Raw genomic sequence first — 55,085 nt, 5'->3', positions numbered from 1 at the left:
GTGCTCAGTCGTGCAGGAAGGACTCCAGGGCGGCGGCCAGGGCGACCGGTGTCTCGTGCATCGGGTAGTGCCCGCTGGCGGGCAGCTGCTCGACGTCGGCGTTGGGGTAGTGGACGAGGAAGGTGCCGCGCATCGCCTCCGCGGTCAGCAGCAGGTCGTGCTCGCCCACGAACACCCGGACCGGCACCGGGTTGCCGGCGATCCGGTCGACCAGGTCGGCGGTGGTCCAGTCCCGCACGTAGCCGCCGAAGGCCTCGCGGGTGGACAGCTCCAGCGAGCGGTCCACCATCCGGTCGAGCCAGACCCGGCCGGCCCGCCGCCCGGTCACCCGGTCCAGGATCTCGTACCGCTTCGCCCGGTCCTCGGCCGCGCCGTAGAACAGCTCCTCGCCGGCCGCGTCCATCGGGTACGGACCGGCCGGCACGGGCGCGAGACCGGCCAGCTTCCGCACCCGGTGCGGCGCCCGGGCGAGCACCTGCTGGACGGCCTTGCCGCCCATCGAGTGCCCGACCAGTGAGAAGTCCCGCCAGCCGAGCTGGTCGGCCAGCGCGAGCGCGTCGTCCGCGATCTCGGCCAGGGTGTACTCGCCGGACACGCCCATGCGCTCGCCGTAGCCCCGGTAGTCGAGGAACGCGTAGGAGAAGGCGGAGCCGTCCAGGTAGTCCGGGAACGGGCCCCAGCCGGCGCTGGTGCCGAACCAGTCGTGCAGCACCAGGACCTTGTGCCCGCCGGTGCCGACCAGGCGGTGAGGGATCGTCATGAAGGGCTTCCTGCCCGGTGGTGATGATCACCGAACCCGGCGCGCCGACAGGATCCCACCCGCCGGCGCGTCCGCGCCGACCCGGCCGGCCACCCGTCTGCCTGCTCCCGGCCCGCCGCTGACCGGTCCGGCCGACGCGGGCCGCCCGCCTCAGGAGATGCGGCGGACGCGGCGGATGGCGAGGGCGAGGAGGAGGGCGGTCAGGGCGAGGAAGATGCCGCTCTCGATGGCCTGGAAGGTCCAGAAGCGGTCGGCCGGCTGGTACTCCTGCCAGTTGCTGAAGGGGGCCGGGCCGAAGCCGTCCTGGACGAAGCGTTCCACGCAGCGGGCGGTCTCGGCACCGGTGTCGCCGCCGCAGCCGACGCGGGCGTCGGGGAGGACGAGGGTGCCGGCGCCGTTGCGGACGCCCTCCTGGTAGACCCAGTCGCCGGTGAAGCGGTTGGCCATGCCCTGGCCGTCGATCCGGTAGCTGAGCGTCTCGGGTGCCAGGAAGGACGGGCGGGCGAGGAGTTCGACGAGGGCGCGGACGGCGATGAACGCGATGAGCGACAGGCCCATCGCGGGCAGCACCCGGCGGGTCAGCGTGCCGGCGAGGATGCCGAGCGCGACCGCGAACAGCGTGTAGCCGATCGGCGCGACGCCCTGGACGTCGAAGATCAGGTAGCGGAAGCGGCCGAGGCCGTTGGCGTCGAGCGGGCGGAGCCACCAGGCGGCGCCGAGCGCGTAGCCGACGGACAGCACCAGGGCCACGGCGCCGACCAGGCCGAACTTGGTGAGGATCCAGCGCCGGCGGCTGATGCCCTGGGTCCAGACCAGCCGGTGGGTGCCGTTCTCGACCTCCTTGGCGACCAGCGGGGCGCCGAGGAAGAGGCCGAGGACGATCGGCAGCAGGACGAAGAGGATGGCCAGGAAGGCGGTCGAGTCGTACTGGTTGCCGAAGCGCTGGCTGAGCGCCTCGCAGCCGTCGCCGCCGACGAACCGGGAGTGGCCCAGGGCGCGCAGGCAGGTGCCGAGGCCGGAGTCCTCGAAGGACGAGCGCATGGACAGGCCGGTGGGGACGAGCACGGCGGCGAGCACGGCCAGTGCCACGGCCGTCCACAGGGCCTGCTTGCGGTGCTGGCGCCAGGTCAGCCAGATCACGCGGCCACCTCCGGGCGGTCGGCGGCGCCGGGGGCGCCGAGGTGGGCGAGGACGAGGTCCTCCAGGGTCACCTCGTGCACGGCCCAGTGGTCCTGGTCCACCGGCCCCTCGGTGCGCACGAGCAGGGTGGACTGCCGTTCGGTGTGGCTGGCCCGGATCACCGAGGCCACCCCGGGCACGGCGGCGCCGTCGGCGATCCGGGGGCCGATCAGCCGGCGGTGCCCGGCGAGCAGTTCCTCGACCGGTCCGGTGAGCTGGACGTGCGAGGTGTGCAGCAGCACCAGGTGGTCGCAGACCCGTTCGAGGTCGGCGAGCAGGTGGGAGGAGAGCAGGACGGTGGTCCCGTACTCGCCCACGGCGCCCATCAGGGCCTGCATGAACTCGTGCCGGGCGAGCGGGTCCAGGGCCGCGACCGGCTCGTCGAGCAGCAGCAGCCGGGGCCGCTTGGCGAGCGCCAGTGCCAGCGCGACCTGGGCGCGTTGGCCGCCGGAGAGCTTGCCGACCGGCTTGTCGGACGGGATGCCGAGCCGGGTGAGCCGGTCCCGGGCGATCGCGTCGTCCCAGACGCCGCGGCGGTTGAGCCGTCCGCCCATGGTGATCAGCTCGGCGGCGGTGAAGTCGGGGTAGAGCGGGGTGTCCTGGGCGACGAAGCCGAGGTCGGCCAGGGCGTCGCGGTCGTGGCGAGGGTCCCGTCCGAAGACGCGGACCCGTCCGGCGTCGGGCTGCAGCAGCCCGACGGCCAGGTGGAGCAGGGTGGACTTGCCGGCGCCGTTGGGCCCGACCAGGGCGGCGATCCGCCCGGCGGGGAGGGCCAGCGAGCAGTCCTGGAGGGCCCAGGAGCGCCCGTAGCGCTTTCCCAGCCCCTCGGCGTGCAGAGCGACTTCCGTCATGTGTGTTCCCCCAAGATGACTGTCAGACCGGTCCGGTCCCTTCGGAGGGCGGTCGGTCGGGCGTGGCCCGCAGGGTGGTGTCGACGAGCGCGGCGATGTCCTCGCGGGCGAGTCCGGCGGCCTGCGCCTTCGCCAGCCAGGCGACCAACTCCTGGCGCAGTTCGGCCTGGTGGGCCAGCGAGGGCCCGGCCAGGGTGCGGACCAGGAAGGTCCCGACCCCGGGCCGCCCCTCGGCGAGCCCCTCCAACTCCAGCTCCCGGTAGGCCTTGAGCACGGTGTTGGGGTTGATCGCCAGGGCCTGGGCCACGTCGCGCACCTTGGGCAGCTGGTCCCCCGGTTGCGCGAGTCCGACCCGCAGCGACTGCTTCACCTGCAGCACCAGCTGCATGTACGTGGCCACCCGTGAGCGGCCGTCGAGCACGAACTCGATCACCAGTTGTTCTCCTGTCCTACGACAGTAAGACAGGATAGTCGTGGGTCAGTCAAGTGATGGTGCGGAAGAAGGAATTGACGGGTGGTGGGAAACGGCCGGTCAGGCCAGCGTCAGGGTGTCCCCGACGGCGAGCCGGCCGGGGGCGGCGACCTCGGCGAGGGCGTCCAGCCGGGAGTCGTGGAACTGCGCGATGGCCTTGAGGATCTCCGGGGCGTGCGGCAGTCCGGGCTGGGCGGCGGTGGTCATCGCGCAGCGCTCGCTGGAGCGGACGAAGGCGAGCCGGGCGCCGAGGCGCGCGGAGCCGTGCGCCTCGCGGCCGAACCAGGCGTCCTCGCTGAACGGCGGGGTGCCCGGCGGGGTGCGCAGCAGGATGTTCGGGCGGAACCGGCGGACGTCGACCACGGCGGACGGCGCGGCCTCGGCGACCCAGTCCAGGGTGGCGGTGGTGAGCACGCTGACCGGCAGCTGGTCGAAGTGCGAGACGGAGTCCTCGCGGGCGAGCTCGACGTCGTCGCGCTGCAGGTAGGCGCGGAGGAAGGCGGTCGGGTCGAGGACCGGCCGGCCGAGCGGGTCGAACAGCTCGGGTCCGTCGAGCAGGTGGCCGAGCCGGGCGGAGAGGCGGAGCAGGCCGTCCATCCGCCGGAACCGGCGGGTGTTCTTGCCGGAGCCGAGCTTGCCGCTGCCGTCGCGCACGGCGTAGAGGCGATCGCCCGCGAGCCCGCGGTCGTCCACCTCGACGGAGTCGAGCCGCTCGCCGCCGGTGGACTTCACGGGGTAGCGCCAGAGCTGCTCGATGACTCCGATGATCTCTGCCATGGCCGGACAGCGTACCGCCGCCCGCCGATGATGGTCTAGACCAAGTGCCAGGACCCGGCGCGGCGTTCGCACCGGGCCCGGATCCGGCCGCTCAGCCCAGCCGGGCCACCGCCCGGACCGGGGCGCCGTCCGCCGCCACCAGCCGCAGTGGGAAGAGCGACACCTCGACCGGCCGCTCCGCCTCCTGCGCCGCCAGCAGCGGCCGCAGATCGGTCAGGTTCTCCGCGATCACCCCGCCGCCCGACGCCCCGAGCAGGATCCGGTGCGCCGCCAGCGTCGGCTGCTCGGCGGCGGGCTGGTCGTGCTCGTCGGTGAGGTCGGCGAGCAGCGCGGCGACCGCCGGGTCGCCCGGGCCCGGGTCGGGCGTCGGGTCGACGCTGAGCGCATCCACCCCGACCGTGCGCACCCCGGCGGCGACGATCGCCTCCGCGGCCCGGGCGGTCAGGCTCGGGTGGGCGAGGTAGGCGTCGGTGCCCCAGTGCCGCGTCCAGCCGGTGGCGAGCAGCAGGACGGTGCCCTCGCCGGCCCGCTCCAGCGCCGGCGCGAGCAACTCGGCGGTGATCGCGGCGCGCGGCTCCAGGCCGCGCAGGTCGGCGACGACGGCCGGCCCGGTGAACCGCTCCAGCGGCAGGCCGTCCAGCGTCGGCCAGGTGACGTCGACGTGGTACGGCGCGTCCACGTGGGTGCCGGACTGCGAGCCGAGGTGCAGGGAGAGCACGTTCACCCCGGCCGTGGCGGTGGTGAGGGCGGGCTCCAGGAGGACGGCCGGATCGCCGGGGTAGACCGGCATCGCGGTGGTCACCTGGTGGGTGAGGTCGACGAGGGTCGTGGCCATGGCGCCCATCCTCCCAGGGCGGGCCGGGGCTCGGTGAGGGGCCGGGTGGAGATAGAAAGTAGGCACTATGGAAAAGCCTGAGCAGCCAGTCCGCCGTCCCTGGGTCGTGGGGGTCTCCGGCGCGTCCGGCACCCCGTACGCCGCCGCGGTGATCCGTGGCCTCCTCGACGCGGGGGAGTCGGTCGACCTGGTGGTCAGCCGCGCGGCCCGGCTGACGATCCTCGACGAGACCGGCATCGCGTTCCGGGACGCGCACTGGCGCACCGACCTGGCCGCCTGGCTGGGGACCGGACCGGACGCGTCCGCGGACGGTCTGGAGGACGTCCGGTACTGGCCGGCGGGGGACTTCGCGGCGGGCCCGTCCAGCGGCTCGTACCCCGCGAAGGGGATGCTGGTGGTGCCCGCGACCACCGGCGCGGTGGCCGGGATCGCGCTCGGCCTCAGCAAGGACCTGCTCCAGCGGACGGCCAGCGTCACCCTCAAGGAGCGGCGTCCGCTGGTCGTCTGCGTGCGCGAGACACCACTCAACGGGGTGACGTTGAAGCACTTGGTGGAACTGGACGCGCAGGGCGCGGTCGTGCTCCCCGCCTCGCCCGGGTTCTACGCCGGCGGCTCCACCGTCGGCGAGCTGGTCGGTTTTGTCGCCGGACGGGTGCTGGACGCCGTCGGCGTACCGCACACGCTGTACCGACGCTGGGAGGGAGAGTTGGGCGCGGCGGCCCGCGCAACCGGTCGGTCGGCCTGAGGGGGAGTGAGGTACCGCAGGACGGGAGAGTATGTTCTCTGCGATATCCGGGTTGGTCCGCGCACGGCGCCTTTGAATCCGGATAATGATCTGTGGGTCTGGCGAGGTTCGGAAGGACGCGGACGGTATATGGACACGGTGGACAGACAGCTCATCCAGGCGCTCCGGGAGAACGGCCGCGCCTCCTACGCCGAGTTGGGCCGACTGGTCGGCCTCTCCGGCCCGAGCGTCACGGACCGCATCAACCGCCTGGAGCAGGCCGGCGTCATCACCGGCTACCGCGCGACGGTCAACCCGGCCTCGCTCGGTTTCGGGGTCACGGCCCTGATCGGTCTCCAGCTGACCGACGCGGCGGACCACGAGGACGTCGCGTTCCGGCTGAAGGACCTCGGCGAGGTCGAGGACTGCTGGTTCATCGCCGGTGACGACTCCTACATGCTCAAGGTCCGGGTGCCGGACGTCGAGGGCCTGGAGTCGGTGGTGAAGCGGATCTCGGGCACCAAGGGCGTGGCCCGCACCCGGACCACCGTCGTACTCTCCACCAAGTGGGAGAACCGGGTCAGCGAGCTGCCGCTCCCCGAGGCCGAGTAGCACGCGGGGGAGTGACGGTCATGGCACTGGTCGGTCTGGAGGAACTGCACGCGGCCCGGGAACGGATCGCGGGCGTCGCGGTGCGCACCCCGCTGGTCCCCGCCCCCTGGGCGGCGGACGGCGGGCGCCGGCTCTGGCTCAAGCCGGAGAACCTCCAGCCGACCGGCGCCTTCAAGACCCGCGGGGCGTACAACCGGCTCGCCGCGCTGAGCGGCGAGGAGCGCGCCCGCGGCGTGGTCGCCCAGTCCAGCGGCAACCACGCGCAGGCGGTGGCGTACGCCGCGTCGCTGCTCGGCATCAAGGCCGTGATCGTGATGCCGGACACCTCACCGGCGGTCAAGGTCGAGGCCACCCGGTCGTTCGGCGCCGAGGTGCTGCTGGTCCCGCCGCAGGAGCGGGACACCGTGCCCGGCGAGCTGGCCGAGCGGCACGGCTACGTCTGGGTGCCGCCGTACGACGACCCGTTCATCATCGCGGGTCAGGGCACGGTGGGCCTGGAGATCTCCGAGGACGCCCCGGCGGAGCTGGACACCGTGCTCGTCCCGGTCAGCGGCGGCGGGCTGATCGGCGGTACGGCGGCCGCGCTCAAGCTGACCCGTCCGGACGTCCGGGTGGTCGGCGTCGAGCCCGAGCTGGCCGCCGACGCGCAGGCGAGCCTGCGGGCGGGCGAGCGGATCACCTGGCCGGTCGCCGACACCTACCGGACGATCGCCGACGGTCTGCGCACCCCCTCGGTGGGCGTGCTGCCGTTCGAGCACCTCATCGCCTACGTGGACGACGTCGTCACCGTCACCGAGGACGAGATCCGCGCCACGGTGGCCCTGCTGGCCCGGCGCGGGCGGATCGTCGCCGAGCCGTCCGGCGCGGTGGCCCCGGCGGCCTACTTCCACCGGGCCGCCGAGCTCGGCGGGCGGGCGGTGGCGGCGGTGGTGAGCGGGGGCAACATCGAGCCGTCGCTGCTGGCGGAGCTGCTGGCCGGCTGACCCGTGCGGGGCGGCTGCCCTCGAACCGCACCGAGTGGGGGCGTACGCTCGTTCCGGCAACGATTCGAAGTCGGAGGAGGCGGGGCACCGCATGGACGCAGGGCTCAAGCGCGAGCTGGAGGCGAAGGTCTACGCGGGTGAGCGGCTGACCCGGGAGGACGGGATCGCGCTCTACGAGAGCGACGACCTGGCCTGGCTGGGTGGTCTCGCCCACCACGTGCGGACGCGGAAGAACGGCGATGTCGTCCACTTCAACGTCAACCGCCACCTCAACATGACCAACGTGTGCAACGCGTCCTGCGCGTACTGCTCGTTCCAGCGCAAGCCGGGCGAGAAGGACGCCTACACGATGCGCATCGAGGAGGCCGTGCGCCTCGCCAAGGCGATGGAGGTCGACTCCCTCACCGAGCTGCACATCGTCAACGGTCTGCACCCCACCCTGCCGTGGCGCTACTACCCGCGCTCGCTGCGGGAGCTGAAGGCCGCGCTGCCGACCGTCTCGCTCAAGGCCTTCACCGCCACCGAGATCCACTGGTTCGAGCGGATCAGCGGCCTGCCCGCCGACGAGATCCTCGACGAGCTGATCGACGCCGGCCTGGAGTCGCTGACCGGCGGCGGCGCGGAGATCTTCGACTGGGAGGTCCGCCAGCACATCGTCGACCACGACACCCACTGGGAGGACTGGTCGCGGATCCACCGGCTCGCCCACAGCAAGGGCCTCAAGACGCCGGCCACCATGCTGTACGGCCACATCGAGGAGCCCCGCCACCGGGTGGACCACGTGCTGCGGCTGCGTGAGCTGCAGGACGAGACCGGCGGCTTCCAGGTCTTCATCCCGCTGCGCTACCAGCACGACTTCCACGACTCCAAGGACGGCGTGGTGCGCAACAAGCTGATGGCGCGCACCGAGATGGCCACCGGCGCCGAGGCGCTGAAGACCTTCGCGGTCTCCCGGCTGCTGTTCGACAACGTGCCGCACGTCAAGGTCTTCTGGGTGATGCACGGCGTCACCACCGCCCAGCTGGCGCTCAGCCACGGCGCGGACGACATGGACGGCTCGGTGGTCGAGTACAAGATCACCCATGACGCGGACAACTTCGGCACCCCGAACAAGCTGAACCGCGAGGACCTGCTCGGCCTGATCCGGGACGCCGGCTTCCGCCCGGTGGAGCGCAACACCCGCTACGAGATCATCCGCGAGTACGACGGCCCCGACCTGACGCGCCGCGAGACCCCGCAGGCGATGCGCCTCTGACCTGCGGCGGCCGACGCCCGGCCGCCGATGACGGGCCGTCGCCCGGGCCCCCGCGGCCCGGGCGGCGGCTTCTTCACGCGGCCCGCACGGGCCCCCGGCTTTCGCAACCCGGCCTCCGTTTGGCAGGATCGGCCACATGTCCGGTTCCCATCGCGCCTCTCCGTACCCGTCGTACGAGCCGGTGTACGAGGCGCCGCAGCAGCCCTACGGGGTACCGCCGCAGTCCTACGGGGCACCGCAGCAGCCGTACGGCGGCCGGCAGGAGTACGACGGCCCGCTGTACGAGGACCCGGAGGCCGGGGACGGCTACCGGAGCCTGGCCGAGCACGACGTGTACGACCGGCCGTTCCAGGCCCAGCCCGCCGAGCCGCCACCGGCGTCGCCGGCCCCGCCGCGGCAGCGGGCCGCCGCCGCTCCGGCCGGTGGCCGCGCGGCCGCCCGCAACCACCGGCGCAAGGCCAAGAAGAAGCGCACCGGGCGTGCCGCCGTCGCCGGCACCGCCCTGCTGCTGGCGGCCGCCGCCGGCTGGTACACCGTCGGCCAGGACGCCGACCGGCCCGGTGTCGCCGCCGCCGACGGCTCCGGCCCCGAGGGCGTCGGCACCCCGGACCGCCCCGCCGCCGGACAGCCGGCCGCCGACCAGGCCTCGCCGGCCGCCCCGGCCGCCGCGGCCGCCGACGCCCGGCAGGCCGAGGCGCCCGCCGCGGGCCGCAGCGAGGCCCGCAGCGACGGCTCGGTCGAGGTGATCCCCGGCCTCGGCGCCTCCTTCGTCGCCCGGATACCCGCCGAGACCAACCAGGTGGTGGTGGCCACCGGCGAGGGCGTGGACACCAACCGGACCTCCGTGACGCTGTGGAGCCGCACCGCCGAGGGCCGCTGGCTGGGCGGCGAGAACTGGCAGGGCCACAACGCCTTCAAGGGCTGGACCACCGACCACAACGAGGGCGACCTGCGCAGCCCGATCGGCGTCTTCTCGCTCACCGACGCCGGCGGCCGCAAGGCGGACCCGGGCAGCAGGCTGCCCTACGACAAGGACCCGAACTTCGTGGTCTCCGGCACGGGCTTCGCCGGCGAGCAGCTGGCCGGCTCCTTCGACTACGTCGTCGCGATCAACTACAACCGGGTGCCCGGCAACTCCCCGCTCGACCCGCGCCGCCCGAGCGGCTCGACCAAGGGCGGCGGGATCTGGATCCACGTCGACCACGGCGGTCCGACGCACGGCTGCGTCTCCATACCGGAGGAGAAGATGACGCAGCTGATCCGCACCCTCGACCCGGCCGCCCGGCCGGTGATCGTGATGGGCGACGCCGCCTCGCTGGCGGTCTGAGCGGCGGTTTCCGGCCGTTCCCGGCGGTTCCCGGCCGAATCCGCCACCCTTCGCCGCGCGTGCGCAGGGCCCCGCCGCCCGTCTGCCGCAACGGTCCTTGTCGGCCTCCTACACTTTCCCGGCGCGGATCCTGTAGCCGGTCGCGCCCCGCTGACCAGTGGGTAACCGGGTTGAGTGGGCAGTATGAGCGGTTCGCGCATCGTGGCACTCGGCCACTACCAGCCCCCCAAGGTCCTCACCAACGACGACCTGGCGAAGCTGGTCGACACCGACGACGAGTGGATCCGCAGCCGGGTGGGCATCCGGACGCGGCACATCGCGGAGGGCGAGACCGTCGTCGACCTCGCCACCGAGGCGGCGCAGAAGGCGCTGGCCAACAGCGGCCGGTCGGCGTCCGAGGTCGACCTGGTCGTCGTCGCCACCTGCACCGCGGTGGAGCGCAGCCCCAACACGGCCGCCGCCGTCGCTGCCCGGCTGGGGGTGCGCGCGCCGGCCGCCTACGACATCAACACCGTCTGCTCGGGCTTCTCCTACGCGCTGGCCACCGCCGACCACGCGATCCGCGCCGGTGCGGCCCGGACGGCCCTGGTGATCGGCGCGGAGCGGATGTCGGACACCCTCGACTGGACCGACCGCTCCACCTGCGTGATCTTCGGCGACGGCGCCGGCGCGGCGCTGGTCGAGGCCCAGGAGGAGGGCGCCGAGCCGGGGATCGGCCCGGTGGTCTGGGGCTCGGAGCCGGAGAGGGGCGACGCCGTGGTGATCACCGGCTGGGACCCGGTGATCAGCCAGCAGGGCCAGTCGGTGTTCCGCTGGGCGACCACCCAGATCGCCCCGCTGGCCCGGCAGGCCTGCGAGCGGGCCGGGATCGACCCGTCCGAGCTGAAGGGCTTCGTACCGCACCAGGCCAACCTGCGGATCATCGACGCCATCGCCAACCGGCTCGGGGTCACCGACGCCGTGGTGGCCCGGGACGTGGTGGAATCCGGCAACACCTCGGCGGCCTCCGTCCCGCTGGCCTTCTCCAAGCTGGTCGAGCGCGGCGAGCTGTCGCCCGGCGACCCGGTGCTGCTGTTCGGCTTCGGCGGCGGCCTCGCCTACGCGGGACAGGTCGTCCGCTGCCCCTGAGGCCGCTCCGGCAGCCGCTGACACGCCTGTGGGCGGTCACCCGTCGAGGGTGACCGCCCACAGGCGTGTCGTGGCGCGCTGCGGACCGTCGGCGGACCTCCCCCGAGGACACGGCCGCCGTCCGTCGTACCCCGGACAGGAGGCCGGGGCGCGCGCGAAGCGGAAGGTGGGGTCGAGACGGATCGGTCTACTTGGGCGCCTTCTTGCCGGTGACGCCCAGGTACACCAGGGGAGCGAGGTTGGGCTTGAGGTCCTTGACCTTGACGCCCCACGAGGTGAAGGCCTTCTGGTGCTCGGCCGCCGAGGCGAGCAGCGAGACCAGCGATCCGGCGACGGCGGCCGGGTCCAACGACTTGTCGGACTGCCCCTTCGCCTGGAGTTCCTTGACGGCCTCCGTGAGCGGCTTGGCGACCGCGTTGAGGACGGTCATGCGGATCTTGAAGAACCGCTTGTCCCCTTCGGCGGCACCGAGCGTGACCACTCGGAGAATGGCGTCGTTCTTGCGCCAGAAGGCGAGGAATCCGTCGACCAGTTCTTCCGAAGTGGCCGTGCCGGACTTCCCTGCCCAGGACTTTCCGGCCACCAGCTCTTTGAGCGTGTCGGCGTCCTTGGCCATTTCCTCGGCGATTTCGAGGACGGCGCCCTCGACATCCGGGAAGTACTGGTAGAAGGTCGCGGGGGAGGTACCCGCCATACGGGCGACGTCGATGACCTTGACGTCCCGATAGGGCGACGTGCTGAGCATCTCGCGGAGGCAGTCGAGCAGCTTCTGCCGCGTCTCCTGTCCGCGTCGCCCGGCGACGCGACCGTCGACGGTGCGAACTTGTCCTGTCATGCCGTCAGCTTACCGTGGCCCGATCTTGGCGCGATTCGGTGATGTGACAATTACTCCGCACGGGGGTTGGTATAGCCGCTCGGAGCCCTTCGGACGGATATTCATCGCCCTCCGTGGCCCTCCTTGACGCCCCCCCGTGCACCGGCGACGCCACAGGGTGACGAACCCTTCGCTGAGGGGTTATCGAGTAACGCAGCGTGACGATCGAATCGGCGATGTGACCTGCCCCTCGCGACACTCCCGGGCGTGTCGGGTGCAAGCCGATGCCGGAGCGGACGTCAGAATCCGGCCGTTCCGAAGCCGCTGACCGGGCAGCGGGGCCTCCCGGTGGCCGGACAGCGATCTGGGCGGGGGAGGTTGGAGATGGGCCGGGCGGCATTGGAGAATCGGGTCCGGCACCACGCGGCGGGTGCTCGGCACCACGCGGGCGGTGCTACAACACGGGGAGGTGGCAGCGGGTGGACCAGCTGACGGCGCACGATCCGAGGCGGATCGGGCCCTTCGAGGTGCTGGGGCGGCTCGGGGCGGGCGGCATGGGCCTGGTCTACCTGGCGCGGTCCGCGTCCGGCCGGCGGGTGGCGATCAAGACCGTCCGGGGGGAGCTGGCCGAGGACGAGCTGTTCCGGGTCCGCTTCGCCCGGGAGATCGCGGCCGCCAAGACGGTCGGCGGCTTCTACACGGCGGCCGTGGTCGACGCCGACGCGGACGCCCGGGTGCCCTGGCTGGCCACCGCGTACGTCCCGGCGCCGTCCCTGGAGGACCTGGTCACCGACTGCGGGCCGCTGCCGGTCGGGGCGGTGCGCTGGCTGGTGGCCGGCATCGCCGAGGCCCTGCAGTCCATCCACGCCGCCGGGCTGGTCCACCGCGACCTCAAGCCGTCCAACGTGCTGGTCGTCGAGGACGGTCCCCGGGTGATCGACTTCGGCATCGCCGCCGGGGTCTCCAGCACCCGGCTCACCATGACCAACGTCGCGGTCGGCACGCCGGCGTACATGTCGCCGGAGCAGGCCCGGGACAGCCGGGGCGTCACCGGCGCCAGCGATGTCTTCTCGCTCGGCTCGCTGCTGGTCTTCTGTGCCACCGGCCACCCGCCGTACCGGGGCGCCAACCCGGTGGAGACGGTCTTCCAGCTGCTGCGCGACCAGCCCGACCTCTCCGGCCTGCCGGTGGAGCTGGTGGACCTGGTGCGCGCCTGCATGCGCCCGGCCCCCGAGCACCGGCCGACCCCGGAGCAGATCCAGGCCGAGCTGGCCCCGCACCTGTTCTCCCGGGACGACGCCTCCGGCGAGGCCGGGGACTGGCTGCCGCCCGACGCGCTCGCCCTGATCGAGAACAAGCGGGGCCGCCGCACGCCGCCGCCGGCCGTCCCGCCGCAGCCGGCCCCGCACCACCCGCCGCACCCGGCCGCCCCGCCGTCGCTGCCGGCGCAGCCCCCGGCATCGCACCCGGGCCAGGAGGACCCCCGCACCCGGGCGGTCGCCGGGCACGCCGGGCCGCACGCGGGGCCGCCCGGGCCGGACACCGAGGCCGCCACCGAGAAGCTGGCCGCCCCCAGCCGGCACCGCCGGCCGGCCGCCGCGGCGGGCGACGAGGTGCGGCTGCCCGGCGCCTCGGTCCGGATAGGGCCGGGGCCGCGCGCCGAGCAGGCCGGCCCCGGCGCGCCGCCCGCCGAGACCGACTGGGTCCGCCGGATCACCCCGCCCCCGGCCCGCGCCGCCCGCTGGCGCCCCTGGCGGTTCCGGATGTCCAACGAGGTCTGGGGCACCCCCGTGGTCGCCGACGGCACCCTGTTCGTCTCCAGCTTCGAGGTGCACGCCCTGGACATCGCGTCGGGCCAGCGCCGCTACAAGACCCGGGACGTCGCCTGGGCGCTCGCCGTGGACGCCGGGCGGGTGCACGCGGCCGACGGCCCGCACCTGTACACGGTCGACGTCGCGGACGGCACCGAGCGCTGGCGGCACTCGCTGGACGGCTGGGTGTACTCGCTGGACGCGGCCGAGGGCGTGCTCTGCTGCGGCGTACGGGGCGGCGGCGTCCAGCTGCGCTCGGCGGCCACCGGCGCCGAGCTGTGGCGCGCCGACGACGCCCAGCAGGACTTCGAGAACCCGCAGTCCGGCCCGGCCCTGGTGGGCGGCTCGGCGTACTACTACGGCGGCGGACGGCTGCGCTGCGTGGATCCGCGCGGTTCGGGCCTGCGCTGGTCGGTCCCGGTCGGCGAGGACGTGCCCTCCCGCCCGGTCGAGCGCTCCGGCGTGCTGTACGTGACGGCCGGCACCCGGGTGTACGCGCTGGACGCGGCGAGCGGCGCCGAGCGCTGGCGGTTCGAGGCCCCGGTGGTGCTGTTCACCCCGCCGGCGCTGGACGCCGACGCGGTCTACGTCGCCGACTACCTGGGCACCGTGTACGCGCTGGACGCGGCCACCGGCCGGGACCGCTGGCGCGCGGTCACCGGCACCCGGCAGGGTGCCGAGCCGGTGGTGGTCGGGGAGGGCATGGTGCTGGTCGGAAGCGGCGAGGTGCTCTACGCCTTCGAGGCGGGCAGCGGCCGGGAGCGCTGGCGGTACACCGCGCGCGGCGAGATCGTCGGCTCGCCGGCCGTCGCGGACGGGCTGGTCCACCTCGGCAGCCGGGACCACTCGCTGCACACCGTGGACCTGGCCAGCGGCCAGCTGCGCTGGGAGCTGGGCACCAAGGGGGAGCTGACCGGCTCGCCGGTGGCGATCGGGGGCAGGGTCTTCGTCGGCAGCAAGGACCGCTGCGTCTACGCGCTGGACGCCTTCTACGGCACGGCGGTGCCCTCGCACTGACCGGGGGCGCGCCGCCCGGGGCACACGGTCCCGGGGCGCCCGGTCCCGGGACGCGGGACGGCGGGAGCCCTCGGGCCCCCGCCGTGGGCGCGCTACTTCCGGGCCTCCGGGTGGCGGCCGCACCAGCCTTCCCAGGCCGAGGCGACCATGGACTCGACCCCGTGCTCGGCGGTCCAGCCCAGCTCGCGCCGGATCAGCTCGGCCGAGGCGACCACCCGGGCCGGGTCGCCGGCGCGGCGCGGGGTGATCTCGGGGGTGGTGTCGTACCCGGTGACCTTGCCGATCACGTCCAGCATCTCGCGGACGCTGACGCCCTCGCCGCGTCCGATGTTGAGGACCAGCGCGGTCTCCCCGGCCGGGTCGGCCGCCAGCCGCTTCGCCGCCGCCACGTGGGCCGAGGCGATGTCGGAGACGTGGATGAAGTCACGGACGCAGGTGCCGTCCGGGGTGGGGTAGTCGGCGCCGAAGACCCGGGGGGCCTGACCGGCGGTGAGGCGCTCGAAGACCATCGGGATCAGGTTGAACACACCGGCGTCGGAGAGCTCCGGCGAGGCGGCGCCGGCCACGTTGAAGTAGCGCAGCGCGACGGTGGACATCCCGTACGCCTTGCCGGCCGCGGCCACCAGCCACTCGCCGGCCAGCTTGGTCTCGCCGTACGGGCTCATCGGCGCGCACGGGGTCGACTCGGTCACCAGGTCGACGTCCGGCATGCCGTAGACGGCGGCGGAGGAGGAGAACAGGAAGCGCTTGACGCCGCCCTCGGCCGCGGCCTCCAGGACGGTCTGCAGGCCGATCATGTTCTCGCGGTAGTACAGGAAGGGCTGCTCGACCGACTCGCCGACCTGCTTCTTGGCGGCGAAGTGGAGTACGCCCTCCACCTGGTGCTCGCGGATGGCCGCGTCCAGGGCGGTCCGGTCCAGGGTCGACCCCTCGACCAGGGCGACCCCCTCGGGCAGCCGGGTCCGGTCGCCGGTGCTGAGGTCGTCCAGGACGGCCACGCGCTCGCCCGCGTCCAGGAGCTGCTGCACGACGTGCCCGCCGATGTATCCGGCGCCGCCGGTGATCAACCAAGTCATGGCCGAATCCTAGGGCCCGTCCTCGGACTCCCGTCGTCCGCCCGAAGGGCGGGCGGGAGTCCGAGGACGGGCCCTAGGGGCGTGAGGATTTCGCGACGGTGCTGTGGGCGCGTCGGAGCCGGGGATTCGGACATTTCGCTGAAATGCTGACAAAGATCTCTGCGTTGCGTCCGAGCGGCCCGTCGTGGCCGCGCCGAGGAATCCGGAGGCCGTCACGGTGAACCGCAAGAAGGAGCCCACCCGTCCGATTCCGGCCGGACCCCGCCCGACCGGGCCCGGGGCCCTCGCCGGACGGCTGCTCGGGCCGGGAGCCGTCGCGGCGCTGACCGCGCTCGCGCTGGCGGGGTGCAGCAGCGGTACGTCCTCGGACGCGTCCTCCCCGCCGGAGAGCGGTTCCCCGAGCGTCACCGCCGGGGCCACCGGCAGCGCCCAGCCGGGCGGCGCCAACCAGCTCCAGTCCGACTACCAGCGAGTGATCAAGGACGTCCTGCCCTCGGTGGTGCAGATCACCACCGGGAGCGGCCTCGGTTCCGGGATCGTCTACGACGACAAGGGCGACATCGTCACCAACGCCCACGTGGTCGGCACCGCCACCACCTTCGCCGTCACCCTGGCCGGCAGCACCAAGCCGCTGGACGCCACCCTGGTCGCCAGCTACCCGGACTCCGACCTCGCGGTGATCAAGCTGAGCAGCCCGCCGGGCGGCCTCAAGCCGGCTTCCTTCGGGGACTCCACCAAGGTCGAGCTGGGCCAGATCACCCTCGCCATGGGCAGCCCGCTCGGACTCTCCAGCAGCGTCACCCAGGGCATCGTCTCGGCCACCGGCCGGACCGTCTCCGAACCGTCCGGCGCGGGCTCGCCGGGCGCCGTCATCGGCAACATGGTGCAGACCTCGGCCGCGATCAACCCCGGCAACAGCGGCGGCGCCCTGGTCAACCTGGACAGCCAGGTGATCGGCATCAACACGCTCGCCGCCACCGAGCCGGAGTCCAACGGGGCCGCCGCCCCGGGCATCGGCTTCGCCATCCCGGCGTCCACCGTGACCAGCATCGCCGACCAGCTGATCAAGGAGGGCAAGGTCACCAACTCGGGGCGGGCCGCCCTCGGCATCACCGCGCGGACCTTCTTCGACCAGAACTTCCGCCCGGCCGGCGCCGTGGTGGTCGCCGTCGCGCCGAACGGGCCGGCCGACTCGGCGGGCCTCCAGGTCGGCGACGTGATCACCAGGATCGGCGACACCGCGGTGGACTCGCTCAACTCGCTCACCACCGCACTGGCCTCGCTGGCGCCGGACACCAAGGTGACCGTCACCTTCACCCGGGACGGCCAGAGCAAGACCGCCGAGGTCACCCTCGGCACCCTGCCGACGCCGTAGGGCGGGTGGCAGGGGTTCCCCACAGCCCCCGGACGGCGGCGGCCCGCACGACCGCGCAAGGGTTTCCGCGCGGCCGTCCGCCGTCCGGGCCGAGGGTGACCGCTCCGGTCAGCGGCGGACGGTGCGGGTCCGCCAGGGAAGCTCGACGGTCACCGTGGTCGGTCCGCCGTCCGGGCTCTCCACCAGGAACACGCCGTCCACCGCGCGGATCCGCTCGGCCAGTCCGGCCAGGCCGCTGCCCGGGTAGGGGGCCGCGCCGCCCTTGCCGTCGTCCTGGACCAGCACCATCAGCTGGTCGTCGGCCCGCCAGACGTCCACCGTGGCGGAGCGGGCGCCGGAGTGCTTGGAGATGTTGGTCAGCAGCTCGCTGACCGTGAAGTAGGCGATGCCCTCCACCGCCGAGTCCGGCCGCTCGGTGCCGCCGTCCCGGGCCTTCAGGTCGACGTTCACCCGGACGCCCCCCGGCACCGTGCAGCGCGCCGCCACCGAGGAGAGCGCCGCGTCCAGGCCGCGGTCGGTGAGCACCGCCGGGTGGATGCCCCGGGCCAGGTCGCGCAGCTCCTGCAGGGCCAGCTTCACCTCGCCGTGGGCGTTGTCCACCATCTTCGCGGCGGCCGCCACGTCGTCCGGCGTCTCGGTCTCCCGCAGCCGCTCCTTGGCCATGCCGAGGTCCATCGCCAGTGCCACCAGGCGGGCCTGGGCGCCGTCGTGCAGGTCGCGCTCGATCCGGCGCAGGTCGGCGGCGGCGGTGTCGACCACGGTGCCGCGGTCGTCCTCCAGCTCGCGGACCCGCTCGGAGAGGGCGCCGGGGTAGAGCAGGGTGTCCACCAGCATCCGGTCCACCGCCGACTGGGCGCGGATCGCCCACGGCAGGGCCGGCCAGCCGACCAGGACGAAGACCAGGGTCAGCGCGAAGCTCAGCACGCCCCAGGGCAGCATCAGCACGTTGTAGAGGGCCGAGCGCCAGGAGAGGCCGTCGGTGAGGTGGGCGATGGCGTAGCCGGTGATGCCCGGCCGGCGGCGCGGCACCGGCTCCGGTTCGTGCACCTCGGAGCCGTACAGCGCCCGGGCCCGGCGGCGGGCGAAGCCGCTCATCGAGCGGCAGCCGGCCAGTCCGGCGGCGAGCAGCGGCAGGCCGATCACGGTGACCGACAGGGCCAGGCCGACCGACAGCGTCACGATCGTGAAGACGAAGCCGCCGATCCCGAGCGGCAGGTTCAGCAGCAGCCGCCCGACCTGCCGCCACATCCGCGCGCCGTACAGCGGGGTGCGCTCGGCGCCGGCCGGCGGCTCCTGGCCGAAGGCCTCGGCCGTGCCGTCCATTCGCTTCATCTCGGTCTACCGTCCTTTTTCCGGTCGCGCTGTGCCCCTAGCTTGGCCGGTCGGGGGTAGGTGGGGCCATGGGGGTGATACGTCTTCCGGGGCGGGGGTTATCCCCACCCCGGCGGTGGGCCCGCGGGGTGTCCACCGGTTGTCCATCGGGTGTCTTGCGTATCGGGCAGGGTGCGGGGTACCCGTGCCGTGCACTTAGACTCACGCACTGGCGATGGTTATGAGCGTGTAAAGGAACGTCGTAGAACCGCCCCGAGGGCGGGTTCCGCGGCCGATGTGGAGGCGAGGCATGGTGGGGCAGCGGGCGGCTTCGGTCGCGGCCGACCCGGCGGCCGGCGGCGGCTACTTCGACGCGTACGCCGCGATCGGCCTGCTCGCCGTCGTCGGCGTGGTCTTCGTGACGGTGGCGTTCACCGCCAACCGCCTGCTGCGGCCGGTGGTGTACTCGCCGGAGAAGCTGCTCGCCTACGAGTGCGGTGTGGACCCGGTGGGGGAGGACTGGGCGCACACCCAGATCCGCTACTACGTCTACGCCTTCCTGTACGTGATCTTCGCGGTCGACGCGATCTACCTGTTCCCGTGGGCGACCGTCTTCGCCTCCGCCGGATACGGCGCCGGGACGCTGGTCGAGATGTTCGTCTTCATCGGCTTCCTCGCGGTCGGACTGCTCTACGCCTGGAAGAAGGGCGTTCTGGAATGGACGTGACGCACACCCACTCGCACGGGCACGACGCCTCCGGCGGCCCGGTTCCGCTGGGCGTGCCGGACCCGTCGCGCCCCGGTGCCGCCGCCGAGCGGCGGTCGATCGGTCCGCTGGCCCGGCTGGCTCCGGACCCGGTGAAGGTGGTCCTCAACTGGGGACGGCGCTACAGCCTCTGGTGCTTCAACTTCGGCCTGGCCTGCTGCGCGATCGAGTTCATCGCGGCCTCGATGGCCAAGCACGACTTCATCCGGATGGGCGTCATCCCGTTCGCGCCGGGCCCCCGGCAGGCCGATCTGATGATCGTCTCGGGGACGGTGACCGACAAGATGGCTCCCGCCGTCAAGCGGCTCTACGAGCAGATGCCCGAGCCGAAGTACGTCATCTCCTTCGGGGCCTGCTCCAACTCCGGCGGGCCCTACTGGGACTCCTACTCGGTGACCAAGGGCGTCGACCAGATCATCCCGGTCGACGTCTACGTGCCCGGGTGCCCGCCCCGGCCGGAGGCGCTGCTCCAGGGCATTCTCAAGCTCCAGGAGAAGATCGCCGCCGAGTCGCTGCCCGGCCGCTACACCGCGCCCGCGGCGGCGCTGCGGCGTCCGCCGGTGGCCGGGCCCGGTGCCGCTGGTGCCGGTGCGGCCGGTTCCGGTTCCACTGAGGGAGGGGTCTCGTGACCACGGCCGAGCAGTACGCGGCGTCGGTCGGGGAGTGGGCGACCGGCGCCGAGGCGTACGGGCTGATCACCGTCGACGTGCCGGCCGAGCACTGGATCGAGGCGCTCACCGCCGCCCGGGACACCCTGGGCCTCGGCTTCTTCGACTGGCTCAGCGCCGTCGACGAGCTCGCCGAGGGCTTCTCGGTGGTCGCCCACCTCGCCGCCGTCGACGCCCCGGGCGTGCGCCACCTGGCGCTGCGCACCCGGGTGCCGCGCGACGCGGCCGCGCTGCCGACCGCCGTCCCGGTGTACGCCGGGGCCGCCTGGCACGAGCGCGAGACGCACGAGATGTTCGGCATCGACTTCCCCGGGCACCCCCATCTGATCACCCTGCTGCTGCCGGACGGCTTCGAGGGGCACCCGCTGCGCAAGGAGTTCGTGCTCGCGGCCCGGGTCGCCAAGGCCTGGCCGGGCGCCAAGGAGCCGGGCGAGTCGGACCACGGTGACGGGCCGGCGCGGCGCAAGATGCAGCCGGCCGGTGTGCCGGACCCGAACGAGTGGGGCCCGCTCAAGGGCACCCTGCCGCCGGTCGCCGAGCGGCCGGCCCGCGGTGCCCGGGCGGCCGGTGCGGCCCGGACGCCGCGCGCGGCGGCGGCGGGCGCCGCGGGTGCGGAGGGTGCCGCCGGTGCCGAGGGCGCCGCCGCGGTGCGGGCGGACCGGCCGCGTCGCACGCGTTCGGTCTCCGAGGGGTCGGCGAGCCAGACGGCCGGCGAGGCCCCGGCCACCCAGGAGGCACCCCCGGTGCGGGCCGACCGGCCGCGGCGGACGCGTTCGGTCTCCGAGGGGTCGGCGAGCCAGGCGCCCGCCGGCCCGGCCGAGGCCGCCGCGGCGCCGCCCGCCCGGACGCAGTCCTCCGACGCGCCGTGGCACAACCCGGTGCCGGCGCACGACGAGCCCGGGAAGCCGGCCGCCGAGGAACCCGCCGACGCGGCGAAGGCGGCGAACGCCGAGAACACGGCGGACGCCGAGGACGCCGGCAGCGCGGAGCAGACGAAGAAGCCGCCGGTCGAGTCGGCCGGCCAGGACGGAGACGGCGCGTGAACCTGTTCGACACGGTGCTGCGCTGCGTCGCCACACTGGTCGTCTTCCTCGTCCTGCCCCTGGTCATCGGCCAGACCGAGCACAAGGTGATGGCGCACATGCAGGGCCGGCTCGGCCCGATGTACGCCGGCGGTTTCCACGGCTGGGCGCAGCTGATCGCGGACGGCGTGAAGTTCGCCCAGAAGGAGGACATCGTCCCGTCCGGCGCCGACCGGCGGATCTTCCAGCTGGCACCCGCCGTCTCGCTGCTGCCGTACCTGCTGGTGCTGCTGGTGATCCCGGTCGGGCCCGGCGGCTTCGTCGGGCAGGCGGTGGACGCCGGTCTGTTCTTCGTGCTCGCCGTCATGGGCGTCGGCGTGATCGGCAAGCTGATGGCCGGCTGGGCCTCGGCCAACAAGTTCTCGCTGCTCGGCGGTCTGCGGACGGCCGCGCAGCTGATGTCCTACGAGCTGCCGATGGTGCTCGCCGCCGCCTCCGTGGCGATGGCCGCCGGGACGCTCTCGCTGCCCGGGATCATGGACGCCTGGGAGTGGTACTGGATCCCGTGGCAGCTGATCGGCGGCTTCGTGTTCTTCACGGCCGGCCTGGCCGAGCTGCAGCGTCCGCCCTTCGACATGCCGGTCGCCGACTCCGAGATCATCTTCGGCGCGTACACCGAGTACACCGGTCTGCGCTTCGCGCTGTTCCTGCTCTCCGAGTACGCGGGCATCCTGGTGGTCTCCGCGCTGACCGCGGTGCTCTTCCTGGGCGGCTGGCACGGCCCGCTGCCGGACCAGCTCGGCTGGCTGTGGACCCTGCTGAAGACCTTCGCGCTGGCCTTCGTGGTGATCTGGATCCGGGTCACCTACCCCCGGCTGCGCGAGGACCAGCTGATGCGCTTCGCGTGGACGGTGCTGATCCCGCTCGCCCTCGTCCAGCTGGCCCTCACCGGCATCATCAAGGTGGCGATCTCATGAGTTTCCCCGGTGCGGGCCTGGCCAAGGGCCTGGCCGTCACCCTGCGGACGATGACGAAGAAGAGCATCACCGCGCAGTACCCGGACGTGCAGCCGGTCCTTCCGCCGCGCTCGCGCGGCGTGATCGCGCTGCTGGAGGAGAACTGCACGGTCTGCATGCTCTGCGCCCGTGAGTGCCCGGACTGGTGCATCTACATCGACTCCCACAAGGAGACGCTGCCGGCCGCCGACCCGAACGCGCGCGCCCGCACCCGCAACGTGCTGGACCGCTTCGCCATCGACTTCTCGCTCTGCATGTACTGCGGGATCTGCATCGAGGTGTGCCCCTTCGACGCGCTGTTCTGGTCGCCCGAGTTCGAGTACGCGGAGACCGACATCCTGGAGCTGACCCACGAGCGGGACCGGCTGCGGGAGTGGATGTGGACGGTGCCGGTGCCGCCGGCACTGGATCCGGCGGCCGAGGAGCCCAAGGAGATCGCCACCGCGCGCAAGGCCGCCGACAAGCTGGCGGCCGCCGCGGCCAGGGCGGCGGAGGAAGCGGAGACGGCGCAGAACGGTGGTGACGCGTGAAGGGCGCCGCCACCCTGCTCGCCGCGACCGGGTCGCTGGACCCGGCCGCGCGCTCGTTCCTCTCCCCGACCGGGGTGGAGATCGTCTTCCTGCTGGTCGGCATCGCCGTGCTCGGCTCGGCCCTGGTCGCCGTCACCACCAAGCAGCTGGTGCACGCCGCGCTCTGGCTGGTGGCCGCGCTCGGCGGACTGGCCGTGGAGTTCCTGCTGCTCACCGCCGAGTTCATCGCCTGGGTGCAGGTGTTGATCTACCTCGGCTCGGTGGTCGTCCTGGTGCTGTTCGGGCTGATGCTCACCAAGGCGCCGATCGGACGCTCGCCGGACGCCGACTCCAAGAACCGCTGGGTCGCCCTGGTGGTCGCGCTGGCCTCGGCCGGGACGCTGGTGACGCTGGTCGTGGACGCCTTCCGGACGTCCTGGATCGACCTCGGCGCGGGCGGCGGCTCGACGGCGGTGACCGGCGCGAGCCTGTTCCGGACCTGGGTGCTGCCCTTCGAGGCGCTCTCGGTGCTGCTGCTGGCCGCGCTGGTCGGCGCGATCGTGCTGTCGCGCGGCAGCGGCCGGCGGGTGCCGGCGCCGCGGGCCGGGCGGATCCGGGCCGGGCGGCCGGTGGGCTCCAACGGGCCGGTCGCCCGGTCCGCGCCCGTGCCTGCGCCCGAGGTTTCGGCGGAGCCTGCGCCGACCACCACCGAGCAGGAGGGCTGATGCACCTCGCCTACCCCGTCGTCCTCGCCGCGCTGCTGTTCAGCATCGGCGTCTACGGCGTGCTCGCCCGGCGCAACGTCATCCTGGTGCTGATGTCCGTCGAGCTGATGCTCAACGCCGTCAACCTCAACCTCGTCGCCTTCGACGCCTGGCTGCGCGACTCGCTGCACGCCGGGCAGGCGCTGACCCTGTTCACCATCACCGTCGCCGCCGCCGAGATCGGCCTCGGGCTCGCCATCGTCCTGCTGCTGTTCCGGGCCCGGGGCACCGCGGACATCGACCGGGCCACCGCGCTCGGCGACCCGGCCGAGTCCACCGCCGACGTCGACGGGGCGCCGGCCGGAGCCGAGGCGCTGAAGGGCCGGGCCGCCGCATGAACCTCGCCCTGCCCGCCCTCGTTCCCGCGCTGCCCGCGCTCGGCGCGGCGGCCACCCTGGCCGTCGGCAAGCGCGCGCCCGGCCTCGCCCGGCCGCTGGCGATCGTGCCGGTCGCCGTCTCGGCGGTGCTCGCCCTGGTCGTCGCGCTCCAGCTCGGCAGCGGCCAGGTGCTGGACGCCGGCACCCGGCTCACCCCGACCGGCGGGCCGGACATCGCGCTCGCGATCCACCTGGACGGCTTCAGCTCGCTGATCTCGGTGCTGGTCGGCCTGGTCGCCACCTGTGTGCAGGTCTACTCGACCGCGTACCTCAAGGACGACCCGCGCTACCCCTCGTACGCGGCGCTGGTCTCGCTGTTCACGGCGGCGATGTTCCTGGTCGTCTACTCCGGCGACCTGGTCGTGCTGCTGGTCGGCTGGGAGGTCATGGGCATCTGCTCGTACTTCCTGATCGGCCACCACTGGGAGACCGAGGACGCCCGCTCCGCCTCGCTCAAGGCCTTCCTGGTCACCAAGCTCGGCGACGTGCCGTTCCTGTTCGGCATCTTCCTGCTGGGCGCCGACACCGGGAGCTTCCGGATCGAGGACGTGCTGCGGGCCGCCACCGAGGGGCGGCTCGGCCACCCGACGCTGGTCGCGCTGCTGCTGCTGGCCGGGGTGGCCGGCAAGAGCGCGCAGTTCCCGCTGCACACCTGGCTCCCGGACGCGATGGCCGGCCCGACGCCGGTCTCCGCGCTGATCCACGCCGCCACCATGGTCGCGGCCGGCATCTACCTGGTGGCCCGGCTGCTGCCGGTCTTCCTGCTCTCCGGCGCGGCGCTGGTCGTGCTGGCGGTGATGGCCGCCGTGACGATGATCGGCTCGGCGCTCTGCGCGCTCGCCCAGGACGACCTCAAGCGGGTGCTCGCCTACTCGACCGTGGGCCAGCTCGGCTACATGGCCGGTGCGCTGGCCAGCGGCGACCGCCAGGCCTCGGTGTTCCACCTGGTCAGCCACGGCGCGTTCAAGGCACTGCTGTTCCTCGCGGCCGGTGTGGTGATCCACGCCGCGCACACCAACTCGATCTCCGCGATGTCCCGGATCCCCGGGCTGCGCAAGCGCGTCCCGGACGCCTACTGGACGATGGGCATCGCGCTGGTCGCCCTGGTCGGCCTGCCGCCGTTCGCCGGCTTCTTCAGCAAGGAGGCGGTGCTGACCGCCGCCGAGCACGCCGCCAACGGCGAGGCGCTGACCAACGGCCTCGGCCCCGCCTCGGCGGTGCCGCAGGCGGCCGGCTGGATCGTGCTGATCTCGGCCGGACTCACCGCGCTGCTCACGGCGGCCTACGCGGCCCGGCTGTTCCTGGTCGCCTTCCACAGCCCGGCCGGCGCGGCCGCGGCGGCGCCCGCGGTGCTGCCCGCCGCCGACCGGGGCACGGTCGTCGGCGACCACGAGGCCGGCGCGCCGTACTCGCCCGAGCTCGACGAGGCCGACCCGGCCGTCGCCGAGCCGCCCGCGATGCGCTGGCCGCTCTGGGTGCTCGCCGTGCCGACCATGGGCTTCGGCGTCGCCGGCCTGCGCTCGGACTGGCTGCCCGCGCTGCTGGACGGCGGCTCGCTGCGGCCCTCCGCGGTCACCGCCGTGATCGGCACCGGCCTCGCCGTGGTCGGCGCGCTGCTGGCCTACGGGGCCTGGCGCTCGGCCACCGCCCGGGTGCCCGAGCAGGACGGAGCCCCGGCCGCCGACGTGGTCGTCGCCGACCCCAGGCGCGCCCTGCTCGGCCCGCTGTTCGGCCCGGCCCGGCACGGCTTCGGCGTCGACCGGCTCTACAGCGCGCTGTTCGTCCGCCCGGTCGAGGCCGCCGCCCGGCTCGTCCGCTTCCTCGACCGCGAGGTCGTGGAGACGTACGTGCGCGGCGCCGGCGCCGGGGCGGGCCTGCTCGGCCGCGCCGTGCGGCTCGCCCAGACCGGCAACGCGCAGACCTACCTCAGCGCGCTGCTCGCCGGCGTCGTCCTGCTGGCCGTCCTGGTGGCGGTGTAGCCGATGCCGTACCTCCCTTCCCCGTCCGCTGTCGTGGTTGTCGCTAGGAGCCCCCGATGAACGCGGTCCTCATCGCCCTCCTGGTGCTGCCGCTGCTCGGCGCCGCGCTCACCCTGGCCCCGGTGTTCGGCACGGACCCGGCCGCCGCCGACCGCCGCGCGCTGCGCTTCAGCACCGTGCTGACCGGCGCCGTCCTGGTGCTCACCGTCGTCCTGGCCGCAGGCTTCGACCACGACGAGCCCGCCCGGATGCAGGCCACCACCGACGTGTCCTGGATCCCGGCCATCGGCGTGCGCTTCCACCTCGGCGTGGACGGCGTCTCGCTGCCGCTGATCGTCCTGACCTCGCTGCTCACCTTCCTCTGCGCGCTGTACTCGGAGCGGCGGCTGCCCTCCGGGGAGGGGGTCCCGTCCGCGCGGGCCTTCGTCGGGCTGTTCCTCCTCCTCGAAGTCGGCATGCTCGCCACCTTCGCGGTGCTGGACCTCCTGCTCTTCTTCCTGGCCTTCGAGATCGTGCTGATCCCGATGTACTTCCTGATCGCCCGCTGGGGCAGCGGGGCGAAGGTGCCGGCCGCCAACCGCTTCATCCTGTACACGCTGCTCGGCTCGGCCGTGATGCTGCTCGGCTTCCTGCTGGTCGGCGGCAAGGCGGGCACCTTCGACATGCAGGCCCTCGCCGCCGCCCACGGCTCCGGCCTGAGCCACTCCACCCAGGTGATCGCCGCGCTGGCGATCATGGTCGGGCTCGCGGTCAAGGCCCCCGCCTGGCCGCTGCACAGCTGGCTCCCGGACGCGCACACGGCGGCCCCGACCGTCGGCTCCGTACTGCTCGCCGGCGTGCTGCTGAAGATGGGGACCTACGGCCTGGTCCGCGTCCTCCTCCCGGTCGTCCCCGACGGCACCACGACGCTCGCCCCCTACCTGGGCGCGTTCGCCGCCGTCGGCATCGTCTACGGCTCGCTGGCCTGCCTCGCGCTCGCACGGCGCGGGGCCAAGGGCGACCTCAAGCGCCTGATCGCCTACTCCTCCGTCGGCCACATGGGCTTCGTCCTGCTGGGCATCGCCTCCCTCACCCCGGTCGGCGTCAACGGCGCGCTGTTCGCCAACATCGCGCACGGTCTGATCACCGGCCTGCTGTTCTTCGTCGTCGGGGCACTCAAGGACCGCTACGGCACGGCGGACCTCGACACCCTCTCCGGCGCCACCGGCGCCGCCCTCTACGGACGGGCGCCACGGCTGGGCGCGCTGCTCGCCTTCGCCGCCGTCGCCAGCCTCGGCCTGCCCGGGCTGGCCGGCTTCTGGGGTGAGCTGCTCGCGATGTTCGGCGCGTTCGACCCGGCCGACGGCCTCTCGCGCCCCGCGTTCGTCACCTACATGGTCCTGGCCGGTCTCGGCACCCTCCTCACCGCCGCGTACCTGCTGATCGTGGTCAGGCGCGTCTGCATGGGCGACCCGAAGCAGCCCGCCCCGGTGGCCGAGCTCGCCGACCTGCGCCCGTACGAGGCCGTCAGCTGGACGCCGCTGGCCGCCCTCACCCTGCTCGCCGGTCTCTGGCCCGCGCTGCTGCTCGGCCTCTCCGACCCCGCCGTCAAACACCTCCTCGGGGGTGGCTGATCATGCTCGGCACCGCACTCGGACCTCACTCCACGGGGCAGACCACTGTGACCTCCCTCGCCGTCGCCAACCCGGGCAGCCTGATCCAGTCCGTGGACTGGGTGGCGATCGCACCCCCGCTGATCGCCGCCGCGGCGGCCCTCGCCGTGCTGGTCACCGACCTCTTCCTGCCCGCGCAGCACAAGAAGTGGCTGGGCCGGCTCACCGCCGCCGGACTCGCCCTCGCGCTCATCTCGCTCCTCCCGCTCACCGGGGGATCACCCCGGGCCACCTTCTGTGCGCAGAACGTAACAGGAGCCACTGACAACGCCGGCTGCTCCTACGTCGCCGACCACTTCGCGCTGGTCTTCCAGCTGCTCGCGCTCGGCGGCGCGCTGATCGCCGCGCTGCTGTCCGCCCACACCGTGGAGGACGAGAAGCTGCCCGGCGGCGAGTACTGGTTCCTGCTGCTCTCCAGTGCCACCGGTGCCGCCCTGCTGCCCGCCTCCCGCGACCTCGCCACCCTGGTGATCGCCCTGGAGGTGGCCTCGCTGCCCGCCTTCGCCCTGGTCGCGCTGCGCCGGGACGGCCGGGGCGCCGAGGCCGCGCTGAAGTTCTTCGTCTCCTCCGTCACCGCGACCGCCGTGATGCTGCTCGGCGTCGGCTTCGTCTACGCGGCGAGCGGCAGCCTGCACCTGGGCGCCGTCGCCACCGGCCTGGAGCAGGCGCCCGCGCAGCTGAAGCCGCTGGCCGAGGCGGGCGCCGTGCTCACCCTGGTCGGCTTCGCCTTCAAGGTCGCCGCCGTCCCGTTCCACTTCTGGGTCCCGGACACCTACACCGGCGCCCCGCTGCCGGTGGCCGGCTACCTCTCGGTGGTCGGCAAGGCGGCCGGTCTGGCCGGTCTGGCGCTGGCCACCACGATCGCCTTCCGCCCCTACGCCCACACCTGGGGCCTGACGCTCGCGGTGCTGGCCGCCGTCACCATGACGGTCGGCAACGTGGGCGCGCTGCGCCAGCGCTTCGACACCCGCCACAGCGCGGTCCGGCTGCTCGCCTGGTCCTCGGTGGGCCAGGCCGGCTACCTGCTGGTGCCGCTGGCCGCGGCCGGCTACGCGCCCACCGCGACCGACCCGCTGGGCGCCACCGCCGCGTACGCGCTGATCTACGGCGTGGTCAACCTCGGCGCCTTCGGTGTGGTGGCGGCGGTCGGCCGCAGGGCCGGGACCAGCGTGGACGACTTCCGCGGCCTGTTCGCCCGCGACCGCTGGACGGCGCTGGCGCTGGCCTTCTTCCTGCTCTGCCTGGCCGGACTGCCCCCGGGCGTGATCGGCCTGTTCGGCAAGGTGGTGGTGTTCCGCGCCGCCGTCGACGCCGGGCTGGGCTGGCTGGCCGTGGTGATGGCCGTCAATGTGGTCGTCGCCCTGTACTACTACCTGCTCTGGACCGCCCGGCTGTTCGCCCCGGCGGAGGAGGCCGCGGCCGGGACCCCGGCCCCCGAGCGGCGCCTGCCGGTGTCGCTGACGGCCACCCTGGGGCTCACCGCCTCGGCGGCCGTGGTGCTCTCGGTGGCCCCGCAACTGGTGCTCCAGGTGGTGGGCGGCTCGCTGTTCTGACCCCGTCCCGGCCCCCGCCCCGGACGTGTGCCGAGGTGGCGGGCGGTGCGGGCGGGTCACCCGGCCGGGTGTCGCGCTGGTCACAAGGGAACAAGGCCCCCGGCCCCGCCCGTTGAGCGGGCAGGAGGGACGAGGCAGAAAGGGCTTCCCCACGCACCATTGGAGGGCCAGCCGTGCACCGCCCGCACAACGGACTGAGGACCGCCGCCCTGCTCGGCGGCCTCTCGGCGCTGATCCTGGTGATCGGCAGCTTCTTCGGCCGCACGGGCTTCGTGATCGCCCTCATGGTCGCCCTCGGCACCAACGCCTACGCCTACTGGAACAGCGACAAGCTCGCGCTGCGCGCCATGCGCGCCCGCCCGGTGAGCGAGATCGAGGCCCCGCAGCTGTACCGGATCGTCCGCGAGCTCTCCACCGCGGCCCGCCAGCCGATGCCCCGGCTCTACATCTCGCCGACCCCGGCCCCGAACGCCTTCGCCACCGGCCGCAACCCGCGCAACGCCGCGGTCTGCTGTACCGACGGCATCCTGCAGCTGCTCGACGAGCGGGAGCTGCGCGGCGTCCTGGGCCACGAGCTGAGCCACGTCTACAACCGCGACATCCTGATCTCCTCGGTGGCGGGGGCGCTCGCCTCGGTGGTGATGTTCCTGGTCAACTTCGCCTGGCTGATCCCGTTCGGCCGCAGCGAGGACGACGACGGTCCCGGCCTGTTCGGGATGCTCGCGATCATGATCCTCGGCCCGGTCGCCGCCTCGCTGATCCAGCTGGCCGTCAGCCGCTCCCGCGAGTACCAGGCTGACGCCGACGGCGCCCGGATCACCGGCGACCCGCTCGCCCTGGCGAGCGCGCTGCGCAAGCTGGACGCCGGCACCCGGCAGCTGCCGCTGCCGCCGGAGCCGCAGATCCAGACCGCCAGCCACATGATGATCGCCAGCCCGTTCCGGCCGGGCGAGGCCGGCACGAAGCTCTTCTCCACCCACCCGCCGATGGCCGAGCGGATCGCCCGGCTGGAGCGGATGGCGGGCTACCGGGGGTAGGCCCTCCACCGGGGGTAGGCCCTCTCTACGGGACCGCACCGGGCGGGAGGACCCGACCAGCCTGTCGGCCGCGGCCCCTGGGGCCGCACGGCCCGTCGTCAGCCCGCGACCTCCTCGAAGGCCAGCCGCAGGCGGTGCACGCCCTCCGCCACCTGGGCGGAGCTCTCGGCGGACGCGTAGCTCAGCCGCAGGTGCGGGGCCGGCGGCTCGGCGGCGTGGTACGGGCGGCCCGGGGTCACCTGGACCCCGGCCCGCAGGGCGGCCTCGGTGAGGGCGCCGTCGTCGACGCCGTCCGGGAGCCGCAGCCACAGGTGGTAGCCCCCGGGCCGGTGGCCGCCGAGCAGGCCCGGCAGCTCGCGGTGCAGGGCGGTGACGGCGGCGGTGCGGCGGTCGCGCAGCTCGCCGGCGAGGGTGCGCAGATGACGGGCCCAGCCGGGGTCGGCGACCAGCTCCAGCGTCGCCTCCTGCAGCGGCCGGGGCACGAAGAAGGTGTCCACCACCTGGGTCGCGCGCAGCCGGGCGAGCGCCGGCCCGCGCGCGGTGAGCGCGCCGACCCGCAGGTTGGGCGAGGCGGCCTTGGTCAGCGAGCGCAGGTGCACCACCACCCCGTCGCGGTCCTCGGCGGCGAGCGGGCGCGGCAGCGCGGGGGCGTCCGCGTGGACCAGCAGCCGGGCGAAGTCGTCCTCGACCACGAACGCGCCCGCCGCCCGGGCGATCCGCAGCACCTCGCCCCGGCGCTCGGGGGAGAGCACCGCGCCGGTCGGGTTCTGGAACAGCGGCTGGCAGACGAAGACCCGCGCCCGGGTGGCCGCGAAGGCGTCCGCCAGCAGGTCGGTGCGCACCCCGTCGGCGTCGACCGGCACCGGGACGGGCCGCAGTCCGGCCGCCCGGACGACCGCCAGGATCCCCGAGTACGTCGGCGACTCCACCAGGACCGGCGCACCGGGCGCGGCGAGCGAGCGCATCGCCACGGTGAGGCCGCCCTGCCCGCCGGAGGTGATCAGCACGTCCCCGGTGGCGATCGGCCCGCCGTGGCCGCCGATGTCGCGGGCGAACCAGCCGCGCAGCTCGGTGAGGCCGTCGGTGGGCGGGCGCTCCCAGGCGCCCGGCCGCCGCCCGGCCCGGCCGAGGGCGGCGGCGAGCAGGCGCTCGGGCAGCAGCGAGGCGTGCGGGTAGCCGCTGTTGAGGTCGACGACGTCGGGCGGCGGCACACGCAGGGTGGCGAACACCGGGGCGGCCAGCAGATCGCGCGGGCCGGTGTCGGTGCTGAGCGCGATCTCCTGCCAGGAGAGGTCGCCGGGACGGGCGGCGCCGGGCGTCCCGGTGCCCGGACCGCCCGCGAAGGCCGCCGTCCGGAACACCCCGGCGCCCGGGCGGGAGACCACCAGGCCCTCGGCGGCCAGCACGGCGATGGCGCGCGACACCGTTCCCGGGCTGACCTGGTGGCGCTCCATCAACGCCCGGCTCGACGGCAGCTTCCGCCCATCCGGGTAGCGCTCGACCTCGCGGCGCAGACGGTCGGCGAGTTCGGCCACACTGCTACGCTCGTTCATGAGAGCACAAGATAGCGCTACGCCCTCTCCGGCGGTAGCGGTACGACCCGCCACGGCGCCCGCCGCCTCGAGGGGCCCGGGCACCGCGCTGGCCGCCCTGGGCGTCCTCTCCTTCTCCTTCAGCTTCCCCGCCACCGCCTGGGCGCTGACCGGCTTCGGCCCCTGGACGGCCACCGGGCTGCGCGGCGTGCTGGCCGGCCTGCTCGCCGCACTCTGCCTCGCCGCCGCCCGCGTCCCGCTGCCCGAGCGCCGCCACTGGCCCGGCCTGCTGGTGGTCGCGGCCGGCTGTGTGCTCGGCTTCCCGCTGCTCACCACGCTCGCCCTGCGCACCTCCACGACCGCGCACTCGGCCGTCGTCATCGGTCTGCTGCCGCTGGCCACCGCCGCCGTCGCGGCCGTGCGCTCCCGCCGGGACGGCCGCCGTCCGTCCCGGCTGTTCTGGGGCGCGGCGCTGACCGGGGCGGTGGCGGTGCTCGGGTTCACGCTGCTGCGGAGCCACGGGCGGCCCGGCCTCGCCGACCTCCATCTGTTCGCGGCGCTGCTGGTCTGCGCGGCCGGGTACGCGGAGGGCGGGCGGATCTCCCGGGAGCTGCCCGGTTGGCAGGTGATCGGCTGGGCGGTGGTCGCCGCGCTCCCGGTCACCGCGCTGACCGCGGCGGTGGCGCCGGCGTCCGAGCCGCTGCCGTCCGGCGGCCCCGGGGCGAAGGCGGTGGCCGGGCTGCTGTACACCGCCGCGGTCTCGCAGTTCGGCGGCATGGTGGTCTGGTACCGGGGGATGGCGCTGATCGGGGTCCCGCGGGCGAGTCAGCTCCAGCTGGCCCAGCCGCTGGTCACGCTCGTCTGGTCGGTGCTGCTGCTCGGCGAGGAGCTGCCGGCCGCCGCCCCGGTGACGGCGGTGGTGGTGCTGCTCTGCATCGCGCTCACCCAGCGGGACCGGGCCTGACGCTCCGGTCCGGTACGCGGCGCCGTCCGGTCCCGTACGCGGTACGGGGCCGGACGGCGGCAGCGGGGGTCAGTGACCGGCCTCCGCGGGCCGGTAGACGCAGAGGGCCCAGATGATGAACACGTCCAGCGCGATCACCACGATCGACCAGCCCGGGTAGTACGGCATCGACAGGAACGCGTCGATGGCGCTCACCGCGGTGAGGACGATACCGGCGTACCGCGCCCAGGCGGCGCCCTTGAGGAGGAAGGCGCCGACCACCGCGACCAGCGCGCCGACGACGATGTGGATCCAGCCCCAGCCGGTGAGGTCGAAGCGGAAGACGTAGCGGTTGGTGGTCAGGAAGACCTCGTCCTCGTGAACCGCCATGATGCCCCGCAGCACCTCCATGATGCCGTTGATGAGCATCAGGACACCCGCGAACACCACGAAGCCGGGCGCCCACTCGCGGAAGTGGTGGTGCGAGGGCGGCGGTGGCGGCCGGCCGGTGCCGTGCTGCCAGGGCGGGGGCTGGTCCACCCGGGGCTGGTCCGCCCCGGGCTGTTCCGGGGGCGGCTGGCCGGGCGGCGGGGACGACGTGCTGCTCATGGGTTTCCTCCAGGACCGGACGCCGGGGCCGGACAGGCGCTCCCGGACAGGTGTGCGGAGAGACGTGCGGACTTCGACCGTCCGATCCCGGCCGGGGCCGGGCAACCGGGCCGCGCCTGTTCGGGTGACCGCCCGCTGTTCGGGTGAGCCGCCGCGCGCGCCCCCGCGTGCCCCCGTCCGCCACGCCCGGCCGGCCGGTACAGGTGGTCCGACCCCTGCCCCGGACCCGGAAGGCGCAGCACGTGACCCTCCTGCCGCAGGACACCGTGGAGCAGCCGCCCCCGCACCCGTCGCGCACGACCCGGTCGCAACGCCGCCGCGCCGCCCGCCGCCGACGGGGCGGGGCCCTGGTCGGCTGGCTCACCACCACCGACCACAAGCGGATCGGCACCCTCTACATCACCACCTCCTTCCTGTTCTTCCTGTTCGGAGGGCTGATGGCGATGCTGATGCGGATCGAGCTGGCCCGCCCCGGGCTGCAACTGCTCTCCAACGAGCAGTTCAACCAGCTCTTCACCATGCACGGCACGATCATGCTGCTGATGTTCGCGACCCCGCTGTTCGCCGGCTTCGCCAACTGGATCATGCCGCTGCAGCTCGGCGCCCCCGACGTCGCCTTCCCCCGGCTGAACGCGCTCGCCTACTGGCTGTACCTGTTCGGCTCGCTGATCGTCGTCTTCGGCTTCCTCACCCCGGACGGCGCGGCCGACTTCGGCTGGTTCGCCTACGCGCCGCTGAACGGCCTGGACCGCTCCCCGGGCCTCGGCGCCGACCTGTGGATCATGGGCCTGGCCCTCTCCGGCTTCGGCACCATCATGGGCTCGGTCAACTTCGTCACCACGATCGTCTGCTTCCGGGCTCCCGGGCTGACGCTCTTCCGGATGCCGATCTTCGTCTGGAACATCCTGCTGACCGCCGTCCTGGTGCTCTTCGCCTTCCCGGTCCTGGCGGCCGCGCTGCTCTGCCTGGAGTCGGACCGCCGCTTCGGCTCGCACGTCTTCGACGCGGCCAACGGCGGGGCGCTGCTCTGGCAGCACCTGTTCTGGTTCTTCGGGCACCCGGAGGTCTACATCATCGCGCTGCCGTTCTTCGGCATCATCACCGAGATCATCCCGGTGTTCAGCCGCAAGCCGATCTTCGGCTACACCGGCCTGATCGGCGCGACCATCGGCATCACCGGCCTGTCGATCACCGTCTGGGCGCACCACATGTTCGTCACGGGGCAGGTGCTGCTGCCGTTCTTCTCGATCATGACGATGATGATCGCGGTGCCCACCGGGGTGAAGTTCTTCAACTGGATCGGCACCATGTGGCGGGGCTCGCTCAGCTTCGAGACACCGATGCTGTGGGCCGTCGGCTTCCTGGTCACCTTCCTGTTCGGCGGCCTCACCGGGGTGCTGCTCGCCGCGCCGCCGATCGACTTCCACGTCTCCGACTCGTACTTCGTCGTCGCGCACTTCCACTACGTGGTGTTCGGGACGGTGGTCTTCGCGATGTTCGCCGGCTTCCACTTCTGGTGGCCCAAGTTCACCGGCCGGATGCTCGACGAGCGGCTCGGCCGGATCCACTTCTGGACCCTCTTCGTCGGCTTCCACACCACCTTCCTCGTCCAGCACTGGCTCGGCGCCGAGGGCATGCCCCGCCGCTACGCCGACTACCTCGCCTCGGACGGCTTCACCACGCTCAACACCGTCTCCAGCATCGGCTCCTTCCTGCTCGGGATCTCCACCCTGCCGTTCCTCTACAACGTCTGGCACACCGCCCGGTACGGGCGGCGGGTCACCGTCGACGACCCGTGGGGCTACGGCCGCTCCCTGGAGTGGGCCACCTCCTGCCCGCCGCCCCGGCACAACTTCGTCACGCTGCCCAGGGTCCGCTCCGAATCCCCGGCCTTCGACCTCCACCACCCCGAGATCACCGAGATCGACCGGCGGCAGAACGCCCGCGAACCACACGTCTGATTCCGGGTCCTTTACCTTCTCGTTAGGATGACCGGCATGGCAGAGGACACCGCAGAGGACACCGCCGAGGAGGCGGGGGACACCAACAGCCCGGTGGCCGGAGACCCGCGGGCCCGGCGGCGCGGCCAGGGCGAACTGGAGGCGCAGGTGCTGGCCGTGCTCCAGCGGGCGCCCGTCCCCGTCACCGCGGGCTGGGTCCAGGAACGCCTCGACGGCGACCTCGCCTACACCACCGTGATGACCATCCTCTCCCGGCTGCACGCCAAGGACGCCGTCACCCGCACCCGCTCCGGCCGCTCCTACCTCTGGCAGGCCTCCTCGGACGCGGCCGGCCTCGCCGCGCTGCGGATGCGCCGCGTCCTCGACGGCGAGCCCGACCGGGACGCCGTGCTCGCCAGCTTCGTGACCGCGCTCCTCCCGCACGACGAGGAGCTGCTGCGCACCCTGCTCGACGGCGCCTGCGCCCCGGCCGCCGACCGCGAAGGCTGACCTCCTCACCGTGGGCGTCTTCGTCTTCCTTCCCCTCTTCCTGCCGCTGACGGCGCTGCCCATCGCCCGCCTCACCGAGCAGCACCTCCACCCGCGCGGCGCCGCCCGGCTGCTCACCGCGATCAGCATCGTCATGGCCCTGTGCAGCGCGGTCTGCCTGGCGCTGATCGGCGTCGTCGGCACCGCGCAGATCCCCGGCAACCCGCTGCCCGACAGCTGGTCCGACCCCGAGGTCCGGGCCGCCCTGCCGTACCACGAGACCGTCGGCACGGCGGCACTGCTCGCCCTCGGCGCCGTCCTGCTCGCGGTCGGCCGCACCCTCGTCCGCCACCTGCGGATCCGCGCCCGCGCCCGGCGCGCCCTCGGCCGCGCGCTGCCCGGCTCGTCCGACGTCGCCCTGCTGCCCGACCCGGCCCCGTACGCCTACGCGCTCCCCGGCTCGCCGCGCTCGCCCGGCCGGGTCGTCGTCTCCACCGGCATGCTGGCGGGCCTCGCCGAGGACGAGCGCGCCGCCCTGCTCGCCCACGAACGCGCCCACCTCACCCACCGGCACCACCGCCACCTGCTGGCCACCCAGCTCGCGGGCTGCGTCAACCCGTTCCTGCGCCCGCTGGAGCGCGCCGTCGCCTACAGCGCGGAGCGCTGGGCGGACGAGGAGTCCGCGCAGGCCGTCGGCGACCGGCGGGTCACCGCCCGCGCCGTCGCCCGCGCCGCCCTCGCCTCCCACCGCCCGCCCGCCGCCTACGCGGCCTTCCCCGCCTTCGCGGCCCCGGGCCCCGTCCCCCGCCGCGTCGCCGCCCTCCTCGGCCCCGTCCCCACCACCCGCAACTGGCCCCCCGCCCTCACCCCCGCCGGCCTCGCCGCCCTCGTCGCCGCCCTCGGCACCGCCGCCTCCGCCCTCTCCGCCCTCAACGCCGCCGTGGCCCTCCTCCTCGTCCTCAAGGCCGTCACCCCGCTCTGACTCCCGCTGCTTCCTCCGTTCAGCGGAAGGCCCTCCTCCGTAAGGATGGGAGGCACCCCGAGCGGTCCCTGAACCCGGTCACCCAGGGGCGTAGACACGTGGACCGGCGGGAATCCGCTGGTCGTAGGGGTGAACCGTCGTACGTGAGAAGGTGCCAGGCATGAAGGTGATCGGGTTCGTACTGAATGTGCTCTGGCTGGTCTTCTGCGGGTTCTGGATGGCGATCGGCTATGTGGTCGCCGGCATCATCTGCTGCGTTCTGATCATCACCATTCCCTTCGGCATCGCGTCCTTCCGGCTGGCGGGGTTCGTGATCTGGCCGTTCGGGCGGACGGCCGTCGAGCGGCCGGACGCCGGGGCGCCGTCGTGCATCGGGAACGTGATCTGGCTGATCTTCGCGGGGTGGTGGCTGGCGCTGATGCACCTGATCACCAGCATTCCGCTGTTCCTGTCGATCATCGGGATCCCGTTCGGGTGGGCGAACCTCAAGCTCATCCCGGTGTCGCTGACGCCGCTGGGGCGGGAGATCGTGCCGACGGACGAGCCGTGGGGCGGGCGGTAGGGGGAAGTGGAGAAGGGCCGACGGGTGTTCCCGTCGGCCCTTCGGCGTGCTCAGGCGGTGGCGAGGGCGGCCAGGGTGGTGCGGGCGGTGGTGAGGGAGGTGGTGGCGAGGTCGCGGTAGGGGGTGAGGGCGGGGATGTCGGCGGCGCGGGTGAGTTCGGCGTGGATGAAGCGGAGGCCGGCGTCCGGGATGCCGAGGTGTTCGGTGAACCAGGCGCGCAGGTACGGGGTCTGGAAGTCGAAGGGCTCGCGCGGGGTGCCGGGGCCGTAGCCGCCGCCGCGGGCGGTGACGACGATGACGCGGGTGGCGGTGAGGCGGCCGGTGTGGGCGCCGGGGAAGGTGATGCGGTCGATCCAGGCCTTGAGGGCGGCGGGGACCGTGAAGTTGTACATCGGGACGCCGAGGAGAAGCGTGTCGGCCGAGTGGAGCTCGGTGATCAGGGGGTGGGTGAGGGACCACTCGTGGTGCTCGGAAGGGGTCGTGGCGAGGGAAGGGACGTCGGCGAGCGGGACCGGGGCGGCCTGGCGTTCGACGCGCACGCCGAGGGAGGCGTAGCCGGCGCCGATCAGGGGCACCGGGTCGGCGGCGAGGTCGCGGTAGCGGTAGTGGGCGTCCGGGTGGCGGGCCTGCCAGGCGTGGGCGAAGCGGGCGGTCAGGCGGCGACTGACGGAGCGGTCGGTCGGGCCGGCGCTGGAGTCCAGGTGGAGCAGGGTGGGCATGAGGGGTCTCCCGGTCACCTTCGAGGGGTGGGCGTCGTCAGTCCCGTGACGCGGGTGCGGGCGGAAAGGTGACCGATGGACGGGCGCGAGGAGCTGGCGGTGCGGTTCGAGGCCGAGCGGGGGCGGCTGGGGGCGGTGGCGCGGCGGATGCTGGGTTCGACGGCGGAGGCGGAGGACGCCGTGCAGGAGGCCTGGTTGCGGCTGGAGCGGGTGGACGCGGCGGAGGTCGAGAACCTGCCGGGGTGGCTGACCACCGTCGTGTCGCGGATCTGCCTGGACGTGCTGCGGGCGCGGCGGACCGAGCCAGTACTGGTCGAGGGGGTCGAGGGGATCGAGGGGGTGGTGGACGGGCCCGAGGCGGAGGCCGAGCTGGTCGAGGAGGTGGGCCGGGCGATGCTGGTCGTACTGGACCGGCTGGGCCCGGCCGAGCGGGTCGCGTTCGTGCTGCACGACGGCTTCGCGGTGCCGTTCGAGGAGATCGGGCCGATCGTCGGGCGGAACACGGTGGCCGCCAAGAAGCTGGCGAGCCGGGCCAGGCAGCGGGTCAGGGGCGCCGGGGAGGAGCGGGGGACGGGGGACCGGGTGGTGGTGGAGGCGTTCCTGGCCGCCGCGCGCGGGGGTGACCTGGACGCCCTGCTCGCCGTGCTCGCGCCGGACGTGGTGCGCCGGGCCGACCCGGCCGCGCTGCCCGCCGGTCGCGCCGTCGTGCTGCGCGGCGCCGAGGCGGTGGCCGGGGAGACCCGGGTGATCGGGCGGCGGGCGCGGTTCGGGGTGCCGGTGCTGGTGGACGGCGCGGTCGGGGCGGCGATCGCCCCGGACGGGCGGCTGCGGCTGCTGCTGCGGTTCACCGTCGCGGACGGCCGGGTGGCCGCCTTCGAGGTGGTCGCGGACCCGGCCCGGCTGGCCGCCGCGGAGGTCGGGCTCGCGGACGAGGTCCGCTAGCGCGGTTCGTCGGCGAGCTGGACGATCATCTTGCCGGTGTTGGCGCCGCGGAGCATGCCGAGGAAGGCGTCGACGACGTTCTCGAAGCCCCGGACGACCGTCTCGTCCGAGGTGACGGCGCCGGAGCGCAGGTGCGGGACGAGGAAGTCGTACAGCTCGGGGCGGGCGTCGAGGTGGTTGCGGACCAGGAAGCCCTCCAGCCGCAGGCTCTTGCCGACCACGTCGAACAGGTTGCGCGGCGCGGGCGGCGGCGACTGCAGGTGGTTGTACTGGGCGACCGCGCCGCACCAGGCGATCCGGCCGTGGTCGCGCAGCGCGCCGATGGCGGCCTCCAGGTGGTCGCCGCCGACGTTGTCGAGGTAGACGTGCAGGCCGTCCGGGGCGGCCTCGCGCAGGCGGTCGGCGAGCGGGGCGTCGTGGTGGTCGAAGGCGGCGTCGAAGCCGAGGTGCCCGGTGAGGCGGGCGACCTTGGCGGCGGACCCGGTGCTGCCGACGATCCGGCCGGCGCCGAGCAGGCGGGCGATCCGGCCGGCCGCGGTGCCGACGCCGCCCGCGGCTGCCGAGATGAAGATCGTCTCGTCGGCCCGCAGCCGGGCGATCCGGGTCAGGCCGACCCAGGCGGAGAGCCCGGTGCCGCCGAGGATGCCGAGGTGGGCGCTGAGCGGCACGCCCGCGAAGTCCGGCAGGACGGTGGCCTCGTCCGGGGTGACCACGGAGAGGGTGCGCCAGGCCCGGCGGTGGTGGACCAGGGTGCCGAGGGGCAGGGCGGGCGTCCGGGACTCCACGATCCGGCCCAGGGTGCGGCCCTCCAGCGGGGCGTGCAGCTGCCAGCTGCCGGACTCGTCCATCTCCTCGCGCATGTACGGGTCGACGGACTGGTGGATGTTCTCGACCAGTGCCTCACCGGCGGCCAGGGGCGGGACGGTCTCGTCGAGGAAGGCGAAGTTGTCGGCGGTGGGCTCGCCGGTGGGGCGGGAGACGAGGTGGACGACGCGGGCGGTGGGGCGGGACACGGGGACTCCAGACGGTGTCGGCGGGCGGTGGTGATCACCGTAGGGAGCGGGGCCCGGCCCGGGCAGGGGGCGGCGTCGATGGGCGGGGACGTTCCATGAAGAGGATCGATGGATCCGGTAGCGTCACCCGTATGACCGATCTCGCCCCGCACGAGCTGCGGGTTCTGGTCGCCGTGGCGGAGGAGCAGGGGTTCACGGCCGCCGCCGCACGCCTGGACAGCAGCCAGTCCGCCGTCTCGCACGCCGTGCGCGCCTGCGAACGGAAGCTCGGCGCGGTGCTGTTCGAGCGCGGGCGCCACGGCGCGCGCCCCACCGAGGCGGGCGAGCGGGCCGTCGCGTACGCCCGGCGGGTCCTGCGGCTGCTCGCGGCGATGGGCCCGGAGGTCCGGGCAGCCGGGGCGGGGGACGCGGCCGGGGAGGTGACCGGCGTGCTGCGGATCGCCGCGTTCCGCAGCGTCGCCGCCCATCTGCTGCCGCCCGTCCTCGCCCGGCTGACCGCCCGCCACCCGGGGCTCACGCCGCAGGTGCGGATCGTCCGCGAGCTCGGCCGGGGCACCGCCGGTGAGGTCGCCGACGGCCGGGCCGACCTGGGCCTCGCCACCCTCGACCCGGCCGCGCCGCCGCCCGTCCCCGGTCTGGTCGCGGCCCGGCTGTTCGAGGAGACGTACGCGCTCGCGCACCCGGCCGGCCATCCGGCGCCGCGCGGGCTGCCGCTGGTCGACTGGGACGAGAACTGCGGCTCGTACACCCGCGACTGGTGGGACCGGCAGGACTGGATCCCGCCGTCGACCATCGACGTCGAGGACGACACGGTGGCCGTCTCCCTGGTGTCCCAGGGCCTGGGGATGGCGATCATGCCCCGGACGGCGCTGCTCGGCGCGCCCGCCGGGCTGGCGGTCACCGACCTCGGGCCGCGGCCGCCGAGCCGGTACGTCGGGTACGTGACGACGCCGGAGCTGGCGGGGACGGCCGCCGTCCGGGCGCTGATCCGCGAGCTGCGGGAGCTGCGCGGACAGGTGCTGCCGGAGGGCCTGGCGGCGGTCTGACGCGGGAGGCGGCGGAGGCCTCAGCGCGCGGCGGCGGTGACCGGCCGGGAGCGCAGCGCCCAGGCGGCGGCCGGGGCGGCGCACCCGGCGGCGAGCAGCAGCGCGCCGCCGGCCACCACGGCGACCGGGCGCCACGGGAGGACGAGCGGCGCGGGCACGTGGAGCACCGCCAAGGCGGCGTACAGCGAGCCGAGCTGGACGGCCGTGACCGCGCAGCCGAGCACCGCGCCGACCGCCGTCACCAGCACCGATTCGGCCGTCACCAGGCGCACCACCTGGGCGCGGGTCGCTCCGGCCAGGCGGAGCAGGGCGAGTTCGCGGCGGCGGTCGGCGGTGGCCGTGAGCAGGGTGTTGGCGAGCGCGATGCCGGTGTAGACGAGGGCCAGGCCGAGCACCAGGGCGATCCGCAGCCAGGCCGTCCCGGTGGGTGCCCCGGCGGTGAGCCACTCCTCCCGGGTCAGCACGGTGGCGCCGTACGGCCGGGCGGCGGCGCGCACGTCGGCGACCCGGGCGGTCACCCGGGCGTCGCCGGTGGCGGCTTCGGCGTCGCCGGCGGCGGAGAGCCGGACCTCGATGCGGTCGACGCGGGCGCCCGGGGCGTTGGCGGCGGTCACGTACAGGCCGTTGTCGCCGAGCCCGTCGCGCAGCACGGCGGCCACCCGCAGGGTCGTCCGGCTGCCGTCGGCGCGCACCACCGGGACCCGCTCGCCGACACGGGTGCGCCCCCATTCGGCGGGCAGCACCAGCGAGCCGTCGTCGAGCGCGGCCGTCGAGCCGGCCAGCAGCGGCAGCCGGGCGAGGGCCGCCAGACCCGCCGGGTCGGCGGCCATCCGGGCCTCGGAGCGGACGGTCACCCCGTCCGGCTCGACGAGGCCGAGCGCGGTCGGCGCGGTGGCGGAGAGCGCGGCCACGCCCCGGACGGCGCGCAGCGCGCCAAGCAGCGCGTCCCCGGATCCGGGCGCCGGTACGACGACCAGGTCGGCGGCGGTGCGGGCCCGCGTCTCGGCGGCGCGGGCGGCGGCCACCGTGTCCAGCGCGCCCGCCAGCGAACCCGTCAGCGCGACCGAGACCAGCACCGGTGCGGCGACCGCGCCCGTCCGGCGGACCGCCGCGGCGGCGCCGGCGGGCACCAGACGGCCCGCGTAGCCGGTGAGCCGCAGGGGCACGACGCGGCCCAGGAGGCGGACCAGCGGTGGGGCGAGCAGCGGTGAGAGCAGGCCGACCGCCGAGATCAGCCACATCGGCTGGGTGGTGTACGTCTTGCGGTGCAGCAGGTCGACCGGGTCGGTGACGAGCGCGGTGCCGGCCAGGACGGCGGCGGTGAGCAGCAGCCCGAGCCCGGTGAGCAGGCGGCCCGCGGTCAGCACGCCGGTGTCGAGGTCGGCCGCGCGCAGGGCGTCCAGCGGTCCGACCCGCCCGGCCCGGCGGGCGGCGACGGCCACACCGGCGAGGGCGACCAGCAGACCGGTGCCGAACGCGGCGGGCAGCGGCCAGCCGGCCGGGGCGAGGGCGAAACCGGGCGGGGCCATCCCGACGTCGGACAGCCACCCGACGAACGCGGGCGCGCCGATCCGGCCGAGCAGACAGCCCGCGGCGGAGGCGCCCGCGCCGAGCAGCAGCGCCTCGGCGAGTACGGAACGGCGGACCTGCGCGCGGGTGGCGCCGGCGAGGCGGAGCAGGCCGAGTTCGCGATGGCGCCGGGCGACGGCGTAGGAGTAGGTGGAGGCGACGACGAACGCCGAGACGAACGCGCTCACCCCGCCCGCCGTGCCGAGCGCGGCGACCAGCGAGACCAGCTCCTCCCCGCCGGGGGCGCCCGCGGCGGAGGCGAGACCGAGCAGCATGACGGCGGTCATCGCGACGCCGAGCGCGAGCGCGACGAAGGCGCCGAGCAGCGAGACCTGGCGGGCCTTCAGTGACGTGAGCGTGATCCGCAGCATTCCCATGGCGTCCAGCGAACCGCCGGGGGGAGGGCCGGCGCAGCAGGCCGGGGGCCACTTCGGGAGGTAGGGCCGGCCCTACCGACGGGCCGCCGCCGCGACCCTAGGCTGGCCGGGACGGGGGAGGGACACGATGGACGACGGCGGCTGGTGGGGCCCGGTGCTGCGGCCGGGGTTCCTGCGCTCGGGAGCCCCGTGGCGGGCGGCCGGGTACCTGCTGGTGACGGGGCTGACCGGGCTGCTGCTCTGTGCCGGGCTGCTGCTGTCGGTGGCGGCCGGCGGGGCGCTCGCGCTGCTGCTGGTCGGGCTGCCGCTGCCGGCCGCGCTCGCCCTGGTCGGGCTGCCGGTCGCGGCCTGGGAGCGGCGGCTGGTCCGCTTCCTGGACGGCGGACGGGTGCCGGACCCGCACCGCGTCCCCGACCGCCCCGGCCTCGCCGCCTGGCTGCGGCTGCGCTACCGCGAGCGGGTGACCTGGCGGGAGCTGGGCTTCACCGCGCTCGCCGCGTTCGTGCTCTGGCCGGTCGACCTGGCCGTGGCCGGCTGCGCGCTGGCCGTCCCCGGGTACCTGCTGGCCGCCCTCCCGCTGCTCCTGCTGGACGGCGAGCAGGTCAACGTCCTCAAGCTCTGGGAGGTCCACTCGCCGTGGACGGCGGCCCTGTGCGGGCTGGCCGGCCTCGTCCTGCTGCCGCTGTCCGGCTACCCGCCGGCGCTGGTGGCGGCGGCCCGGGCGGGACTGGTCCGGCTGCTGGTCGGGCCGGACCGGCAGGAGCGGAGGATCGGTGAACTCGTGCGCTCCCGGGCCCGGTTGGTGGACGCCTTCGAGGCGGAGCGGCGCCGGATCGAGCGCGATCTGCACGACGGCGCCCAACAGCGCCTGGTGGCCCTACGGATGACGCTCGGCCTGGCCCGGCTGGACGCGCCGCCGGACGGGCCGCTGGCCGCCCGGCTCGCCGACGCGCACCGCGAGGCGGGCGAAGTGCTGGCCGGACTGCGGGAGTTGATCAACGGCATCCACCCCCAGGTGCTCACCGACCGCGGTCTGCCGGAGGCCTGCGCGGACGCCGCCGACCGCTCGCCGGTCCCGGTCACCACCCGCTTCGCGCTGCCCGCCCGGCTCCCGGCACCGGTCGAGTCGGCCGGCTACTTCGCCGTCACCGAGGCCCTCGCCAACATCGCCAAGCACAGCGGCGCGAGCGCGGCGAGCGTCGAAGGCCGCTACGCGGACGGGCGGTTGACGATCGAGGTGGCCGACGACGGCCGCGGCGGCGCCGACCCGGGGCGCGGCACCGGGCTGACCGGGCTGGCCGACCGGGTCGCGGTCGTGGACGGCACACTGACGGTCAGCAGTCCGCCCGGCGGACCGACCCTGGTGCGGGTGGAGATCCCCTGCGCCCCGGCTGACGGAGGAGCCCCCCGATGAACCCGTGGACCGCCCCGGTGGGCCCGTCGATCGCCCCGGTGGGCCCGTCGATCGCCCCGACGGACCCACCGACCGCCCCGACGGACCCACCGGCCGCCCCGGCGAACCTGAGGATCGTGCTCGCCGAGGACGGCGTGCTGCTCCGCGAGGGGCTGGTCGGCCTGCTGGCCCGGTTCGGGCACCGCGTGGTGGCCGCCGTCGGTGACGCCGGGGCACTGCGGGCGGCGGCCGAGGAGCACGAGCCGGACCTCGTCGTCACCGACGTCCGGATGCCGCCGGGCCAGAGCGACGAGGGGCTGCGCACGGCCGTCGCCCTGCGCGAGCGGCGCCCGGGCCTGCCGGTCCTGGTGCTCAGCCAGTACGTGCAGCGCTCGTACGCGGCGGAGCTGCTGGACTCCGGGGACGGCTCCGGCGTCGGCTACCTGCTGAAGGACCGGATCGGCCAGATCGAGGAGTTCACGGCGGCGGTCGCCGAGGTGGCGGCCGGCGGGACGGTGGTCGACCCGGAGGTGGTCCGCCAGCTGCTGCGCCGCCGCCGGGACCCGCTGGAGCGGCTGACCCCGCGCGAGCGCGAGGTGCTGGCGCTGATGGCCGAGGGCCGGTCGAACGCGGCGATCTGCCGGGAGCTGGTGGTGTCGGAGGCGGCGGTGGGCAAGCACATCGGCAACATCCTGATGAAGCTGGACCTGCCCCCGGCCGAGCCGACGCACCGCCGGGTGCTGGCGGTGCTGGAGTTCCTCCGCTCCTAGCGACCCGGGTCGGACACCGCCGCGCGGAGCCCCGCGAACTCCGCCGCCAGCGCGTCCAGGGTGTAGTGGGCGTTGAGGCCGCTGGGGTTGGGCAGCACCCAGACCTCGGTGTCCCCGACGGTCCGCTCCTGACGCCCGATCGACGCCGTCCGCCGGCCGAAGGCCGTGCGGTAGGCGCCGATGCCGAGCACCGCCAGCACCCGGGGGCGCAGCCGCAGCACCCGTTCGGTGAGGGCGGCGCCGCCCGCGCGCAGCTCGTCGGCGGTCAGCTCGTCGGCCTTGGCCGTGGCGCGCGGGGCGACGTTGGTGATGCCGAGGCCGAGGTCCAGCAGCTGCCGCTGCTCGTCCGGGCGGAACTGGCGGGGCGTGAAGCCGGAGCGGTGCAGGGCGGGCCAGAACCGGTTGCCCGGGCGGGCGAAGTGATGGCCGGTGGCCCCGGACCAGAGCCCGGGGTTGATGCCGCAGAACAGGACGCGCAGACCGGGGGCGGTGACGTCCTCGATCGTGGTGTCGCGGGCGGCGAGCAGCTGCTCGGCGGTCGGCCTGGGTGCCGTGGTCGGCTTCTCGGTCACCGGTCCAGTGTGCCGCCGGACGCCGTCGCCCCCGCGGTCACCCCCGCTTCCGGGGCTGCGGCCGCCGTGGCCTCCGCGACCACCGGGGCGGCCGTCGGCGCGGCCACCGCCGTCCGGCTCTCCGCCAGCGACCTGGTCCGCCGCCGCTCCCGCAGCCACCGCACGCCGTACACCGCCGCCGCCGCGTACGCCCAGCCGACGAAGACGTCCACCAGGAAGTGCTCCGCGCCGTACACCAGCGCGAAGGTCATCGCGAGCGGGTACGCGACCAGCAGCACCCGCACCCACCGCGAGGCCGTCGGCCAGAAGAAGAACAGCAGCATCGCCGGGTACGCGGAGTGCAGCGAGGGCATCGCGGCGACGTCGTTGGCGAACTGGCTGCCGTTCTCGAACACCGACGCGGCCCGCGGCAGCCCGCTCTCGGTGAGCACGTCCGAGACGACCCGGGTCAGCTCCGGCAGGTGGCCCTCCTGGGAGGACAGCCACGGCGGCACCGCCGGGTAGAGGATGTACGTCGCGAAGCCGGCGAAGGTCAGCACCAGGTAGCAGGTGAGCAGGTGCCGGAACCGGTCGTGCCGGCGGCGCCACAGCACCGCGAGGATCATGAAGACCGCGAAGAAGTGCGACATGTAGACGGTGACCGCCGCGTAGTCCCACCACTGCGGCGAGCCGGGCGTGTAGAGCCCGTGCTGGAGCCGTACGGTCAGCGTCTCGCCGAAGCCGATGATCTCGTCGGCGCGCTGCTGCGGCCACAGGTACGGGCCCCAGGGGGTGTGCGCGCCGTAGCCGCGCAGCAGTGAGTACGTCCAGACGACGGCCATCACCGGCACCCAGTCGCGCAGCACCAGCAGGAAGCCGCGCAGGCCGTGCCCGCTGTGCACGCCGGCGGCCACCAGGGCGCCCATCAGCCACAGGAAGACCAGGTCATTGGTGTACGGCAGACCGTAGGTGCGCAGGTACCACAGCAGCGCGGCGAGGTAGAGCGGCCACGCCAGCAGCCGGAGCCGGGCCAGGGCGCCGGTGCGCGCGCCGGTCCGGGGGCCGGTCGCCGGACGCAGCCGCCCGGCGCTCGCGGGCGGGGTGGGCGGCGCCGGGCGGAGCATTCTGGTCATGCCGGTCGAAGCTAGCAAGGCATTCTTGGAGAACTCTCGGTGTGGACGGCGGTCCGTTCAGGAAGGGCTCAGAATTGCCCCGGCCGGCGCAGCGAACACGGGCCGGGGGCGGTGCGGGGGTGACTCAGGACACGATGCCCAGCTCGTGCGGGGTGTTGTTGAAGCGCCGTCCGCCCTGCTCGGTGACGGTCACGATGTCCTCGATCCGCACCCCGAAGCGGCCCGGCAGGTAGATGCCCGGCTCGATCGAGAAGCACATGCCCGGTACCAGCGGCCGCTCCTCGCCCTCGACCAGGTACGGCGGCTCGTGCGTGGTGATGCCGATGCCGTGGCCGGTGCGGTGGATGAAGTACTCGCCGTACCCGGCCTCGGTGATGACCCGTCGGGCGGTCCGGTCGATCTCCTGGCAGCTCACCCCGGGCCGGACGGCCTCGAACGCGGTCTGCTGGGCCTGCCGGACGATGTCGTGCACCTTCTGCACCTCGGCCGGGACGTCGGCGCCGACGTGCACGGTGCGGGTGGTGTCCGATCCGTAGCCGTCCTTGAGACCGCCGAAGTCGAGCACGACGGTGTCGCCGGTCTCGATGACCCGGTCACCGGCCTCGTGGTGCGGGTTGGCGCCGTTGGGACCGGAGCCGACCACGGTGAAGTCGACCTGGCTGTGGCCGTACTGGATGAGCAGGGCGGCGAGGTCGGCGGCGACGTCGGTCTCCCGGCGGCCGGCGAAGGAGACCTCCAGGATGCCCCGGTAGGCGGCGTCGGCGGCGCCGCCGGCCGCGGCGAGGCGCTCCAGCTCGTCCGGGCCCTTGACCGCGCGCAACATCGGCAGGGTCGCGGTGAGCGAGGTCCAGCCGATGCCCGGCAGGGCGGACTGGAGGCCGAGCAGGTGCATCGCCCAGGCGTTGTCGGAGATGCCGTAGCGGCCGGAGCCGTCGATCAGCGGGACGGCGGCGGCGTACGGGTCCTGGCCGTCGGTCCAGTCGACCAGCCGGACGGCGGGGGCGCCGACGGCCTTCTCGGCGTCGGGGCGTTCCAGGACGGGGACGATCAGCGCGGGCTCGCGTCCGGTGGTGAGGACGAGGGCGGTGAGCCGTTCGGTGATCGCGGTGGGCTGGTAGCCGGTCAGGTGGACGAGGTCGGGGCCGGGGGCGACGACCAGGCCGGACAGGCCGGCGTCCGTGGCGGCGGCGGTGGCCCGCTCCAGGCGGGCGCGGTAGTCCTCGGTGGTGAACGGTCGGGGCATTTCGGGGTCTCCTGGTGCGGGAAACTCGGCGGTGGCGGTGGCGGTGGCGGTGGCGGTGGCGGTGGCGGTGGCTGGGTGTGCGTCAACGTCATCACGGGCGGTGCGAGTTGGCGTAGTGCCGGAGGAACAGCGCCTCGACGTGGGCCATCTGCTCGATCTCGCCGGGGTCCACGCTCTCGTTGGGCGCGTGGATGAGGCAGCGCGGCTCCTCGACGCCCATCAGGATGATCTCGGACCCGGGGAAGGTCGCGGCGAGCACGTTGCAGAGCGGGATCGAGCCGCCCTGGCCGAGGAAGGACAGCGGCCGGCCGTAGACCTCCCGCGCGGCCTGGTCGAGCGCCGCGTAGGCCGGCCCGCCGGTGGCCGCGCGGAACGGCGAGCCGACGCTCTCCGGCGTCACCTCGATGCGCACGCCCCACGGCGCGGCGGCCTTCAGGTGGGCGGTGAGCGCGGCCTGGGCGGTGCGCGCGTCGGTGCCGGGCGGGACGCGCAGCGAGACCCGGGCCCGGGCGGTGGCCGGGACGGCGGCGGCGGAGCCGATCACCGGCGGGCAGTCGATGCCGAGCACGGTGACGGCGGGCCGGGCCCAGAGCCGGTCGGCGACGGTGCCGGAGCCGGTCAGCCGGACGCCGTCCAGGACGCCCGCGTCGGTGCGGAACTGCTGCTCGTCGTAGCCGACGCCGCTCCAGGTGCCGTCGTTGTCCAGGCCGTCGATCCGGGTGCCGCCGTCGGCGTCGCGCAGCGCGTCGAGGACCCGGATCAGCGCGGCCAGCGCGTCCGGTGCGGGGCCGCCGAACATGCCGGAGTGCATGTCGCCCTTGAGCGCGGAGACGGTGACCACGACGTTGGTGACGCCGCGCAGCGAGGTGGTGGCGGTGGGGACGCCGACCGCCGCGTTGCCGGTGTCGCAGACCAGCAGCGCGTCCGCGTGCAGCTCGCCGGCGTGCGGCGGCACATAGGCCTCCAGACCGCCGGTGCCCTGCTCCTCCGAGCCCTCGACGACCAGCTTGAGGCCGACCGGCAGGTCCTCGCCGAGCGCCCGCAGCGCGGTGAGGTGCATGACGATGTTGCCCTTGCAGTCGGCGGCGCCGCGCCCGTACCAGCGGCCGTCGCGCTCGGTGAGCTCGAACGGCGGGGAGGTCCAGGCGGCGTCGTCGAGCGGGGGCTGGACGTCGTAGTGGGCGTAGAGCAGGACGGTCGGCGCGCCGGGCGGGGGCGGGCGGTGGCCGACCACGGCGTGGCTGCCGTCCGGGGTCTCCTCCAGGTGGACGTCGCGCAGTCCGGCGTCGGCGAAGGCGGCGGCGACCCACTCGGCGGCCCGGCGGCACTCCTCCGGCGGGTACTGGCGGGGGTCGGCGACGGAGGGGATGGCGACCAGCTCGGCCAGGTCGGCCCTGGCGCGCGGCATCAGGGCGGCGATCCGGCGGGCGAGTTCGTCGGTCATGGTGACGGCTCCTCTGGAGGGCGGTGGGCCGGGCTGCGACGGGGCGGGCGCGACGGGCGCGACGGGCGGGCCGGGCGGCGTCAGGGCGGGGCGGGCCGGGGCGGCGTCAGTTGCGGACGGTGTCCTCGAGCTTGAGCTGGTCGATCTTGTCCTTGACGGCGGCGAGCTTCTCCGGGCAGTACACGGAGAGCACGATCGTCTCCGCGAGGATCACCTCGCGGTCGGAGAGCACCGGGCGCTGGCCGGGTCCGTCCGCCCCGGTGGACATGCCGTACTTCCACTGCGCCTGCTGCAGCGCGCCGGCCGGGTCGGCGCAGACGGCGCCGCCGTCCTCGCCCAGGGTGTGCACGATCTGGCTGTGGGACGGTACCGGGTAGCCGGCGGCGGTCAGCGCCTCGGAGAGCTGACTGGCCTTGCGGTTGGCCTCGTTGGTGTCGTGCAGCTGGGCGTAGGTGAGCAGGCCGGTGACCAGCATGCCGACCAGCAGGACGATCGCGCCGAGGTAGATCCAGCGGTGCCGGGAGGCCATCAGGCTGCGGGTCATGCCGCACCGCCCTCGGCCGGGCCCTCGGTGCGGTGCAGCTCGGCGGCCTCCTGCGCGGCGAGCTCGGCCTGTGCGTCGGGCGAGCGCCACTCCGGCTTGCGCAGCCGCAGGAACAGGTACGGGATCAGCAGTCCCAGGATCACCAGGCCGCCGCCGACGATCGCCACGTACGACCAGGCCGAGCCGCTGCCGAACTGCGAGGAGGGTACGAACCCGATCGCCATCGCCGCCGCCGAGGCCACCAGACCGGTCACCGAGATCGGCACCAGCGCGGGCGCCCGGTAGCCGCGCGGGTGGTCGGGCCGGGTGCGGCGCAACCGGATCGCGGCGGCGAACATCAGCAGGTAGACGATCAGGTACACCTGCGTGGTGATCACCGAGAAGATCCAGTAGGCGCTGGAGACGTTGGGGATCAGGGCGTAGGCGAGGGCGATGACCGTGGTGATCACGCCCTGGGTGACCAGCAGGTTCTGTTGCACGCCCTCCTTGTTGAGGTGCTGCAGGAACGGCGGGAGGTAGCCCTCCTGGCGGGAGATCATCAGCAGGCCCTTGGAAGGCCCGGCGAGCCAGGTGAGCATGCCGCCGAGCGAGGCGGAGACCAGTGCCACCGCGATCACCGGGGTGAGCCAGCCGATGTGGAAGTACTGGAAGAAGGCGTCGAAGGCCTGCATCACGCCGGCCGTCAGGCTCAGCTCGCTGGACGGCACCACCCAGCTGATCGCCAGCGCGGGCAGGATGAAGATCGCGAGCACCATCCCGGAGGCGGTGAACATCGAGCGGGGGAACTCCCGGGCCGGGTCGCGCAGCGAGGAGACGTGCACCGCGTTCATCTCCATGCCGGAGTAGCTGAGGAAGTTGTTGACGATCAGCACCAGGCTGGCCAGGCCGGCCCACTCGGGGAACAGGTGCGCGGCGTTCATCGGGGCGGCGGAGCTGTTGCCCTGGCCGAGGAAGACGAAGCCGAGCACGACCAGCAGCGTGCCGGGGATCAGCGTGCCGATGACCAGGCCCGCCGAGGAGAGCCCGGCCACCGCCTTGGTGCCCCGGGAGGAGACCCAGACGCCGGTCCAGTAGAGCACCATGATCACCAGCGCGGTGTACGGGCCGTTGTTCGCCAGGGAGGGGTTGACCACGTAGGCGATGGTGGAGGCCACGTAGGCGAGCAGGGACGGGTAGTAGAAGATCGTCATCGCGAACTGGCACCAGACGGCCAGGAAGCCCAGCGGCTTCGACAGGCCCTCGGACACCCAGCGGTAGACGCCGCCCTCCCAGCCGGACGCCAGCTCCGCGGAGACCAGCGCGGTCGGCAGCAGGAAGACGACGGCCGGAAGCAGGTAGAGGAAGACGCAGGCGAGGCCGTAGACCGCCATGGTCGGGGCGGAGCGGAGGCTGGCCACCGAGGCGGTGGTCATGAAGGCGAGCGTCAGCCAGGACATCCGGGGGGCGTTCGCCAGCCGGGTGGCCGCCGCGCCGGTGTGTTCCCGGGCGGCCGCCTCCGGCCCTCCGCTCGCGTCTCCGCCTCCGCCTCCGCCGCCTGGGCCTGGGCCTGAGCCTGGGCCTGGGCCTGAGCCGCCAGGACTTCCCTGGCCGGACGACGGTATGTCCATGGAACTCATGCGTCCTCCTGGGGTGGCCCGTCGGTGCTGGGCCGTACCCGGCCAGTTCACCCGGTTGGCGCGGGAGCCGCATGCGGCGTGCACCCGCACGGGTGAGCGGGCGTCAGGAGGGCGGCTGTCAGGAGGGCGGGTCGGACGCGGGTCGGACGCGGGCCGGCTCAGGTGGCGGGTGTTCCCGCGGGCGCCGCCGCCTGCTCGGGCCAGGCGGAGCGGCGCAGTGACCGCCCGGCCGTCGCCGCGGTCAGGCCCGCCGTGAGCAGCGCGGCCACCGCGCCGAGCGCCGTCGCGGGGGAGAGGTGGTCGAGCAGCAGTCCGCTGCCGACCATCCCGGCCGGCATCCCGACCGTGAACAGCGTCAGCGTCGCGGAGATCACCCGGCCGCGCAGCGCGTCCGGGACCCGGCTGAACACCAGCAGGTCGATCATCACCCGCAGCGTCGGGATCCCCAGGCCCACCACGAACAGCGCCGCGAAGACGGTGACCGGACCGCCGGGCAGCAGCGGCGCGAACATCGCCGGGACGGTCAGCCAGGACACCGCGAGCAGCAGCACCCCGGGGCCGGCCAGCCGGTGCAGCCGGCTCACCAGCAGCGCGCCGACCAGCGCCCCGACGGCCTCGCCGGCCAGCGCCAGCCCGATGCCGGCGCTGGACGTGCCCTGGCCGCGCAGGATCACCATCACGGGCAGCAGCATCGCGGCGCCCGCGACGTTGATCAGCAGGACGACGGCGAGGATCGGGCGCAGCAGGGCGTTGCCGGCCAGGTAGCGGTAGCCGGCCAGGGCGCTGCCGGTGGTGCCGTCCGTCCCGCCCGTCCCGTCCGTCCCGCTCGCGCCTCTCATCTCCTTCGTCCCCTTCGTCCCCTGCGTCCTGGACTCCGGTCCGCCCGGGAACTTGACCACCAGAGCGGCGGTGAGCGCGAGCAGCGAGGCGACCGCCGTGCCGATGAACGGCGCGTTCCGGCCGAGGCCGAACAGCGCGCCCGCCAGCGGCGGCCCGACCAGGCCCGCCCCGCTCATCCGTGCCTCGTCCTGCGCGAGCGCCTGCCGCAGCTGCTCGGGCGGCACCACCGAGCGCACCGCGATCAGCCGGACCGGGCCGGTGTACGCGATGGTCGCGCCGATCACCACGGCCACCAGCAGGGTGTGCGCGACCGTCAGCCGGTCCAGCGCCATGGCGAGCGGGACGCTGGCGCAGGCGACCAGCCGCACGGAGTCGCCGACGATCAGCAGCCGGCGCCGGTTGTAGCGGTCGGCCGCCGCGCCGCCGTGGACGCCGAAGAGGACGGCGGCGCCGATCTGCACGGCCCCGAACGCCCCGGCGAGCGTGGAGGATCCGGTGAGCGCGAGCAGCAGCAGCGGGTACGCGGTGTCGGCGATCTGCAGGCCGAGGGTGGCGCCGGCCTGGCCGGCCCAGAGCGCCTGGAAGCGCCAGTTGCGCCGCAGCGGGACGGGCGGCGCCGCGTCCGGGGCCGTGGGCGGGGTCGCGGTGTCGGTCTTCATCGGTGGCCTCCCCCTCGTCGCCACTCACCATGGCGCCATCATTCACGAATGCGTGAATGATGGCGCGGGCGTGACCGCTTGCGCAAGGGTGAATGTGCGATTGCCCGGGTCCACGGCCATCTGCGAGGGTGGGCCCGTGGTCGAGAACGTCGAGAACGCCGAGAGCCCCGAAAGTGCCGGGAACGCCGAGCGCGCCGTGAACGCGTCCGGAGGGGCGGTCGCCCCCGCCGTCCTGAAGGAGCGCCGGGTGGAGGACGCCGCCACCCTCAAGGCCCTGGCCGACCCGCTTCGCCTGGCGATCCTCGACGTCCTGATGGCGGCGGGCGACTCCGGCCCGCTCACCGCCAAGGAGATCGCCGCCGCGCTCGACGAGCCGCAGACCAAGCTCTACCGGCACATCAAGCAGCTGGAGAAGGTCGGCCTGATCGGCGTCGCCGGCACCCGGCTGGTCTCCGGCATCGTGGAGAGCCGCTACGCCCCGGCCCAGGCGTCACTGCGGGTCGCCCCGGAGATCTTCGCGCCCGGCTCGCCGACCCGGGTCGACGCCTACGACGCCCTGCTCGCCGCGATGGACCGCGTCCGCGGCGACTTCCGCGCCCACGCGGTGGCCGACCGGATCGACTTCGGCACCTCGCGGGAGGCCGATGCGACCGGTCTGCCGGGCATGTTCTCGCACTTCACGTACCGGCTCACCCCTGAGCGGATGCGCCGGCTGCGCCGTCAGCTCGACGAGATCTTCGACGAGTTGAGCGCCGAGGGGGAGAGCGACGCCGAGGACGCGGTGGAAGCGACCCTGTTCACCCTGCTCTACGGCGTCCGCTCCGAGCAGGGGACCGACTCTCGGACTGATACCCGACCGGGCACGGAATCGTAAACGTCGGGCGGACTGTCGGTGCCATGGTTCACGATGACTTAATGCCATACGAACTTCAGGCGCTGATCGGCCCGGCGGAGCTGGTCGCGGTGGCGGCCGCCGAGGTTTCGGCGGCCCGTCCGCGACCGCTCGCCCAGGGCCTGGCGCTGATCCCGGCCACCCCCGAGTTCCTGGCGGCCCTCCGGTTCGGCGACGAGGAGCCCGCTTCCGCGGGCGCCGCCGGCTTCCACTGGTTCTCCGTCGGCCTCGAACGCCGGCTCGCCGCCTGGTCCAAGGCCGGCCCGATCGCCTGCGTGGAGGCCGACTTCTTCGGCGGCACCGGCACCCAGCGCGCCGCCCTCTGGGCCGACGGCCGCCTCGCGCTCGGCCCGTTCACCGGCGGCGAGCCCGGCCCCTTCCCGCCCGAGGGCAGCCCGATCTCCCTCGTCCTGCGCCACCTCGGCGTCCACCTCCCGGCCGGCACCGCCGACCGCGACGAGTTCGACGCCGTCGGCCTCGCCGCCCACCGCACCACCGCCGCCTGGGCCACCCCTGACTGACACCCGGCGAACGCCCCCCAGCGAACGACGGCGGCCCCGGTCGGAAGCCCCTTCCAGAGCTCCCGGCCGGGGCCGTCGCTCGGCTCAGCGGTAGTTCACGTACTGGATCGCGAAGTCCAGGTCCTTGCCCTTGAGCAGCGCCTGGACGGCCTGCAGGTCGTCACGGCTCTTCGAGCTCACCCGGAGCTCGTCGCCCTGGACCTGGGCCTTCACGCCCTTGGGGCCCTCGTCACGGATGATCTTCGCGATCTTCTTGGCATCGTCCTGGGAGATGCCCTCCTTCACGTCCGCGAAGATCTTGTACTCCTTGCCGGACAGCTGCGGGTCCTTGGTGTCCAGCGCCTTCAGCGACAGACCGCGCTTGATGAACTTGCTCTGCAGCACGTCCAGGATGGCCTTGACGCGCTCCTCGCCGTTGGCCTTCATCTCGATCGTCTCGCCGGAGCGCTTGATCTCGGCGCCGACGTTCTTGAAGTCGAAGCGCGTGGAGATCTCGCGGGAGGTCTGGTTGATCGCGTTGTCGACCTCCTGCCACTCGACCTTCGAGACGATGTCGAAACTGGAGTCGGCCATGGGTGTTGGTCTCCTTGATGTTCTGGCTGCACTGAGGCGGCCCGCCCACCGGGCGCCCGCCGCCCCAAGCCTATCCAGCCCACCCCCGCCCCCGCCCGGGACAGCCACGCCACACCCGTCGATCCCGCCCCACAGAACCGGGTGGCGAACCACCCCCCGGCATCGGGTAAGGTTTACCCAGTCGAACGGGGCAAGCCCCTGGGAGGCAAAAATCCTGGCTGGTTGCCCGAGCGGCCAAAGGGAGCAGACTGTAAATCTGTCGCGCAAGCTACGCAGGTTCGAACCCTGCACCAGCCACAGGATAGATGGACGGCCCCCGATTCACGGAGACGTGAGTCGGGGGCCTTTCGTCGTTTTCGGGGGTCATCGGGGGAGGGCGAGGAGGAGGGCGGCGGCGGTGGGGGTGTCGGGGGCGGTGTGGGTGGGGGTGGGGTGGGACGGGGGGAGGGGCGGGGGCGGGGTGGGGGTGATCCAGATGGAGCGGAGGCCGGTGGCGTGGGCGCCGGCGAGGTCGGTGTCGGGGTTGTTGCCGA

General features: G+C 74.1%; 53 protein-coding genes and 1 tRNA gene (1 of these 54 cut by a window edge). 31 read left to right on the top strand and 23 right to left on the bottom strand.

Annotated elements, in window-relative coordinates; all coding sequences use genetic code 11:
* Positions 1-4 precede the first annotated feature (4 nt).
* The 6 genes from ACFVUH_RS07005 to ACFVUH_RS06980 form a co-directional block, all read right to left on the bottom strand.
* Positions 5-760, bottom strand: a complete 756-nt coding sequence (locus tag ACFVUH_RS07005; protein WP_387911643.1) for an alpha/beta fold hydrolase — start codon at positions 758-760, stop codon at positions 5-7.
* 150 nt (positions 761-910) lie between these two features.
* The gene (locus ACFVUH_RS07000) at positions 911-1,900 is read right to left on the bottom strand and encodes an ABC transporter permease (RefSeq protein WP_387911641.1); all 990 of its coding nucleotides are present in this window, start codon (positions 1,898-1,900) and stop codon (positions 911-913) included.
* Entirely contained in the window at positions 1,897-2,790 is an 894-nt protein-coding gene (locus tag ACFVUH_RS06995) for an ABC transporter ATP-binding protein (protein WP_355358075.1), read from the bottom strand. Before ACFVUH_RS06995 ends, ACFVUH_RS07000 begins: the two co-directional genes overlap by 4 nt.
* A 22-nt stretch (positions 2,791-2,812) precedes the next feature.
* Positions 2,813-3,223, bottom strand: a complete 411-nt coding sequence (locus tag ACFVUH_RS06990; protein ID WP_355358078.1) for a GntR family transcriptional regulator — start codon at positions 3,221-3,223, stop codon at positions 2,813-2,815.
* Between the two features lie 99 nt (positions 3,224-3,322).
* Positions 3,323-4,039 (bottom strand): MOSC domain-containing protein, encoded by a 717-nt coding sequence (locus tag ACFVUH_RS06985; protein ID WP_387911639.1) that lies wholly within the window; start codon positions 4,037-4,039, stop codon positions 3,323-3,325.
* Between the two features lie 91 nt (positions 4,040-4,130).
* A complete protein-coding gene (locus ACFVUH_RS06980; RefSeq protein ID WP_387911638.1) occupies positions 4,131-4,874 on the bottom strand; it encodes a cyclase family protein in 744 nt (247 codons plus the stop codon).
* Between the two features lie 67 nt (positions 4,875-4,941).
* Between ACFVUH_RS06980 and ACFVUH_RS06975 the strand changes: the two genes are divergently transcribed.
* The 6 genes from ACFVUH_RS06975 (at position 4,942) to ACFVUH_RS06950 (ending at position 10,903) form a co-directional block, all read left to right on the top strand.
* Positions 4,942-5,619 carry a UbiX family flavin prenyltransferase gene (locus ACFVUH_RS06975; RefSeq protein WP_387911636.1) on the top strand — a complete coding sequence of 226 codons (678 nt, stop codon included), beginning with the start codon at positions 4,942-4,944 and terminating at the stop codon, positions 5,617-5,619.
* A gap of 129 nt (positions 5,620-5,748) precedes the next feature.
* Entirely contained in the window at positions 5,749-6,210 is a 462-nt protein-coding gene (locus tag ACFVUH_RS06970; RefSeq protein ID WP_355358090.1) for an Lrp/AsnC family transcriptional regulator, read from the top strand.
* A gap of 20 nt (positions 6,211-6,230) precedes the next feature.
* Complete coding sequence (locus ACFVUH_RS06965; RefSeq protein WP_387911633.1) at positions 6,231-7,193, top strand: threonine/serine dehydratase; 963 nt, start codon at positions 6,231-6,233, stop codon at positions 7,191-7,193.
* 91 nt (positions 7,194-7,284) lie between these two features.
* Positions 7,285-8,448 (top strand): aminofutalosine synthase MqnE, encoded by a 1,164-nt coding sequence (gene mqnE / locus ACFVUH_RS06960; RefSeq protein ID WP_355358096.1) that lies wholly within the window; start codon positions 7,285-7,287, stop codon positions 8,446-8,448.
* Positions 8,449-8,584: 136 nt separating this feature from the next.
* Positions 8,585-9,775 (top strand): L,D-transpeptidase family protein, encoded by a 1,191-nt coding sequence (locus ACFVUH_RS06955; protein WP_387911632.1) that lies wholly within the window; start codon positions 8,585-8,587, stop codon positions 9,773-9,775.
* Between the two features lie 183 nt (positions 9,776-9,958).
* A complete protein-coding gene (locus tag ACFVUH_RS06950) occupies positions 9,959-10,903 on the top strand; it encodes a beta-ketoacyl-ACP synthase III (RefSeq protein ID WP_355358102.1) in 945 nt (314 codons plus the stop codon).
* 187 nt (positions 10,904-11,090) lie between these two features.
* Here the strand turns inward: ACFVUH_RS06950 and ACFVUH_RS06945 are convergent, their stop codons facing one another.
* On the bottom strand, positions 11,091-11,738 hold the full coding sequence (locus ACFVUH_RS06945) for a TetR family transcriptional regulator (RefSeq protein WP_355358105.1): 648 nt from the start codon (positions 11,736-11,738) through the stop codon (positions 11,091-11,093).
* A gap of 458 nt (positions 11,739-12,196) precedes the next feature.
* Here ACFVUH_RS06945 and ACFVUH_RS06940 point away from each other — a divergent pair, with 458 nt between their 5' ends.
* Positions 12,197-14,545, top strand: coding sequence for a PQQ-binding-like beta-propeller repeat protein (locus ACFVUH_RS06940; protein ID WP_387911630.1), 2,349 nt, complete (start codon positions 12,197-12,199; stop codon positions 14,543-14,545).
* A gap of 92 nt (positions 14,546-14,637) precedes the next feature.
* Here ACFVUH_RS06940 and galE read toward each other — a convergent pair whose 3' ends face one another.
* On the bottom strand, positions 14,638-15,621 hold the full coding sequence (gene galE / locus ACFVUH_RS06935; protein ID WP_387911628.1) for a UDP-glucose 4-epimerase GalE: 984 nt from the start codon (positions 15,619-15,621) through the stop codon (positions 14,638-14,640).
* 295 nt (positions 15,622-15,916) lie between these two features.
* Between galE and ACFVUH_RS06930 the strand changes: the two genes are divergently transcribed.
* The gene (locus ACFVUH_RS06930) at positions 15,917-16,996 is read left to right on the top strand and encodes a S1C family serine protease (RefSeq protein WP_387911821.1); all 1,080 of its coding nucleotides are present in this window, start codon (positions 15,917-15,919) and stop codon (positions 16,994-16,996) included.
* 108 nt (positions 16,997-17,104) lie between these two features.
* On the opposite strand, the gene ACFVUH_RS06925 is transcribed toward ACFVUH_RS06930, so the two are convergent.
* The gene (locus tag ACFVUH_RS06925; RefSeq protein WP_387911820.1) at positions 17,105-18,244 is read right to left on the bottom strand and encodes a sensor histidine kinase; all 1,140 of its coding nucleotides are present in this window, start codon (positions 18,242-18,244) and stop codon (positions 17,105-17,107) included.
* 373 nt (positions 18,245-18,617) lie between these two features.
* Between ACFVUH_RS06925 and ACFVUH_RS06920 the strand changes: the two genes are divergently transcribed.
* From ACFVUH_RS06920 to htpX, 11 genes are all read left to right on the top strand, one after another.
* Complete coding sequence (locus ACFVUH_RS06920; RefSeq protein WP_355358117.1) at positions 18,618-19,034, top strand: NADH-quinone oxidoreductase subunit A; 417 nt, start codon at positions 18,618-18,620, stop codon at positions 19,032-19,034.
* Positions 19,025-19,702 carry an NADH-quinone oxidoreductase subunit B gene (locus ACFVUH_RS06915; RefSeq protein WP_387911627.1) on the top strand — a complete coding sequence of 226 codons (678 nt, stop codon included), beginning with the start codon at positions 19,025-19,027 and terminating at the stop codon, positions 19,700-19,702. Before ACFVUH_RS06920 ends, ACFVUH_RS06915 begins: the two co-directional genes overlap by 10 nt.
* Positions 19,699-20,784 carry an NADH-quinone oxidoreductase subunit C gene (locus tag ACFVUH_RS06910; protein WP_387911625.1) on the top strand — a complete coding sequence of 362 codons (1,086 nt, stop codon included), beginning with the start codon at positions 19,699-19,701 and terminating at the stop codon, positions 20,782-20,784. The genes ACFVUH_RS06915 and ACFVUH_RS06910 overlap by 4 nt, the downstream gene beginning before the upstream one ends.
* Positions 20,781-21,740 carry an NADH-quinone oxidoreductase subunit NuoH gene (nuoH, locus tag ACFVUH_RS06905; protein WP_387911623.1) on the top strand — a complete coding sequence of 320 codons (960 nt, stop codon included), beginning with the start codon at positions 20,781-20,783 and terminating at the stop codon, positions 21,738-21,740. Before ACFVUH_RS06910 ends, nuoH begins: the two co-directional genes overlap by 4 nt.
* A complete protein-coding gene (locus ACFVUH_RS06900) occupies positions 21,737-22,309 on the top strand; it encodes an NADH-quinone oxidoreductase subunit I (RefSeq protein ID WP_355358126.1) in 573 nt (190 codons plus the stop codon). Before nuoH ends, ACFVUH_RS06900 begins: the two co-directional genes overlap by 4 nt.
* Complete coding sequence (locus ACFVUH_RS06895; RefSeq protein ID WP_387911621.1) at positions 22,306-23,013, top strand: NADH-quinone oxidoreductase subunit J; 708 nt, start codon at positions 22,306-22,308, stop codon at positions 23,011-23,013. Before ACFVUH_RS06900 ends, ACFVUH_RS06895 begins: the two co-directional genes overlap by 4 nt.
* Complete coding sequence (nuoK, locus tag ACFVUH_RS06890) at positions 23,013-23,390, top strand: NADH-quinone oxidoreductase subunit NuoK (RefSeq protein ID WP_355358132.1); 378 nt, start codon at positions 23,013-23,015, stop codon at positions 23,388-23,390. Before ACFVUH_RS06895 ends, nuoK begins: the two co-directional genes overlap by 1 nt.
* The gene (locus tag ACFVUH_RS06885) at positions 23,387-25,408 is read left to right on the top strand and encodes an NADH-quinone oxidoreductase subunit L (RefSeq protein ID WP_387911619.1); all 2,022 of its coding nucleotides are present in this window, start codon (positions 23,387-23,389) and stop codon (positions 25,406-25,408) included. The genes nuoK and ACFVUH_RS06885 overlap by 4 nt, the downstream gene beginning before the upstream one ends.
* Before the next feature lie 56 nt (positions 25,409-25,464).
* Positions 25,465-27,021 carry an NADH-quinone oxidoreductase subunit M gene (locus ACFVUH_RS06880; RefSeq protein ID WP_355358138.1) on the top strand — a complete coding sequence of 519 codons (1,557 nt, stop codon included), beginning with the start codon at positions 25,465-25,467 and terminating at the stop codon, positions 27,019-27,021.
* A gap of 2 nt (positions 27,022-27,023) precedes the next feature.
* Positions 27,024-28,613, top strand: a complete 1,590-nt coding sequence (locus ACFVUH_RS06875) for an NADH-quinone oxidoreductase subunit N (protein WP_387911617.1) — start codon at positions 27,024-27,026, stop codon at positions 28,611-28,613.
* A 173-nt stretch (positions 28,614-28,786) separates the two neighbouring features.
* Positions 28,787-29,650: a zinc metalloprotease HtpX gene (htpX, locus tag ACFVUH_RS06870; RefSeq protein ID WP_355358144.1), complete on the top strand. Its 864-nt coding sequence runs from the start codon at positions 28,787-28,789 to the stop codon at positions 29,648-29,650.
* Positions 29,651-29,748: 98 nt separating this feature from the next.
* Here the strand turns inward: htpX and ACFVUH_RS06865 are convergent, their stop codons facing one another.
* Positions 29,749-31,203, bottom strand: coding sequence for a PLP-dependent aminotransferase family protein (locus tag ACFVUH_RS06865; RefSeq protein ID WP_387911615.1), 1,455 nt, complete (start codon positions 31,201-31,203; stop codon positions 29,749-29,751).
* Here ACFVUH_RS06865 and ACFVUH_RS06860 point away from each other — a divergent pair.
* Positions 31,202-32,146, top strand: coding sequence for a DMT family transporter (locus ACFVUH_RS06860; protein ID WP_387911614.1), 945 nt, complete (start codon positions 31,202-31,204; stop codon positions 32,144-32,146). The two genes, ACFVUH_RS06865 and ACFVUH_RS06860, sit on opposite strands and share 2 nt — an antisense overlap.
* Before the next feature lie 69 nt (positions 32,147-32,215).
* Here the strand turns inward: ACFVUH_RS06860 and ACFVUH_RS06855 are convergent, their stop codons facing one another.
* On the bottom strand, positions 32,216-32,734 hold the full coding sequence (locus ACFVUH_RS06855) for a hypothetical protein (protein WP_387911612.1): 519 nt from the start codon (positions 32,732-32,734) through the stop codon (positions 32,216-32,218).
* A gap of 242 nt (positions 32,735-32,976) precedes the next feature.
* Between ACFVUH_RS06855 and ctaD the strand changes: the two genes are divergently transcribed.
* From ctaD to ACFVUH_RS06835, 4 genes are all read left to right on the top strand, one after another.
* On the top strand, positions 32,977-34,695 hold the full coding sequence (ctaD, locus tag ACFVUH_RS06850; protein ID WP_387911610.1) for a cytochrome c oxidase subunit I: 1,719 nt from the start codon (positions 32,977-32,979) through the stop codon (positions 34,693-34,695).
* A gap of 36 nt (positions 34,696-34,731) precedes the next feature.
* A complete protein-coding gene (locus tag ACFVUH_RS06845; protein WP_355358154.1) occupies positions 34,732-35,184 on the top strand; it encodes a BlaI/MecI/CopY family transcriptional regulator in 453 nt (150 codons plus the stop codon).
* A 10-nt stretch (positions 35,185-35,194) separates the two neighbouring features.
* Positions 35,195-36,145 carry a M48 family metalloprotease gene (locus tag ACFVUH_RS06840; protein WP_355358157.1) on the top strand — a complete coding sequence of 317 codons (951 nt, stop codon included), beginning with the start codon at positions 35,195-35,197 and terminating at the stop codon, positions 36,143-36,145.
* 160 nt (positions 36,146-36,305) lie between these two features.
* Positions 36,306-36,707, top strand: a complete 402-nt coding sequence (locus tag ACFVUH_RS06835) for a YccF domain-containing protein (RefSeq protein ID WP_355358160.1) — start codon at positions 36,306-36,308, stop codon at positions 36,705-36,707.
* A gap of 50 nt (positions 36,708-36,757) precedes the next feature.
* Here the strand turns inward: ACFVUH_RS06835 and ACFVUH_RS06830 are convergent, their stop codons facing one another.
* Complete coding sequence (locus ACFVUH_RS06830) at positions 36,758-37,426, bottom strand: FMN-dependent NADH-azoreductase (protein WP_387911609.1); 669 nt, start codon at positions 37,424-37,426, stop codon at positions 36,758-36,760.
* Positions 37,427-37,501: 75 nt separating this feature from the next.
* On the opposite strand from ACFVUH_RS06830, the gene ACFVUH_RS06825 reads away from it, so the two are divergent.
* Complete coding sequence (locus tag ACFVUH_RS06825) at positions 37,502-38,368, top strand: sigma-70 family RNA polymerase sigma factor (RefSeq protein WP_387911607.1); 867 nt, start codon at positions 37,502-37,504, stop codon at positions 38,366-38,368.
* Here the strand turns inward: ACFVUH_RS06825 and ACFVUH_RS06820 are convergent.
* Complete coding sequence (locus tag ACFVUH_RS06820; RefSeq protein ID WP_387911605.1) at positions 38,365-39,381, bottom strand: NADP-dependent oxidoreductase; 1,017 nt, start codon at positions 39,379-39,381, stop codon at positions 38,365-38,367. The genes ACFVUH_RS06825 and ACFVUH_RS06820 overlap by 4 nt on opposite strands.
* Before the next feature lie 131 nt (positions 39,382-39,512).
* Here ACFVUH_RS06820 and ACFVUH_RS06815 point away from each other — a divergent pair, with 131 nt between their 5' ends.
* Positions 39,513-40,427 carry a LysR family transcriptional regulator gene (locus ACFVUH_RS06815; RefSeq protein ID WP_355358172.1) on the top strand — a complete coding sequence of 305 codons (915 nt, stop codon included), beginning with the start codon at positions 39,513-39,515 and terminating at the stop codon, positions 40,425-40,427.
* A gap of 20 nt (positions 40,428-40,447) precedes the next feature.
* Here ACFVUH_RS06815 and ACFVUH_RS06810 read toward each other — a convergent pair whose 3' ends face one another.
* Positions 40,448-42,373 (bottom strand): FtsX-like permease family protein, encoded by a 1,926-nt coding sequence (locus tag ACFVUH_RS06810; RefSeq protein WP_387911603.1) that lies wholly within the window; start codon positions 42,371-42,373, stop codon positions 40,448-40,450.
* Positions 42,374-42,500: 127 nt separating this feature from the next.
* On the opposite strand from ACFVUH_RS06810, the gene ACFVUH_RS06805 reads away from it, so the two are divergent.
* Both ACFVUH_RS06805 and ACFVUH_RS06800 read left to right on the top strand, forming a co-directional pair.
* Positions 42,501-43,787 carry a sensor histidine kinase gene (locus tag ACFVUH_RS06805; protein WP_387911601.1) on the top strand — a complete coding sequence of 429 codons (1,287 nt, stop codon included), beginning with the start codon at positions 42,501-42,503 and terminating at the stop codon, positions 43,785-43,787.
* Between the two features lie 116 nt (positions 43,788-43,903).
* Positions 43,904-44,536 carry a response regulator transcription factor gene (locus tag ACFVUH_RS06800; protein WP_355358905.1) on the top strand — a complete coding sequence of 211 codons (633 nt, stop codon included), beginning with the start codon at positions 43,904-43,906 and terminating at the stop codon, positions 44,534-44,536.
* Here ACFVUH_RS06800 and mug read toward each other — a convergent pair.
* The 7 genes from mug to ACFVUH_RS06765 form a co-directional block, all read right to left on the bottom strand.
* Positions 44,533-45,108, bottom strand: a complete 576-nt coding sequence (gene mug / locus ACFVUH_RS06795) for a G/U mismatch-specific DNA glycosylase (protein WP_355358180.1) — start codon at positions 45,106-45,108, stop codon at positions 44,533-44,535. The genes ACFVUH_RS06800 and mug overlap by 4 nt on opposite strands.
* Entirely contained in the window at positions 45,105-46,220 is a 1,116-nt protein-coding gene (locus tag ACFVUH_RS06790) for a phosphatase PAP2 family protein (protein ID WP_355358183.1), read from the bottom strand. The genes mug and ACFVUH_RS06790 overlap by 4 nt, the downstream gene beginning before the upstream one ends.
* 124 nt (positions 46,221-46,344) lie before the next feature.
* Positions 46,345-47,463, bottom strand: a complete 1,119-nt coding sequence (locus ACFVUH_RS06785; protein WP_355358186.1) for a Xaa-Pro peptidase family protein — start codon at positions 47,461-47,463, stop codon at positions 46,345-46,347.
* 91 nt (positions 47,464-47,554) lie between these two features.
* The gene (locus ACFVUH_RS06780) at positions 47,555-48,907 is read right to left on the bottom strand and encodes a dipeptidase (RefSeq protein ID WP_387911598.1); all 1,353 of its coding nucleotides are present in this window, start codon (positions 48,905-48,907) and stop codon (positions 47,555-47,557) included.
* A 106-nt stretch (positions 48,908-49,013) separates the two neighbouring features.
* Positions 49,014-49,451 carry a hypothetical protein gene (locus ACFVUH_RS06775; RefSeq protein ID WP_355358192.1) on the bottom strand — a complete coding sequence of 146 codons (438 nt, stop codon included), beginning with the start codon at positions 49,449-49,451 and terminating at the stop codon, positions 49,014-49,016.
* Positions 49,448-50,887 (bottom strand): APC family permease, encoded by a 1,440-nt coding sequence (locus tag ACFVUH_RS06770; RefSeq protein ID WP_355358195.1) that lies wholly within the window; start codon positions 50,885-50,887, stop codon positions 49,448-49,450. The genes ACFVUH_RS06775 and ACFVUH_RS06770 overlap by 4 nt, the downstream gene beginning before the upstream one ends.
* A 338-nt stretch (positions 50,888-51,225) precedes the next feature.
* Positions 51,226-52,566 (bottom strand): MFS transporter, encoded by a 1,341-nt coding sequence (locus ACFVUH_RS06765; protein WP_387911596.1) that lies wholly within the window; start codon positions 52,564-52,566, stop codon positions 51,226-51,228.
* A gap of 136 nt (positions 52,567-52,702) precedes the next feature.
* Here ACFVUH_RS06765 and ACFVUH_RS06760 point away from each other — a divergent pair, with 136 nt between their 5' ends.
* Positions 52,703-53,440, top strand: coding sequence for an ArsR/SmtB family transcription factor (locus ACFVUH_RS06760; RefSeq protein WP_387911595.1), 738 nt, complete (start codon positions 52,703-52,705; stop codon positions 53,438-53,440).
* 41 nt (positions 53,441-53,481) lie between these two features.
* Complete coding sequence (locus ACFVUH_RS06755) at positions 53,482-53,979, top strand: hypothetical protein (RefSeq protein WP_387911593.1); 498 nt, start codon at positions 53,482-53,484, stop codon at positions 53,977-53,979.
* An 84-nt stretch (positions 53,980-54,063) separates the two neighbouring features.
* On the opposite strand, the gene ACFVUH_RS06750 is transcribed toward ACFVUH_RS06755, so the two are convergent.
* Positions 54,064-54,552: a YajQ family cyclic di-GMP-binding protein gene (locus ACFVUH_RS06750; RefSeq protein ID WP_355358207.1), complete on the bottom strand. Its 489-nt coding sequence runs from the start codon at positions 54,550-54,552 to the stop codon at positions 54,064-54,066.
* 216 nt (positions 54,553-54,768) lie between these two features.
* On the opposite strand from ACFVUH_RS06750, the gene ACFVUH_RS06745 reads away from it, so the two are divergent.
* A tRNA-Tyr gene (locus ACFVUH_RS06745) sits at positions 54,769-54,849 on the top strand.
* Between the two features lie 66 nt (positions 54,850-54,915).
* Here ACFVUH_RS06745 and ACFVUH_RS06740 read toward each other — a convergent pair.
* Positions 54,916-55,085 carry the end of an HAD family hydrolase gene (locus tag ACFVUH_RS06740; RefSeq protein WP_355358210.1) on the bottom strand. The gene runs 529 nt beyond the window's last position, so 170 of the gene's 699 nt are visible here — the last part of the coding sequence; its start codon lies off the right edge, out of view; it ends in the stop codon at positions 54,916-54,918.

This window comes from Kitasatospora sp. NPDC058032 (genome assembly GCF_042885845.1).
Lineage (GTDB): Bacteria > Actinomycetota > Actinomycetes > Streptomycetales > Streptomycetaceae > Kitasatospora.
The sequence above is the reverse complement of the archived record's forward strand: the minus strand, read 5'-3'. Positions and strand labels throughout refer to the sequence as shown.

Bases quoted from the DNA above. Each gene is read 5' to 3' on its own strand.
- ACFVUH_RS06965 (WP_387911633.1), top strand. From the start codon at position 6,231: ATGGCACTGGTCGGTCTGGAGGAACTGCACGCGGCCCGGGAACGGATC.
- ACFVUH_RS06860 (WP_387911614.1), top strand. From the start codon at position 31,202: ATGAGAGCACAAGATAGCGCTACGCCCTCTCCGGCGGTAGCGGTACGA.
- ACFVUH_RS06995 (WP_355358075.1), bottom strand. From the start codon at position 2,790: ATGACGGAAGTCGCTCTGCACGCCGAGGGGCTGGGAAAGCGCTACGGG.
- ACFVUH_RS06975 (WP_387911636.1), top strand. From the start codon at position 4,942: ATGGAAAAGCCTGAGCAGCCAGTCCGCCGTCCCTGGGTCGTGGGGGTC.
- ACFVUH_RS06755 (WP_387911593.1), top strand. From the start codon at position 53,482: ATGCCATACGAACTTCAGGCGCTGATCGGCCCGGCGGAGCTGGTCGCG.
- ACFVUH_RS07005 (WP_387911643.1), bottom strand. From the start codon at position 760: ATGACGATCCCTCACCGCCTGGTCGGCACCGGCGGGCACAAGGTCCTG.
- ACFVUH_RS06785 (WP_355358186.1), bottom strand. From the start codon at position 47,463: ATGCCCCGACCGTTCACCACCGAGGACTACCGCGCCCGCCTGGAGCGG.
- ACFVUH_RS06750 (WP_355358207.1), bottom strand. From the start codon at position 54,552: ATGGCCGACTCCAGTTTCGACATCGTCTCGAAGGTCGAGTGGCAGGAG.
- ACFVUH_RS06805 (WP_387911601.1), top strand. From the start codon at position 42,501: ATGGACGACGGCGGCTGGTGGGGCCCGGTGCTGCGGCCGGGGTTCCTG.
- ACFVUH_RS06880 (WP_355358138.1), top strand. From the start codon at position 25,465: ATGAACGCGGTCCTCATCGCCCTCCTGGTGCTGCCGCTGCTCGGCGCC.
- ACFVUH_RS06925 (WP_387911820.1), bottom strand. From the start codon at position 18,244: ATGTGGCGGCAGGTCGGGCGGCTGCTGCTGAACCTGCCGCTCGGGATC.
- ACFVUH_RS06920 (WP_355358117.1), top strand. From the start codon at position 18,618: ATGGTGGGGCAGCGGGCGGCTTCGGTCGCGGCCGACCCGGCGGCCGGC.
- ACFVUH_RS06815 (WP_355358172.1), top strand. From the start codon at position 39,513: ATGACCGATCTCGCCCCGCACGAGCTGCGGGTTCTGGTCGCCGTGGCG.
- ACFVUH_RS06970 (WP_355358090.1), top strand. From the start codon at position 5,749: ATGGACACGGTGGACAGACAGCTCATCCAGGCGCTCCGGGAGAACGGC.
- ACFVUH_RS06845 (WP_355358154.1), top strand. From the start codon at position 34,732: ATGGCAGAGGACACCGCAGAGGACACCGCCGAGGAGGCGGGGGACACC.
- ACFVUH_RS06855 (WP_387911612.1), bottom strand. From the start codon at position 32,734: ATGAGCAGCACGTCGTCCCCGCCGCCCGGCCAGCCGCCCCCGGAACAG.
- ACFVUH_RS06915 (WP_387911627.1), top strand. From the start codon at position 19,025: ATGGACGTGACGCACACCCACTCGCACGGGCACGACGCCTCCGGCGGC.
- ACFVUH_RS06790 (WP_355358183.1), bottom strand. From the start codon at position 46,220: ATGACCAGAATGCTCCGCCCGGCGCCGCCCACCCCGCCCGCGAGCGCC.
- ACFVUH_RS06955 (WP_387911632.1), top strand. From the start codon at position 8,585: ATGTCCGGTTCCCATCGCGCCTCTCCGTACCCGTCGTACGAGCCGGTG.
- mqnE (WP_355358096.1), top strand. From the start codon at position 7,285: ATGGACGCAGGGCTCAAGCGCGAGCTGGAGGCGAAGGTCTACGCGGGT.
- nuoK (WP_355358132.1), top strand. From the start codon at position 23,013: ATGCACCTCGCCTACCCCGTCGTCCTCGCCGCGCTGCTGTTCAGCATC.
- ACFVUH_RS06980 (WP_387911638.1), bottom strand. From the start codon at position 4,874: ATGGCCACGACCCTCGTCGACCTCACCCACCAGGTGACCACCGCGATG.
- ACFVUH_RS06950 (WP_355358102.1), top strand. From the start codon at position 9,959: ATGAGCGGTTCGCGCATCGTGGCACTCGGCCACTACCAGCCCCCCAAG.
- ACFVUH_RS06865 (WP_387911615.1), bottom strand. From the start codon at position 31,203: ATGAACGAGCGTAGCAGTGTGGCCGAACTCGCCGACCGTCTGCGCCGC.
- galE (WP_387911628.1), bottom strand. From the start codon at position 15,621: ATGACTTGGTTGATCACCGGCGGCGCCGGATACATCGGCGGGCACGTC.
- ACFVUH_RS06825 (WP_387911607.1), top strand. From the start codon at position 37,502: ATGGACGGGCGCGAGGAGCTGGCGGTGCGGTTCGAGGCCGAGCGGGGG.
- ACFVUH_RS06830 (WP_387911609.1), bottom strand. From the start codon at position 37,426: ATGCCCACCCTGCTCCACCTGGACTCCAGCGCCGGCCCGACCGACCGC.
- ACFVUH_RS06780 (WP_387911598.1), bottom strand. From the start codon at position 48,907: ATGACCGACGAACTCGCCCGCCGGATCGCCGCCCTGATGCCGCGCGCC.
- ACFVUH_RS06900 (WP_355358126.1), top strand. From the start codon at position 21,737: ATGAGTTTCCCCGGTGCGGGCCTGGCCAAGGGCCTGGCCGTCACCCTG.
- ACFVUH_RS06810 (WP_387911603.1), bottom strand. From the start codon at position 42,373: ATGGGAATGCTGCGGATCACGCTCACGTCACTGAAGGCCCGCCAGGTC.
- ACFVUH_RS06945 (WP_355358105.1), bottom strand. From the start codon at position 11,738: ATGACAGGACAAGTTCGCACCGTCGACGGTCGCGTCGCCGGGCGACGC.
- ACFVUH_RS06985 (WP_387911639.1), bottom strand. From the start codon at position 4,039: ATGGCAGAGATCATCGGAGTCATCGAGCAGCTCTGGCGCTACCCCGTG.
- ACFVUH_RS06775 (WP_355358192.1), bottom strand. From the start codon at position 49,451: ATGACCCGCAGCCTGATGGCCTCCCGGCACCGCTGGATCTACCTCGGC.
- ACFVUH_RS06765 (WP_387911596.1), bottom strand. From the start codon at position 52,566: ATGAAGACCGACACCGCGACCCCGCCCACGGCCCCGGACGCGGCGCCG.
- ACFVUH_RS06875 (WP_387911617.1), top strand. From the start codon at position 27,024: ATGCTCGGCACCGCACTCGGACCTCACTCCACGGGGCAGACCACTGTG.
- ACFVUH_RS06770 (WP_355358195.1), bottom strand. From the start codon at position 50,887: ATGTCCTGGCTGACGCTCGCCTTCATGACCACCGCCTCGGTGGCCAGC.
- ACFVUH_RS06835 (WP_355358160.1), top strand. From the start codon at position 36,306: ATGAAGGTGATCGGGTTCGTACTGAATGTGCTCTGGCTGGTCTTCTGC.
- ACFVUH_RS06885 (WP_387911619.1), top strand. From the start codon at position 23,387: ATGAACCTCGCCCTGCCCGCCCTCGTTCCCGCGCTGCCCGCGCTCGGC.